The sequence below is a fragment of the Quisquiliibacterium transsilvanicum genome, assembly GCF_014202215.1.
Classification (GTDB): Bacteria; Pseudomonadota; Gammaproteobacteria; order Burkholderiales; family Burkholderiaceae_E; genus Quisquiliibacterium; species Quisquiliibacterium transsilvanicum.
In genome coordinates this window covers 390795-445810 of the sequence record NZ_JACHGB010000002.1, presented here as the reverse complement: position 1 = coordinate 445810, position 55016 = coordinate 390795, and the positions used below count along the sequence as shown (strand labels likewise).

The following is a 55016-nucleotide window of genomic DNA, read 5'->3' as shown; positions in this document are numbered from 1 at the left end:
TTCGCCGCCGCGGTGGAGCCGGCGACCGGCGCGGTGACCGAACGCCTGACCGAGGTCGAACGGATGCGCGCGCAGGGCCTGGCAACCGTCCCCAGCAGCCTGGCCACCGAGCTTGCCACCAACCCCTTCATGCGCTCGCGCCTGCCGTCGGTGCGGGCCGCCGCAGCGGCCCGGCTGGGCCATGAACCGGCGTCCGAGGCCGAGTGCTTCGGCGCCATCCGGGACTGGAAGAACGTGTTCCGATGAGCGCTGCCCGCCGGCCATCCTGCGCCGTCCGGCAGCCCGTCGTCGACGGCGCTTGACCTGGTCCGGAAGCTCTTTTAGCATCGCAGGACGGCACCTGATGACATCCGTCGTTTCCGTATACGAATCAAAGACTTAGGAGAAGCCGTTGCAGCGACTTCGCAATTCCGGCCCCGGCGCAGCGCGCCTTGGGGCCGCAGCGGCATTGTTAACCACCCTTTTCACCGGCTGCGCCTCGATCGGCGAAGTCTCCGAACCCGGGGCCGCGCCCAGCGTCGCCGTCCCGGTTCCGGCGCGAACGGCCGCAGTTGCGCCCGCACCGACGACGCCCGAAGCCCCCAAGGTCTTCGCCGCCGAGAAGCGCCGCTCCACGGAAGCGCCCCGCGACACCGCCTCCGCCCAGGCGCACGCCGACCTCTGGGTGCGGATCCGCGCGGGCTTCGCGATGCCCGAGCTCGACACCGCGCTGGTCGCCGAGAAAGAGCGCTTCTACACATCGCGCCCGGAGTACCTGCAGCGGATGTTCCAGCGCGGCGAGCGCTACCTCTTCTACATCGTCGAGGAGCTCGAGCGCCGCGGCCTGCCCACCGAGCTCGCGCTGCTGCCCTTCGTCGAGAGCGCGATGAACCCGTCCGCGGTGTCCTCCGCGCAGGCCGCAGGGCTGTGGCAGTTCATTCCGTCCACCGGCAAGCAGTACAACCTGCACCAGAACTGGTGGGTGGACAACCGGCGCGACCCGGTCAAGTCGACCCACGCGGCGCTCGACTACCTGCAGCGCATCTACGCGATGCACGGCAACGACTGGTTCCTCGCGCTGGCCTCGTACAACTGGGGCGAAGGCTCGGTGGCGCGCGCGGTGCGCAAGAACCAGCTGCGCGGCCGCCCCACCGACTACCTCAGCCTGGACATGCCCGCCGAGACGCGGCACTACGTGCCCAAGCTGATCGCTCTAAAGCACATCCTGCAGCGCGCCGACGAGTTCGGCATCGCGCTGCCGGCGCTGCCCAACCGGCCCTATTTCGTCACCCTCGAGAAGACCCGCCCGATCGACCTGAAGCTGGCCGCCAAATTCGCCGGCATGACCGTCGCCGAGTTCGTCGCGCTGAACCCGGCGCACAACCGTCCGGTGATCTCGGCTTCCCGCAACAACCAGATCAAGCTGCCGGCGGAGCGGGTCGATTCCTTCATGGCGGCACTCGAGCGCCACGAGAAGGCCGACAAGCCGCTGGCGACCTGGCAGCCGTACACGCTCAAGCCCGGCGAGAACATCGAGGCCGTGGCCGAGCGCGCCGGCGTTCAGCCGGAGGAGATCCTCAAGGCGAACAGCCTGCGCGAATCGCAGCGGATCGTCGCAGGCACGCGGATCATCGCCCCGCAGAAGTCGGTCGAGGACGAGAGCCGGGTCGAGAGCTTCGTCGCGCCCCGCGTCTATGAAGAGATCAGCAAGCCGGCCCAGTACCACACCGTCCGGACCAAGGAATCGCTGGCGGGCATCGCCCGCAGCTATGGCCTGACGGCGGCCACGCTGACCGCCTGGAACGACGTCAAGCGCGGCGTGCGCCGCGGCATGCGCCTGCTGGTGCAGCCGGCGGCCACCCAGACGCTGCTGACCAACGAGGAGGGCAACCGCTCCATCGTCGCCACCGCGACCAGGCCCGGTTTCGTTCGCGTCGCCGACGTACCGGAGACGCCGCAGCCGGCGCCCACGGCAGCGGCGGAGGCACCGGCCAAGGCCGCTCCGGCACGCGTGGTCCGTACTGCCGGGATCGCGCCGCGCGCGCCGGCGCCCAAGGCGACGCAGCACACCAGGTCGTCGGCCAAGGCAGCGCCGGCCAGCCGCGTGCGCGTCGTGGCCCGCCCTGCAGCGGCCCCGAAGCCCAAGGCCGAAGCGCGCGCCACCAAGGCCTCGGCCCCTGCCCGCGCCCAGGTCAAATCACCTTCCAAGCAGCCGGCGCGCGCCGCCACGCGGGACGGCAAGCAGCCGCCGCGCGCCGAGGGCTCCGGCCGCGGCCGCGGCGCGTGAGCGACGCGGCGGGCGCGGTCCGTTGACGCCCGCCGCTCGTCGTCCTCACCACGGCCGCGCACACCGACGAGGCCCGACCGCTGGTCGGTCGTGCGGGCAACGCCGAGCACGGCTTGCGCAGCCTGCCACCCCATGAGCGGCACCAGTTTGAGCCTGCCACCCGCAGCGGCGCTGTTCCGCCTGCGCGGGCGAACCGGGCCAGCCTGGCATGAAGCGATCGAGCAGAGACCCTCGCTCCGCGGCCAAGCGCGAAGCCCCCGAAACCGCTACATCGAGCGCTGCGCGGCAGCAATGCGCAGCCTGCAGCAGCAATAGAAAGGAACCCCGACCCCGATGGCCCATCCCCTGCTCTTCACCCCGCTCTCCATGCGCGGCGTCACCCTGCCCAACCGGATCGTGGTCGCGCCGATGCACCAGTACTCCGCGGTGCGCGGCTTCGCCAACGACTGGCACCTGATGAATGCCGGCCGCTATGCGGCCGGCGGCGCCGGCTTCGTGATGATGGAGTCCACCAAGGTGGAGCGGCGCGGCTGCGGCACGCTCGGCGACCTGGGCCTGTGGGACGACGCCTTCATCCCTGGCCTGGCCCGCATCGTCGACTTCATCAAGGGCTGCGGCTCGGTGGCCGGCATCCAGCTGGGGCATTCCGGACGCAAGGCCCGCACCGGCCGTCCCTGGGAAGGCGGCCGCCCGCTGGAGCGCAGCGCCGACGTCGATGACTGGGACGCCTGGGAGCTGGTGGCCCCGAGCGCGATTGCCGCGGACGAGCGCTCGCCCGTGCCGCGCGCGCTGGAGCGCGCCGAGATCGCCGCGGTGGCGCAAGCCTTCGGCAAGGCGGCTGCACGCGCGCACACCGCAGGCTTCGACGTCGTCGAGATCCACGGCGCGCACGGTTTCCTGATCCACGAATTCCTCTCGCCGGCGGCCAACCAGCGCACCGACGACTACGGCGGCTCGGAACGCAACCGGATGCGCTTCGCGATCGAGGTAGTCGAGGCGGTGCGCGCCCACTGGCCGCAGGACAAACCGCTGTTCCTGCGACTGTCGGCCGAGGACGACGCCGGCTGGGGCCCGGAGCAGAGCATTGCGCTTGCCAAAGAGGTCAAGCCGCTGGGCGTCGATGTGATCGACTGCAGCTCGGGCGGCATCCTCGGCAAGGCGCCGTCGGTGGCGCCCGCCTACGACTACCAGGTGCCCTACGCCGAGCGAATTCGCCGCGAGGCCGGCGTGCTGACCATGGCCGTCGGCCTGATCGTGCACGCGCAGCAGGCGGAGCGCATCCTGCAGGACGGCCGCGCCGACCTGATCGCACTGGCGCGTGAGATGCTCTACAACCCGAACTGGGCGATGGACGCCGCGCAGAAGCTGGGCGTCGACCCGAAATTCGAGATGTTGCCCCCGCCCTACCAGTACTGGCTGTCGCGGCGCGCGGCTACCGTGCCGGGCGTGGTGCCGTCCACCTACGGTCCGGGCGACCTGCCGGACTGACCCTCGCCCGGGATCGGCACGGTCGCGGTTCGTCCGGTTCACCGGGCGGACCGCCGGGGTCGCGGCGAGCCTGTTCGAGAGGTCGGTCGATGCTGAAGCTGCTTGCCTCCAAGCTGAACGAAGTGCTCAGGGCGATCGCGCCGCTGATCGCCACGGTCTGCGTCATGCAGCTCACGTTCGTCCATGCCCCCCTTGCGCAGTTCCTCCAGTTTCTCGCGGGCGCGGCGCTCGCGGCGATCGGCATGCTGCTGCTGTTCGCGGGAATCGAGCACGGAATCCTGCCAATGGGCCGCTTCATTGGCGCGGAACTGCCGCGCAAGGGCTCGATCCTGCTGATCGCAGGGGTGGCTGCGGCCCTCGGGTTCGTCACCACGGTCGCCGAGCCGGATGTCCTGATCCTCGCCGGTCAGGTCGCCGCCGCCTCGGACGACGGCATTCCCGAGCGCCGTCTGGTCTACCTGATCGCCGCCGGCGTCGGCCTCTTCGCAGCGGCGGCGCTGCTGCGCATCGTCTTCGGCTTCCCCCTGAACCGGCTGCTCGCGGTCGCGCTCGTCGCCGTCCTCGCGCTCTCGCTGCTCGCACCGCCGTCGGTCGCGCCGCTGGCCTACGACGCCGGCAGCGTCACGACCGGAGTCCTCACCACGCCGGTCCTGCTGGCGCTGGCGCTGGGCGTCGGTTCGGTGCTCGCCCGGCCCTCTGGCGCCCTCGACGGCTTCGGCCTGCTGGGACTCGCCTCGCTGGGCCCGATCATCGTCGTGCTGCTCGTCGGCTGGCTGGCGTGAGCGGCGTCGCCATGCTCGAGCTCGCCGCCGCGACCGCCTGGAGCGTGGCGGTGGCGGTGGCGCCGCTGCTGCTGCTCTTCCTGGTGTTCCAGGTGCTGTTCCTCGGGCTTCCCGTCAAGGAGGTGTCGCGCATCCTGGTCGGGACGCTGGTGGCGGGGGCCGGCCTGTTCCTCTTCCTGCTCGGCGTCAGCATCGCCTTCCTGCCGTTCGGCAAGCTGATCGGCGAGGCGGTGGCGACGCTGCCGAGCAGCTGGATGGCGGCATCCTTCGGAGCCGTCCTCGGTTTCGTCACTGCCTGGGGGGAGCCGGCGGTTCGCGTGCTGGCCAACGAGGTCGAGGAAGCCTCCGGCGGAGCGATCCGCGGCTCGATGGTTCTGCTTGCGATCTGCGTGGGGGTCGCCGCCTCGGTGGCCGCCGGCATGCTGAGGATCATCCACGGCATCCCGCTGCTGTGGTTCGTGCTGCCAGGCTATGGGCTCGCGCTGGCGGCGCTGTGGCTCAGCGACCGGGACTTCGTCGCAATCGCCTTCGATTCCGGCGGCGTGGCCACCGGACCGCTCGCCAACAGCTTCCTGCTGGCCCTGGCCCTCGGTGCGTCGTCGGCCAGCGCGGGCCAGGATCCTCTCGTGCAGGGACTGGGCCTGGTGGCACTGATCGCGCTTGCGCCGGTGCTTTCCGTGATGACGCTTGGCGTGCTGATCCGCTGGCAGGCGCGCCCCAGGAGACCGTGAAAATGTCTGATGAGACCTACTCCCTGATCGTCACCATCGTCCGCAAGGGCTGGGGCAGCACGGTGCTCGAAGCCTCGGTGAGCGCCGGCGCCCGCGGCGGCACCGTCCTGCTCGGCCGCGGCGCGGGCGTCAACGAGCGGGAGAAAATCTTCGGAGTGTCCATCGAGCCGGAGAAGGAGATACTGCTCACGGTGGTGCGCGCGGACCGGGCCGACGCGATCCTCGCCGAGATCGAGCGCGCGGCAGGCCTCGAGGAGGTGGGCCACGGTATCGCCTTCGTCGTGCCGGTGGACAAGCTGGTCGGCGTCGCCCATTTCATGCGTCTTCTGCAGAACGGGAATGACGCGGGGGAGTGACGCAGCGACAGCGACAGCGACAGCGACAGCGACAGCGCCGATTTTCAGCCGCCGCGGCGCCCGCGCAGGCCTCCCCGCTCCGGCGCGAGCGGCCCGGAAGGCGGCCGCGTGAGCTGCGCGTCGCGCCACTGCCCCGGTGCAAGCCCCTCGACCCGCCAGGGCCCGACGGCGAGCCGCACCAGCCGCAGCGTGGGCAGGCCCACCGCCGCGGTCATGCGCCGCACCTGCCGGTTGCGCCCCTCGCGCAGCACGATCTCCAGCCACGCATCCGGCACCGTCTTGCGCATGCGCACCGGCGGGTCGCGCGGCCACAGCCAGGCCGGCGGCTCGCATTGCCTGGCTTCGCACGGCAGCGTTCGGCCGTCGCGCAAGTCCACGCCGCCGCGCAGCGCCTGCAGCGCCGTCTCGTCGGGCACCCCCTCGACCTGCACCAGGTAGAGCTTGGGCAGCTTGTGCCGCGGATCCGCGATGCGATGCTGGAGCGCGCCGTCATCGGTCAGCAGCAGCAGGCCCTCGCTGTCGGCGTCCAGCCGGCCCGCCGGATAGACGCCCGGCACCGCGACGAAGTCCGCAAGCGTCGGCCGCCCTTCCCCGCCGGAGAACTGGCACAGCGCCCCGAAGGGCTTGTTGAGGAGGATCAGGCGGGCCAAGGATGGACAGGCGGCAGGAAAAGCCCGGGATGTCGGGCGAACGGGGACTTGACTGGGACTTGAATCTTGCCAGGATCGGGCCGATCGGAGGGACGGCGTGCCAGCCAGCCACCAGACCCGCTCCTCCGGTCAGGGGGAGCGGGTGCCGGCTTACTTGCGCTTGCTGACTTCGTGACCGATCACCCCGCCGACGGCTGCGCCGCCGACCGTGCCAAGGGTGCTGCCCCCCGTGAGCACCGCGCCCCCGATGGCGCCGGCCCCGGCGCCGATCGCCGTGTTCTTGTCCTGGGTGGACATCCCTGCGCAGGCCCCGAGGCCGAGCAGCATCGCCGCAGCAAACGTACCGGCTGCAAATCTTTGAATCGTCTTCATTGCATCACCTCTGGATCGTAAACCGGGTGCAGCGTTCGTCGCGCATCTGCGCGACGACGACCGCTCGCCCTGAACCTCCAGTGTGGACGGAGGTGTGCGCACCGTCTGTCTGCCAGCGCACGCCCGCCGCAGCGCCCTAGTCATCCGAAGACGCCGGCGCGACCTCCCGCAGCATCCGGTCGTATTCGGCCTGGATCACGGCGCGGCATTCGCAGCTGCGCTGCGCCAGGCCCTCGCGGTCCAGCACCGTGATATGCCCGCGCCGATAGGCAATCAGCCCGGCGTGCTGCAGCGCCAGTGCTGCCTCGGTCACGCCTTCCCGGCGCACGCCGAGCATCTGGGCGATCAGTTCCTGCGTGATCGCCATCTCGTCGCCGGTCATGCGGTCCAGGTTGAGCAGCAGCCAGCGGCACAACTGCTGGTCCACCGTGTGATGCCGGTTGCACACCGCAATCTGCGCCATCTGCGCGATCAGCGCCTGCGTGTAGCGCAGCAGGATGCGCAGCACCTCAGTGGAACGCGAGAACTCCTCCTGCAGCTGCGCGCCGGAGATGCGGTAGCCCGCACCCCCGCAGTGCACCACGGCGCGACCGGGCGTCGACCCCGCGCCCATGATCAGCGGCACGCCGACCATGCCTTCGTCGCCGACCAGCGCCACCGAGGCCGAAGCGCCGCTCTCGGTCACGTACATCAGCGACACGATGGCCGAGGTCGGGAAGTAGGCGTGGGTGAGCGGCACGCCCGACTCGTACAGCACCTGCCCGGGCGGCATCGCATAGGGCTCGATCTTGGCCCGCCAGCGCAGCCAGTCGACGTCGGGCAGTGCGGCCAGCAGCCGGTTATGGCGGGGGTCGTTGACCCCGAGCCGGGCTCCGGGGGCGGCGTCCGGCGCGGTCGGCATGCTGGCGCCCTGGGCGGCATCCATCTCGGTCACCGATGACGCGGCAGCGTGACCGCGAAGCGGCTGCCCCGGTGCAGGCCGTCGCTGTGGGCCGTGACCTCGCCGCCATGGGCCCGCACCATGGCCCGCACTGCCGTCAGCCCCAGACCCAGGCTTGGCAGGTCGAGATCGAGCGCCTGCAGGTCCCGCGAGAAGGGCTCGAACACCCTCGGCAGCGCCTGCGGCGAGATGCCCATGCCGTCGTCGGCCACGGTCAGCGTCACGGTGTCGTCGCTCGCGCCCACCGACAGGTCGATGCGTCCGCCGCCCGGCGTATGCGCGCAGGCGTTGTCGATCAGATTGGAGAGGATCTGGTCGACCAGCGCCGGGTCGGCGTCGACCTCGATCGGCTGCGCCGGCCGCTGCCAGTGCAGGCGCAGGCGGTGCTGCTCGAAGGTCGGTCTCTGCGCGGCGACGGCCGCATCGACTGCCGCGATCAGGTCGACAGGGTGGCGATGCAGCACCAGTTCGCCCGGCTTGCCGCCTGCGGCCTCGACCAGGTCGTCGACCAGGCGGCTCATGTGCGCCATGCGCCGCTCCACAGTGTGCTGAACGCGCACCAGCCGTGGCTCCAGGCCGGGCGCATGCCCCAGCATCTCGGAGGCAATGTGCACCGGCGCCTGCGGGTGGCGCAACTCTGCCGCCACCGCGCGCATGAACGCCGCCTGCCGCTCCCGGGCCTGCTCGGCCGCCTCGCGAAGCTCCTGCGCGCTCAGCACGGCCAGCACCAGCTCCTCGTTGGCCTGACGAAGGTCGGTCAGCCGACGCTCGGCGACCAGCGGCGCGACGGCAGGCGCTGCTGCGGCGGCCAATGTTCGCGGATCCCGATGAAACCCGGCGCTGCCCGGGCCGCGTCGCTTGCTGGCGTACATCGCGGCGTCGGCATGCTCGATCAGGGTATCGATGTCCTCGCCATCGTCGGGATAGACCGCAATCCCCACGCTCGCCGTCACTGCCGCGGCGCCGCCGTCCACGTCCATCGGCGCCGCGATCGCATGCAGCACCTTCTCGGCCACGGCCTGCGCGTCCGCCGCCCGCGCCAGGTCGGCCAGCAGGATGAGGAACTCGTCGCCGCCGTGGCGGCTTACGGTATCGACCTCACGCACGACAGCCTCCATCCGGTCGGCCAGCTGGCGCAGCACGAGGTCGCCGAAGGCGTGGCCGCGGATGTCGTTGATCTGCTTGAAACCGTCCAGGTCGACGAACAGCAGCGCGCAGCGCCGGCCATTGCGGCGCGCCTGGGCCACCACCTGCGCGAAGCGCTCGAACAGCGTGTGGCGGGTGTGAAGCCCCGTCAGCGGGTCCAGCGTCTTCGCGTACGCGGCATCGGCCAGGGCCTGCCGGGCCGTCTCTGCCTCGGCCTGGCTGCTCAGCGCGGCGAGCACGAGCTGCTCGTTGGCCTCGACCAGCTGGGTCACCGGGCCGAGCTCCGAGCGCCGCTCGGCTTCCACCACGTCCTGCAGCAGGCGCACCAGCAGCGCCTTGATTGCCTCGACTTCGACGCCCAGGCGCGCGAGCGTCGCTTCGGCCTCGGCCACCGCAGGATCGGTGGGCGCAGGACTCGGGGGCCTCGTCTTCATCGGCGGCGGCGGCGCTCAGCCGCCCTCGGCCAGGTCCACCGGCGGCGGCCGGTCGGCCAGGGGCTTGCGAGTCGGCCTGCCGCCGAGCAGACCCTCCTGGTCGGCCAGCATCTCGCCCATGTGGATGCCGTCTGCAGAGATTTCGTACAGGCGCAACTCGTTCGAATGCGCGCTGGCGCGCACCTTGACCACCGCCATCACGCGCCGCAGCCGGCTGTCGACCTCGATGTAGCGCTGCACGATGATGGCGTCGGTCAGGAAGGCGGCGCCATAGGGGCTGAAGCGAAGGTCGGTATAGCGGTCCTCCAGCTCCGAGGTCATCAGCACGGTCAGCCCGGCGCGCGTGAGCGCCGTCACCAGCCCCAGCAGGGACTCGCGGAAGTCGGTGCGGAAGGTCGGCGCCAGCGCCAGTTCGAAGCCGCTGAGCGAATCCAGCACGACGCGCGTGGCGCCCAGCCGCCGCACCTCGGAGAGGACCAGCAGCACGATCTCGTCGATCGACAGGTCCGGCTCCCGGCTGTCGATCAGGCCCACCTGGCCACGGGCGATCAACCCGGCCAGCTGCGGGTTGCGCGAACGGTTGGGGTGCTGTTCGAAGGCGGCCACCACACCGGTCTCGCCGCGGCGCACGCCCTCGGCCAGGAAAGAAGCCGCGAGCACGCTCTTGCCGGACCCCGACGGCCCGGCCACCAGCAGCGAATAACCGCGCGGCAGGCCGCCGCCGAGCATTTCGTCGAGCTCCGGCACGCCTGTCAGCGCCCGGCTGCCCAGCGAGGCCGGGGCCGGCCCGGCGGCGCCGGCGGCGAGATGCTGCGCCGGCGCGAACACGCGCACGCCGCTGCCGTCGATCCGGAAGGTATGCAGGCCCGGCAGGCTGGGCTGGCCGCGCATCTTCATGATCTCGATCTTGCGGACCATGGAGTTGCGCTGCACGCTCTGGCGCAGCCAGATCAGGCCGTCGGCCACCGTGAACACCGGGTTGGCGTCGTTCTCGTTGAAGTATTCGCCGATCAGGAAGGTGGTCGCCTGCCAGCTGGTCATCAGCATGCCAAGCTGCTGCACGAAGAGCTGCAGGCTGATCTTCGGGCTGCCCGCGTGCTCGCTGGCGAACACCACCGAGCGGAACGAATCGACGAAGATCAGCCCCGGATCGTGGGCGCTGACCTCCTCGACGATGCGCGCCAGCACCCGCTCCAGGTCGCCGCTCATGGCGTCGTCGGAAAGGCTGACGAAGCGCACGCTGCTGCCGATGGCCTCGCTGTCGAAGAAATCGAACTGCTGCTGGTAGCGCAGCATCTTCAGCGGCGGCTCGCCCAGCACGGTGAAGTAGATCGCCGGGCGCTCGGGCGTGGCCAGCGCGAACATGATCTGGTGCGCCAGTGTCGTCTTGCCGCTCCCGGGCTGGCCGGCGATGAGGTTGAACGAGAATTCCGGCAGCCCGCCGCCGAGCACCTCGTCCAGGCCCGGCACGCGGGTAGCCAGTCGGTTGATGGTCGCTTTGGTGGTCATGGCAAGAGATCCTGCGCAGGCGTGTCGCCCGTGGATGGAGTCCAGACGGAATGGAGGAGCCGGGTCGTCAGCGCAGTGCCGACCAGGCTGACGAGCAGATCGCGAAAAGCCTGGAACAAGGCTGCCCCACCGTCGGCAGCTTCGGCCGACGGACGCAGGAGCAGCGCTGCCTCGAGCGCCGCCGGATCGACCGCGTCCAGCGCACCGCCACGTCCAGCAGCCAGCCAGGGATGACTGGCCGAGACGAGCTTCAGGCTGCGATTGAGCAGCGCGGCCACGCCACGTTCACCAATGATCGGGTCGAGGGCGGCCGCGCTCTCGAGCCAGATGGCCATGATCGCGGCGACCACCTCATCGATGCCGGCGTCGGAGCGCAGTCGGCTGGCCAGCAGCTCGGGCCACCGGTTACCTTGTTGGCTATCCAGTGGCATGGAGCGCTGAACGTGGGATTCGGAGGTCACCATGGTATACCCTGCGCCCGCCGCGCCCGCCGCGCCCGCCGCGCCCGCCGCGCCTGCGTCGGTCGCGCGGCCCGCCCCACGCGGGTCAAGCCTTGCGGCCGCCGAAGACAAGCAGCAGCACACCGACCACCAGCGCGCTGCCGCCAGCCCAGACCGGTATGTTCACCGTCCGGGTGTCCTTCACGGACAACTCGATCGGCCCCAGCTTTGCGCGGCTGGTCTCGCGCGTATAGCTGAAGCCGCCGTAGACCAGGGCCAGCACGCCGGCGGCGATCAGGGCCAGTGCGGCCGTCTTGATGGCATTCATCACGCCCCTTCCATATTCATGGTCACCGGTTCCGGGTGATACGGCTCGGCATCGCCACGCCGGCGCCTGCCAAAAACACAGGGTCGGCGACATCGGGGCGATGGTCTGTGCGCTGGCGAACATAGCCAACGGATGCCGTGGCGATTGCCGCGGGTTTCCGTGCGCGATTGCCGCGGGTTGCCGCGCGCAGGACCCCTGGCTTAGAGTGTCCGCTCCCCATCCTGCGCCCGGAGATGCCCATGACACGCTGGCCGACGCCGGCCCTGATCGCCGCCTGGGCGACGCTGACCGTGCTGATGCTGGCGGGGTGCAGCAGCCCGCCCGTGATCGCCACCGACGCCAGGCAGGGACGCGCGGCCGCGGTGCCGCTGCGGAGCGCCGCCGGACCGCTGTCGGCAGCGCAGAGCAAGGCAGTCCTCGACCGCCTGGCGCGGGGCGGCCAGCCGAGCGATTTCTTCGACCGCCACCTCGCGCGCGAGGAGGCCTTCGCCGGCAGCCCGCTCACCACCGGCAACCGCGTGCAGCTGCTGCGGGACGGCCCGGCCACCTATCAGGCGATGATCGACGCCATCGGCGCAGCGCGCGACCACGTCAACCTCGAGACCTACATCCTCGAGGATGACGAGGTCGGCCGGAGATTCGCACAAGCCCTTCTGGCCAAGCGGCGCGAGGGGGTCCAGGTCAACCTGATCCACGACAGCGCCGGCACCGTCGGCACGCCGGCCGCGTTCTTCGACCGCCTGAAGGCCGACGGCGTCGCCGTGCTGGAGTTCAACCCGCTGAACCCGGCGCTGACGCGCAAGGAATGGGAGCTCAACCGGCGCGACCATCGCAAGCTGCTGATCGTCGACGGGAGCACCGCATTCCTGGGCGGCATCAACATCAGCAGCGTCTACTCCGGCGGATCTTTCCGGCCGGGATCCCGCGCCCGCGGCGACCTGGGGCCGCGATGGCGCGACACCCACCTGCAGCTCGAGGGCCCGGTGGTGGCCGAGCTGCAGAGGCTCTTCTTCGCCGCCTGGGACAGCCAGAAGGGAGCGCCCCTGCCCCAGGCCAACTATTTCCCGCCGCCCCGGACGGCCGGCCGCGAAGTGGTGCGCGCAATCGGCAGCTCTCCGGACGAAGCCTACAGCCAGTTCTACGCCACGCTGATCTCGGCAATCGGCAGCGCGGAGACCAGCATCCGGCTGACCAACGCCTATTTCGTGCCCGACCCCCAGCTGGTCGAGGCGCTCGAGGCGGCCGTTCGCCGAGGCGTCGAGGTGACGCTGATCCTGCCCAGCCAGACCGATTCGGGGCTGGTCTTCCACGCCGGCCGCAGCCACTACGCGCGGCTGCTGCGCGCCGGCGTGAAAATCCACGAACGCCAGGGCGCGATCCTGCATGCCAAGACCGCGCTGATCGACGGCGTATGGTCCACAGTCGGGTCGACCAACCTGGACTGGCGCAGCTTCCTCCACAACTACGAGCTGGACGCGGTGGTGCTGGGTGCGGACTTCGGCCGGCAGATGCAGGCGATGTTCGACGCCGACCTGGCCGCGTCCCGGGCGATCACCCGCGAGGACTGGCGTCGCCGCCCGATCGACCTGTGGATCAAGGAGCGGTTCTCGCGGCTGTGGGCCTACTGGCTGTGAGGGCTGGTGACGGTACGCTGGCGGAAGCGGGGAGATTCGAACTCCCGAACGGTTGCCCGTTGCCGGTTTTCAAGACCGGTGCAATCGACCACTCTGCCACGCTTCCGAGGGCCGCACTATAGCGCAGCGGCTCAGGCCACGTTGCGCTCGCGCCCCTTCCAGTACGGCTCGCGAAGCACGCGCTTGAGGATCTTGCCGCTGGGGTTGCGCGGGATCTCCTGGACGATGTCCACGCTCTTGGGGCACTTGTAGTGAGCGATGCGCTCGCGCATGAAGGCGATGATCGCGGCGCCGGTGGTCTCGGCGCCCGGCTTCAGCACCACCACCGCCTTCACCGCTTCGCCCCAGGTGCTGTCCGGCACGCCGATCACCGCGCCGTCGGCCACGTCCGGGTGCTTCATCAGCACGTTCTCCACCTCGGCCGGGTAGATGTTCTCGCCGCCGGAGATGATCATGTCCTTGATGCGGTCGTGCATGAAGACGTAACCGTTGCGCATGTAGCCCGCATCGCCGGAGCGGAACCAGCCGACGCCGCGCTCGTCCAGGTCGACGAAGGCGTCCGCGGTGGCCTTGTCGTTGCGCCAGTAGCCCTTCATGTTCTGCGGCGAGCGGATCCAGATCTCCCCCACCTGGTCGTCCGGCAGTCGTTGGCCGCTCGCGGGGTCGAACACGCCGATGTCCACCGCGCGGATCGCCTTGCCCGCGGAGCGCAGCAGGAAGGCCTTCGGGCCTTCGGGGACGTGGTCCTCGGGCGGCAGCGCCGCGATGGCGCCGGTGGTCTCGGTGAGGCCGTAGACCTGGATGAAGTTGCACTTGAGGGTGCGCAGCGCGTCGACCAGCACCCGCTCGCTGATCGGCGAGGCGCCGTAGGCGATCGCGCGCAGCGACGAGTAGTCGCGCCGCTCGGCGCCGGGCACCTGCAGCATGAACTGGATCATCGCCGGCACCAGGAAGGCGTGCGTGATCCGGTGCTGCTCGATCGCGTCGAGCACTCTGGCCGGGTCGAACTCCGGCATCATGATCGTCGTGCCGCCGTCGATGTACGCGATCAGCGCCATGCCGATGCCGGCGATGTGGAAAGTGGGCAGCGCATTGAGCATCACGCTGTCATTGCCCGAGTACTCCATGCACTCGGGCACCGTGCGCTCGAAGGCTGCGGCCAGCGAGCGATGCGACAGCTCCACCCCCTTGGGCAGCCCGGTGGTGCCGGACGAGTACAGCTGCAGCGCGGTGTCGTCGCGCTGGCCGTCGTAGCCAGGGTCGATGGCTTCGTGCGCAGAGGCCCAGGTCTCGAGCAGCACGGGCCCGCCGTCCACGGCGCGGTCGGTCAGCAGCCGCAGCTTCACCTTGGGCAGCGCCAGCGGCGCCACGAACTGCAGGAACTCGGCGTCGACCACCATCAGCTTCGCTTCGCCATGGTCGACCACGTACTCGACCTCCGGCGCGGCCAGCCGCCAGTTGACCGGCATGCAGACGGCGCCGATCTTCTGCGCGCCGAGCATCAGCGCGAAGCATTCGGTGGTGTGCTTGGTCAGGATCGCGACGCGATCGCCGTGGCCGATGCCGATGGCGAGCAGGCCCTGGGCAATGCGGTTGCTGAACGCATCGAGCTCGGCGAAGCTCCAGCTGCGGGTCGGCGTGATGAAGGCCGGCTTGTCGGCCCGGTCGCGCGCGCGCAGGCGGGAATGCTCGAGGACGGTCTTTTCGTATTCCATGGGTGATTCAGCTCCTGAGCTTCAGGCCGGCTGGAACTCCGGCCAGGGCCACTGCCCCGACACGAACTTCTCCAGCCAGAACACAGCGATTTGCGTCTTGACGTCGGACACCCTGCCAGCCCTCAGCTCGTCCACCAGCCAGCCCAGGGTGACCACCTCAAGGTCGAGGAACTCGTCCTGGTCCAGCGCGCGCCCCACATGGGTGAGCCCGCGGCACAGGAAGATGTCGAGCGCTTCATCGGCAAAGCCGATCGCAGGGTGGATGCGGGTGACCAGCGCCCACTGGGCGGCGCGATAACCGGTTTCCTCGACCAGCTCGCGCTGCGCGGTCTGCAGCGGAGTTTCGCCCGGATCCAGCTTGCCCGCCGGGAACTCGAGGAAGACCTCGCGCAGCGGGTAGCGGAACTGGCGCTCCACCAGCACGCGTCCGTCGTCGAACAGCGGCACCATGGCCGCCGCGCCCGGATGCATGATGTACTCGCGGGTGCGCTGCGCGCCGTCGGGCATGCGCGCCTGGTCGCGGCGCAGCTTCAGGAACACGCCTTCGTAGACCAGCTCCGACGAGAGCTCGATCTCCCGCAATCTCTTGCTCATGAAGCCGCTCCGGCGGGGCTCGGGAAGCTACGCACGAAGCGACCGGACCCGCGCCAGGGCGCTCAGCTCGACAGCGCCTGGCGGACCGCGTTCAGGCAGGCGGTCATCAGCGGCGAGGGCAGGATGCCCAGCAGCAGCACCGCCGCGCCGTTGATTGCCAGCACCGCGCGCGCACCGCCGCCGGCCGCGATCGGCGCATGGTCGGTGGGCTCGTCGAAGTACATCGTCTTCACCACCCGCAGGTAGTAGAAGGCGCCGACCAGCGACGCAAGCACCGCCACCACGGCCAGCCAGACGTGGCCGGCGTTCACGACCGCCTGCAGCACCGCCAGCTTGGCGTAGAAGCCAACCGTCGGCGGGATGCCCGCCAGCGAGAACATCAGGATCAGCGCGACGAAGGCCATCCACGGGCTGCGGCGGTTGAGCCCGCGCAGATCCTCGATTTCCTCCGCCTCGAAGCCCTTGCGCGCCAGCACCTGGATCAGACCGAAGGTGCCGAGCGTGGTCAGCACATAGGTCACCGCGTAGAACATCGCCGCGCTGTACGCATCGGCGCCCGCATCGCCCTGCCCGGGAACCACTCCGGTGGCGAGCCCCAGCAGAATGAAGCCGACCTGCGCGATCGTCGAATAGGCCAGCATGCGCTTGAAGTTGCGCTGCGCGATCGCCACCAGGTTGCCCACCACCAGCGAGGCCACCGAGAGCACGATCAGCATCTGCTGCCAGTCGAAGGCAACGCCCGGCAGGCCCTCGGCGAGCAGGCGGAAGGCCATTGCGAAGGCCGCCAGCTTGGGCGCGCCGGCGATCAGCAGCGTGGTGGCGGTCGGGGTGCCCTGGTAGACGTCGGGCAACCACATGTGGAAGGGCACGGCGCCGAACTTGAACGCGATGCCGGCCACCAGGAAGACCACGCCGAACACCAGCACCAGCCGGTTGGTGTCGAACGCGCTCAGCGCACGCGCGATCTCGGGCAAGGCCAGGCTGCCGGTGCCGCCGTAGATCATCGACATGCCGTAGAGCATGAAGCCCGAGGCCAGCGCGCCGAGCACGAAGTACTTCATCGCCGCCTCGGTGGACGCCGCATGATCGCGGCGCATCGCGGCCAGCGCGTACAGCGACAGCGACATCAGCTCCAGCCCGACGTAGACCACCAGCAGGTTGTTCGCCGAGATCATCACCATCTGGCCGAGCAGCGCGAACAGCGCCAGCGCGTAGAACTCGCCCCGGTACATCTCGCGATCGCGCAGGTAGCGGCGGGCATAGACCAGGCTGGCCGCCACCGCGACGCAGGCGAACAGCTTCAGCAGCAGCGCGAGGCCGTCGGCGACGTACATGCCGTTGAAGGCGTACTGCGTGGGCGACCCCAGCTGCATGAAGACGAAGACGAAGGTGACCAGCACCGCCAGCAGCGCCAGCCGGTCGATGCCGATCGCCTGCTTCAGTCGTTCGGAGAGCACGTCGGCCAGCAGCACGACGCAGGCCGCGACCAGCAGGACGATCTCGGGAAGGGCCGCGAGGAGGTTGAGCTTTTCCATTTCGTCTTACTTGATCTTGGAGACGGCCACGTGCTCGAGCAGCTTCGCCACCGAGAGGTCGGTCATGTCGGTGACGGGCCGGGGGTACAGACCCATCCAGAGCACCGCGATTGCGAGCGCGGCCAGCATCCAGAATTCTCGGCGGTTCACGTCCTTCAGGTCACGGACGTGGTCGTTGGCGATCACACCGAAGATCACCCGCTTGTACATCCACAGCGAGTAGGCCGCGCCGAAGATCAGCGTGCTGCCCGCCGCGAAGGCGATCCAGAAGTTGTACTGGACCGCGCCCAGGATGACCATGAACTCGCCGACGAAGCCGGAGGTGGCCGGCAGGCCGGCGTTGGCCATCGTGAACAGCATGAAGAGCGCGGCGAACTTCGGCATGGTGTTGACCACGCCGCCGTAGTCGGCGATCTGGCGCGAGTGCACGCGGTCGTACATCACGCCGATGCACAGGAACATCGCGGCCGAGACGAAACCGTGCGAGATCATCTGCACGATCGCGCCCTGCACTGCCAGCTGGTTGAACATGAAGAAGCCCAGCGTCACGAATCCCATGTGGGCGATCGACGAGTAGGCCACCAGCTTCTTCATGTCCGCCTGCACCAGGGCGACGAGGCCGATGTAGACCACCGCCACCAGCGACAGCGCGATCATCAGCCAGGACAGCTCATGGCTGGCGTCCGGTGCGATCGGCAGCGAGAACCGCAGGAAGCCGTAGGCGCCCAGCTTCAGCATGATGGCGGCCAGCACCACCGAGCCGCCGGTGGGCGCCTCGACGTGAGCGTCGGGCAGCCAGGTGTGCACCGGCCACATCGGCACCTTCACCGCGAACGCCAGCAGGAAGGCAAGGAAGATCAGGATCTGCTCGTCCATCGACAGCGGCAGCGCGTGCCAGTCGGCGATCGCGAAAGAGCCCGACTGCAGGTACAGGTAGATCAGCGCGACCAGCGTGAGCAGCGAGCCCAGCAGCGTGTACAGGAAGAACTTGAAGGCCGCGTAGACCCGGTTGGGGCCGCCCCAGACGCCGATGATGATGTACATCGGGATCAGCGTGGCCTCGAAGAACACGTAGAACAGCAGCCCGTCGAGGGCCGCGAACACCCCGATCATCAGCCCCGAGAGGATCAGGAAGCAGGCCATGTACTGCGCCACCTTCTCCTGGATCACCTCCCAGGCGGCGATCACGACGAAGATCGTGATGAACGCCGTCAGCAGCACGAACCAGACGGAGAGTCCGTCGACGCCGAGATGGTAGTTCGCCGACAGGCGCTCGATCCAGGGGGTGCTCTCGACGAACTGGAAGTCGGCGGTGCCGCGGTCGAAGCGGGTGAACAGCGGGATCGTCGCGGCGAAGCCCGCCAGCGCGCCGACCAGCGAGAGCAGGCGGACGGTGCCGGCGTTGCGGTCATTGCCGACGAGCAGCACCAGGAAACCGAACAGGATCGGAATCCAGATGGCGGCGCTGAGGTACGGGAACATGGAGGTAGCGGAACTCATGACTTGACGGGTTTCCTGCTCAGCGCTTGATCAGCGGCACGAACCACCAGAGCAGCGCGGCCACCCCGACGATCATCGCGATCGCGTAGTGATAGATGTAGCCGGTCTGCACCAGGCGGCCCACCGATGCGAGCCAGCCCACCAGGCGGGCGCTGCCGTTGACCGCCAGGCCGTCGATGAGCGCCTGGTCGCCGCCCTTCCAGAGACCCTTGCCCAGCAGCCGCGCGCCGCCGGCGAAGAAGACCTCGTTGAAGCGGTCGAGGTAGTACTTGTTGTCGAGGAGCGCGTGCACGCCGGACATCGAGCGCTTGATCGACGCCGGCAGCGCCGGATTGATCAGGTAGCAGTAGTAGGCGAAGGCCACGCCGGCCAGCGCCAGCCAGAAGGCCGGCGTCACGAAGGCATGCATGCCCATCGCCGCCCAGCCGTGGAAGTGCTGGGCGAACTCGGCCATCGCCGGATGGCGCGCGGCGTCGATGTGGATGACGCCCTTGAAGAAGTCGCCGAACACCATCGGGCCGATCGTCAGCGCGCCGATGATCGCCGACGGAATGGCGAGCAGCACCAGCGGCAGCGTCACCACCAGCGGCGACTCGTGCGGCTTCTGGCCGGGGGCCAGGCCGTGATGCTCGTCGTGGCCATGGTCGTCGGCATGGTCGTCATGTCCGTGGGCATCGTGCGCCTGCGCCTGGTGGCCGTGCGCATGCGAGCCCCAGCGCTCCTTGCCGTGGAAGACCAGGAAGTACATGCGGAACGAGTAGAACGCGGTGACGAACACGCCGGCCAGCACCGCGAAGTAGGCAAAGCCCGCGCCCGGCACGTTGGCGTACTTCACGGCTTCGATGATCGAGTCCTTGGAGTAGAAGCCGGAGAAGAACGGCGTGCCGATCAGCGCCAGCGAGCCCACCAGCGACACCAGCCAGGTGATGGGCATGTACTTGCGCAGCCCGCCCATGTTGCGGATGTCCTGGTCGTGGTGCATGCCGATGATGACCGAGCCGGCGGCCAGGAACAGCAGCGCCTTGAAGAAGGCGTGCGTCATCAGGTGGAAGATGGCCACGCTGTAGGCCGAGGCGCCGAGCGCCACCGTCATGTAGCCCAGCTGCGACAGCGTCGAGTAGGCGACCACGCGCTTGATGTCGTTCTGGACGATGCCCAGGAAGCCCATGAACAGCGCGGTGATCGCGCCGATGACGATCACGAAGCTGAGCGCGGTGTCGGACAGCTCGAACAGCGGCGACATCCGCGCCACCATGAAGATGCCCGCGGTGACCATCGTGGCCGCGTGGATCAGCGCGGAGATCGGCGTGGGGCCTTCCATGGAGTCGGGCAGCCAGACGTGCAGCGGGAACTGAGCGCTCTTGCCCATCGCGCCGATGAACAGGCAGATGCAGGCCACCGTCAGCAGCGACCAGTCCGGACCCCAGAGCCCGAAACCGACGGTCTTGTCGGCCAGCCCGGGGGCCGCCTCGAAGACCCGCGCGTAGTCCAGGCTGCCGAAGTGGGCCAGCACCAGGCCGATGCCGAGCACGAAGCCGAAGTCGCCCACCCGGTTGACCAGGAAGGCCTTCATGTTGGCGACGATGGCCGTCGGCCGCGTGTACCAGAAGCCGATCAGCAGGTAGGACACCAGGCCCACCGCTTCCCAGCCGAAGAACAGCTGCAGGAAGTTGTTCGCCATCACCAGCATCATCATCGAGAAGGTGAACAGCGAGATGTAGGCGAAGAAGCGCTGGTAGCCGGGATCGTCCTTCATGTAGCCGATGGTGTAGACGTGCACCATCAGCGACACCGAGGTGACCACGCACATCATCGTGGCGGTCAGCGAATCGACCAGGAAGCCGACCTGGAAGCCGATGTCGCCCACCACCGACCAGGTGTAGAGCGTGCCGTTGAAGGTGTTGCCGGCGAGCACGTCGAGCAGGGTCCACACCGACGCCGCGAACGACACCGCGACCCCGAGGATGGTGACCGTGTGCGCGCCCGCGCGTCCGACCTGCCGGCCGAAAAGGCCGGCAATGACGGCGCCCACCAGGGGCGCGAAGGCTGCGAGCAGATAGGCCGTCTTCATGCGCCTTAACCCTTGAGCTCGTCGAGATCCTCGACGTTGATGGTGCCGAGGTTGCGGAACAGCAGGACGAGGATCGCCAGGCCGATCGCCGATTCGGCGGCCGCCACCGTGAGAATGAAGAAGACGAAGATCTGACCGGCCGCGTCGCCCAGGAAGTGCGAGAACGCGACGAAGTTCAGGTTGACCGCCAGCAGCATCAGCTCGATCGCCATCAGCACGATGATGACGTTGCGGCGGTTCAGGAAGATGCCGAGGACGCTGATCGCGAACAGGATCGCGCCCAGCACGAGGTAGTGAGCCAGCGTGAGGGTCATTGCGCGGAATCCTTGGGCTGCGCAGGCATCTTCACGATACGGATGCGATCGGCGGCCTTGGTGCGGACCGCCTTCGAGGGATCGGTGTAGCGGGCGTCCTTGCGGCGGCGCAGGGTCAGCGCGATCGCCGCGACGATGGCCACCAGCAGCAGAACCGCGGCCAGTTCGAACGGGTAGACGTACTCGGTGTAGATCAGCTGGCCGAGCGCCTCGGTGTTGCTGTAGCCCTCGGGCTGCACCGGCGCGTCGGAGGCCTTCACGCCCGAGAACGCGTGGATCAGCACCGCCGAAAGCTCCAGCACCACCACCACGCCGACGAAGGCCGCCACCGGGAGGTTGCGCCAGAAGCCCTCGCGCACCTTGTCGAGGTTGATGTCGAGCATCATCACAACGAACAGGAAGAGCACCATCACCGCGCCGACGTAGACGAGCACCAGCGTGATCGCCAGGAACTCGGCCTCGAGCAGCATCCAGATGCAGGCCGCGTTGATGAAGGTCAGCACCAGGAACAGGGCCGAGTGCACCGGGTTGCGCGCAGTGACGACGCGCAGCGCCGACACCACCGCGATCGCGGCGAAGATGTAGAAAAGTAGGGTCTTGGCGTCCATGTTCCGTGCTCTGGCGTGTCCGTTCCCGGGTCTCAGCGGTAGGCCGCGTCGGCCTCGCGGGCAGCCGCGATTTCCTTCTCGTAGCGGTCGCCCACTGCGAGCAGCATGTCCTTGGTGAAGTAGAGGTCGCCGCGCTTCTCGCCGTGGTACTCGAGGATGTGGGTCTCGACGATCGAATCCACCGGGCAGGACTCCTCGCAGAAGCCGCAGAAGATGCACTTGGTGAGATCGATGTCGTAGCGGGTGGTGCGGCGGGTGCCGTCCTCGCGGACTTCGGACTCGATGGTGATCGCCAGCGCCGGGCAGACCGCCTCGCACAGCTTGCACGCGATGCAGCGCTCCTCGCCATTGGGGTAGCGGCGCAGCGCATGCAGCCCGCGGAAGCGCGGCGACATCGGCGTCTTCTCCTCCGGATAGAGGATCGTGATCTTGCGCTTGAACAGGTAGCGCCCGGTCAGGCGCATGCCCCTCAGCATCTCGAGGAGCATGAAGGACTGGAAGAACTCCTTGACTGCTTGCATGGCTATAGAGCTCCTGCCCTCGTCAGTTCCAGATGTTCCAGGGCGTCTGCATCCAGATCGCCACCACCACAAGCCACACCAGCGTCACCGGAATGAAGATCTTCCAGCCCAGCCGCATGATCTGGTCGTAGCGGTAACGCGGGAAGGACGCGCGGAACCAGATGAAGAATGACACCACGAAGAAGGTCTTCAGGCCGAGCCAGATCCAGCCCGGGATCCAGTTCAGCGGCGCCACGTCGATCGGCGGGTACCAGCCGCCCAGGAACATGATCACGGCCAGCACCGAGATCAGGATCATGTTGGCGTACTCGGCCAGGAAGAACACCGCGAAGCCCATGCCCGAGTACTCGACCATGTGACCAGCGACGATCTCGGACTCGCCCTCGACCACGTCGAAGGGATGGCGGTTGGTCTCGGCCACGCCCGCCACGAAGTAGACGACGAACACCGGCAGCAGCGGCAGCCAGTTCCAGGACAGGAAGGACAGACTCATCTCGGCGAAGGTGCCGCGGCCCTGCTGCAGCACGATTTCGGTCATGTTCAGGCTGCCCGACACCATCAGCACCACCACCAGCGCGAAGCCGATCGCAAGCTCGTAGGACACCATCTGCGCCGCGGCGCGCATCGCGCCGAGGAACGGGTACTTCGAGTTGGACGCCCAGCCCGCGATGATGACGCCGTAGACCTCGAGCGAGGTGATCGCCAGCAGCAGCAGCAGGCCGGCGTTGACGTTGGCCAGCACCGCCTCCGGCCCGAAGGGGATCACCGCCCAGGCCGCGAGCGCCGGGGTGATGGTCATGACCGGCGCGAGCACGTACAGAACCTTGTTCGCCTGCGCCGGAACAATGATCTCCTTGAGCATCAGCTTCAGCGCATCGGCGATCGGCTGCAGCAGGCCGCCGGGCCCCACGCGGTTCGGCCCGAGGCGGATGTGCATGAAGCCGATCAGCTTGCGTTCCCACAGCGTGAGGTAGGCGACGCAGCCCATCAGCGGCAGCACCACCAGGATGATCTTGACGAGGTTCCAGACGACCGGCCAGGCGCCGCCGAGCAGCGACTCGCCGGTGCTGTTGATCGAGAGCAGCAGCTGATCCATGATTCCCTGTTCTCCCTGCCGCGCCTCAGGCCCGCGCGACCGTGACCGCGCCGAACATCGACGCCAGCCCCGCGGTGCTCGCATGCGCCGCGGCCAGGCGAACCACGCCCGCCGCAACCGCGTCGTCTTGCGCCGCCTCGACCAGGGCCTCGCCGCCGCCCTGGGCAACGCGCACGCGCTCGCCTGCGGACAGCCCGAGCGACGCCAGCGTCGCGGCGCTCATCCGCGCCTGCGGGGCGCGCGCGTCGCGCGTGCGCTGCAGGCTCTCGGCGCGCCGCACCAGCGGATCCGCGAAGTAGACCGGCACGTCGGCCAGCCGCTCCAGCGTGCCGGCCGCAAGCGCCTCGGCCGGCTGCAGCGTCAGCGCCGCCAGATCAACCGCAACGCGGTTGTCCAGGCGCGCGGCCACGTCGCCCTGCAGCGCGCTGGCGCGCACCGACTCCGAGGTGTCGAAGTCGAAGCCCGGCAGCTCGAGCACGTTGGCCAGCACGCGCAGCACCTTCCAGCCGGGACGGGTCTCGCCCAGCGGACGCACCACGCCGTTGAAGGATTGCGCCCGGCCCTCGCAGTTGACGAAGGTTCCGGAGGTCTCGGTGAACGGAGCGATCGGCAGCAGGCAGTCGGCCAGTTCCATCAGCTCGGGCGAACGGAAGGCGGTCAGCGCCACCACCGTCTCGGCCTTCGCGAGCGCCTCGCGCGCGGGGCGCGGCATGGCGTGGTCGAGCCAGGGCTCGGCGCCCAGCAGCAGGTAGGCCGACAGCGGCTCGGCGACCATCGCCCGCGCGTCGCGCCCGTCGGCCGCCGGCAGCGCGCCGGCAAGCCAGCCGCCCACCGAGTTGGCGGCCTCGCCGAGGAAGCCCAGCCGCGCGCCGGTGGCGTCGGCGATCGCCTGCGCCAGCTGCGCGACGATGCCGGCACGGTCGCACTGCACCGCGGCGTTGCCGAGGAAAACCGCCTTGCGCTCGCCGTCGGCGAGGCTGGCCGCGATGGCCCGCTCGTCGTCGGTCGGCGACACGCCGGCCAGGCCCGCGGACGCCGGCTTGTCCTGCGCCTGCAGCACCGCGACCAGCACGCCGGCCAGCGACTGCGCCCAGCGGCTGGGCGCCACGATGGAGCGGGCCGCCAGCGGCATCAGCAGGTCGTCATCGGCGGCATGCAGCACCGATACGCGGGCGCCGCGCTTGACCGCCTGGCGCACCCGCGCGGCCAGCAGCGGATGATCCTTGCGCAGGAAGGAGCCGACCAGCAGCATGCGGTCGAGCGTGCCCACTTCCTCGATCTTCATTCCCAGCCAGGGCACGCCAGCGGTGCGGCCCTGCGCGGAGAAATCGCGCTGGCGCAGCCGGAAATCGACGTTGCCGCTGCCCAGGCCGCGCATCAGCGCGCCCAGCAGGTGCAGTTCCTCGAGCGTGGCGGTGGGCGAGGCCAGCGCGCCGATCGCCGCCGCGCCGCGGGCGCTGCGCACCTGCGCGAGCGAATGCGCGGCGTAGTTCAGCGCGGTCTGCCAGTCCACTTCCTGCCACTGGCCGTCCTGCTTGATCATCGGCGCGGTCAGCCGCTCCTCGCAGTTCAGGGCTTCATAGGAGAAGCGGTCGCGGTCGGAGATCCAGCATTCGTTGACCGACTCGTTCTCCAGCGGCACCACGCGTTTGACGCGATCGCCCTTGATCTGGACGATGATGTTCGAGCCGAGCGCATCGTGCGGCGCCACCGACTTGCGGCGCGCCAGCTCCCAGGTGCGGGCGCTGTAGCGGAAGGGCTTGGAGGTGAGCGCGCCCACCGGGCAGATGTCGATCATGTTGCCGGAGAGCTCGGAGTCGATCGACGTCCCGAGGAAGGTCATGATCTCCGAGTGCTCGCCCCGGTTGCCCATGCCCAGTTCCATGACGCCGCCGATCTCCTGGCCGAAGCGCACGCAGCGGGTGCAGTGGATGCAGCGGCTCATCTCCTCGGCGGAGATCAGCGGGCCCATCGGCTTGTGGAAGACCACGCGCTTGGCCTCGGTGTAGCGCGAGGACGAGGCGCCGTAGCCCACGGCAAGGTCCTGCAACTGGCACTCGCCGCCCTGGTCGCAGATCGGGCAGTCCAGCGGGTGGTTGATGAGCAGGAACTCCATCACCCCCTTCTGCGCCTTGATCGCCTTCTCGGAGGCGGTCCAGACCTTCATTCCGGGCGCGACCGGCGTCGCGCAGGCCGGCAGCGGCTTGGGCGCCTTCTCCACTTCGACCAGGCACATCCGGCAGTTGGCCGCGATGGACAGCTTCTTGTGATAGCAGAAGTGCGGAACGAAGATGCCCAGCTCCGTGGCCGCATGCATCACCATGCTGCCCTCGGGCACTTCCACCTTCTTGCCGTCGATTTCGAGTTCAACCATCTGCAGGCTCGGTCTGTCCGCTATGTCTTGTCTGACTGGAATTCCGGGCGCCCTGGCGCTCAGACGTAGGCCGGCACGATGCAGCGCCGGTGTTCGACGTGGTGTTCGAACTCGTTCCAGTAGTGCTTCAGGAAGGCCTTCACCGGCATTGCGGCGGCGTCGCCGAGCGCGCAGATGGTGCGACCCTGGATGTTGTCGGCCACTTCACCGAGCTTGACGAGGTCTTCGGGGGTGCCCTTGCCGTGCTCGATGCGCTCGACGATGCGCCACATCCAGCCGGTGCCCTCGCGGCAGGGCGTGCACTGCCCGCAGCTTTCCTCGAAGTAGAAGAACGAGAGCCGCAGCAGCGACTTCACCGCGCAGCGCGTCTCGTCGAGCACGATCACCGCGCCCGAGCCGAGCATCGACCCCGCCTTGGCGATCGAGTCGTAGTCCATGTCGACCGTCATCATCTGCTCGCCGGGAATCACCGGGCTGGACGAGCCGCCGGGGATCACCATCTTGAGCTTGCGGCCGTGACGCATTCCGCCGGCCAGCTCGAGCAGCTTCGCAAACGGCGTGCCCATCGGAATCTCGTAGTTGCCCGGCCGCTCCACGTCGCCCGACACCGAGAAGATCTTGGTGCCGCCGTTGTTCGGCTTGCCGACCTCGAGATACTTCTGGCCGCCGTTGCGGATGATCCACGGCACCGCGGCGAAGGTCTCGGTGTTGTTGATCGTGGTGGGCTTGCCGTACAGGCCGAAGCTGGCCGGGAACGGCGGCTTGAAGCGCGGCTGGCCCTTCTTGCCTTCGAGCGACTCCAGCAGCGCGGTCTCTTCGCCACAGATGTACGCGCCGTAGCCGTGGAAGGCGTGCAGCTGGAAGGAGAAGCCCGAACCCAGGATGCGGTCGCCCAGGTAGCCCGCCGCCCTCGCCTCCTCGAGCGCTTCCTCGAAGCGCTCGTAGGCGCCGAAGATCTCGCCGTGGATGTAGTTGTAGCCGGTGCCGATGCCCATCGCGTAGGCCGCGATGATCATTCCCTCGATGACGATGTGCGGGTTGTACCGCAGGATGTCGCGGTCCTTGAAGGTGCCCGGTTCGCCCTCGTCGGAGTTGCACACCAGGTACTTCGGACCCGGATGCCCCTTGGGCATGAAGCTCCACTTCAGGCCGGTGGGGAAGCCCGCGCCGCCGCGGCCGCGCAGCACGCCCGCCTTCATCTCGGCGATCACCTGTTCGGGGGTGATGCCCTCCGCGAGGATCTTGCGCAGCGCCTGGTAGCCCTCGCGCGCCTCGTAGTCCTTCAGCCGCCAGCCGTCCGGCGAGCTGAGCCCCGCGTAGATCTGCGGCTCGATGTGCCGGCCGTGAAAACAGGTTTCCTGCGCGCGCACGTCGGCGAGCGCGGCCCGGAAGTCAGTGGCGCCCATTGCTTCGCTCATGCCTTGGACCGGAGTTCGTCGATCAGGGCGTCGATCTCGCCGGCGCCCATGAAGCTGCACATCCGCTGGTTGTTCACGAGCATCACCGGCGAGTCGGCGCAGGCGCCCAGGCACTCGCTCTCCTTGAGCGTGAACATGCCGTCGGCGGTGGTCTCGTTGTAGTCGATGCCCAGCTTTTCCTTCAGGTACTCGCCCGCGGCCACGCCCTCGCGCAGCGCGCAGGGCAGGCAGGTGCAGACCGCGAGCTTGAAGCGGCCCGGCTGCGTGGTGTCGTACATGTTGTAGAAGCTGGCGACCTCGTGCACCGCGATCGGCGGCATGCCGATGTAGCGGGCCAGGTCCTCGATGATCTCGGGCGAAACCCAGCCCTTCTCCACCTGGGCGATGGCCAGCGCGGCCATCACGGCGGACTGGCGCTGGTCGGCCGGGTACTTGGCCAGCTCGCGGTCGATCTTCGCGTACGACGCGTCGGATAGCAGGCGCTGCGTATTGGGGACTGCGCTCACCGGTCGATCTCTCCGAAAACGATGTCCAGGGTGCCGATGACGGTGACCACGTCGGCCAGCATGTGGCCCTTGGTCATTTCCTCGAGCGCCTGCAGGTGCACGAAGCCCGGCGGGCGGATCTTGAGGCGGAACGGCTTGTTCGCGCCGTCGGACACCAGGTAGATGCCGAACTCGCCCTTGGGGTGCTCCACTGCCGCGTAGCACTCGCCCTCGGGCACGTGCATGCCCTCGGTGAAGAGCTTGAAGTGGTGGATCAGCTCTTCCATGTTGGACTTCATGTCCACGCGCGAAGGCGGCGCCACCTTGTGGTTGTCGGTCATCACCGGGCCGGGGTTGTTGCGCAACCACTCGACGCACTGCCTGATGATCCGGTTGCTCTGGCGCATCTCCTCGACCCGCACCAGGTAGCGGTCGTAGGAGTCGCCGTTGCGGCCCACGGGAATGTCGAAGTCCAGCAGGTCGTAGACCTCGTAGGGCTGGTGCTTGCGCAGGTCCCAGGCCACGCCCGAGCCGCGCAGCATCGGCCCGGTGAAGCCCAGCGCCTTGGCCCGCTCGGGGTCGACCACGCCCACGCCGACCAGCCGCTGCTTCCAGATGCGATTGTCCGTCAGGAGCGTCTCGTACTCGTCGACATAACCGGGGAAGCGGTTGGTGAAGGCCTCGATGAAATCGAGCACCGAGCCCTGGCGGTCGCGGTTGAGCTCGCGGATCGCCGCCTCGCTGCGCACCGTGGAGGGACGATGCTGGGCCATGCGGTCGGGAAGGTCGCGGTAGACGCCGCCGGGTCGGTAGTAGGCGGCGTGCATGCGCGCGCCGGACACCGCCTCGTAGACGTCGAAGAGATCTTCGCGCTCGCGGAAGGCGTAGAGCAGCAGCGCCATCGCACCGCAGTCGAGGCCGTGCGCGCCGATCCACATCAGGTGATTGAGGATGCGGGTGATCTCGTCGAACATCACCCGGATGTACTGCGCGCGCAGCGGAACCTCGAGGCCGAGCAGCTTCTCGATCGCCATCACGTAGGCATGCTCGTTGGACATCATCGACACGTAGTCGAGGCGATCCATGTACGGCACGCTCTGCAGGTAGGTGCGCGTTTCGGCGAGCTTTTCGGTGGCCCGGTGCAGCAGCCCGATGTGCGGATCGGCGCGCTGCACGACCTCGCCGTCGAGCTCGAGCACCAGCCGCAGCACGCCGTGCGCAGCCGGGTGCTGCGGACCGAAGTTCAGCGTGTAGTTCTTGATTTCAGCCATGTCGTTCGCTCAGCGCCCTGTCCCGTAGCCATCCTCGCGGATCACGCGCGGCACGTTCTCGCGCGGCTCGATCGAAACCGGCTGGTAGACGACGCGCCGCTGCTCGGGGTCGTAGCGCATCTCGACGTGGCCCGAGATCGGGAAATCCTTGCGGAAGGGATGACCGACAAAGCCGTAGTCGGTAAGGATGCGGCGGAGATCCGGATGACCCTCGAACACGATGCCGTACAGATCGAAGGCCTCGCGCTCGAACCAGCCCACCGCGGGCCACACGTCGATGAGCGAGGCGACCAGCGGGAAGTCGTCGTCGGGACAGAACAGCCGCACGCGCAGCCGCCAGTTCTTCTCCACCGACAGCAGGTGCGAGACGACCGCGAAGCGCTGCGACTCGCGCGGCTCGTCGCGATAGCCCAGGTAGTCGACGCCGCAGAGGTCGATCAGGGTGTCGAAGCGCAGCGCGGCGTCGTCGCGCAGCCGCGTGCATACCTCGACATAGTCGGGCGCGCCGACCACCAGCGTGAGCTCGCCAAGTCGCTCGGCGACCTGGACGCGTTCACCGAAGGCCTGCTCGAGGGCCGTCTTCAGGGTTTCGAGTCTTGTCATCGGACGGGTTCGGGACTTAGCGGGCGATGGTGCTGGTGCGCCGGATCTTGTTCTGCAGCTGCATGATTCCGTACAGCAGCGCTTCGGCGGTGGGCGGGCAACCGGGGACGTACACGTCCACCGGAACGATGCGGTCGCAGCCGCGAACCACCGAATACGAATAGTGGTAGTAGCCCCCGCCATTGGCGCAGGAACCCATCGAGATCACCCAGCGCGGCTCGGCCATCTGGTCATAGACCTTGCGCAGTGCAGGCGCCATCTTGTTGCACAGCGTGCCGGCGACGATCATCACGTCGGACTGCCGCGGGCTCGGACGGAACATCACGCCGAAGCGGTCCATGTCGTAGCGCGAGGCGCCGGCATGCATCATCTCGACCGCGCAGCAGGCCAGCCCGAAGGTCACCGGCCACATGGACCCGGTGCGACCCCAGTTGACGAGCTTGTCGACCTGGGTCGTGACGAAACCCTCACCCAGAACACCTTCGATGCTCATGCGTACCGCTCCGAAGCAGCTGCTGGAAAAACGCGTCCGGGATCACTCCCAGTCGAGCGCGCCCTTCCTCCACTCGTACACGAAACCGACCACCAGGATGGCCAGGAAGATCATCATGGACAGGAAGCCGAAGAAGCCGATGGCGTCCAGCGACACTGCCCACGGAAACAGGAAGGCGATCTCGAGGTCGAACAGGATGAAGAGGATCGCCACCAGGTAGTAGCGCACATCGAACTTCATCCGGGCGTCCTCGAAGGCCTCGAAGCCACACTCGAACGGGGAGAGCTTCTCGGGATCGGGCCGCGACGGGCCTAGGATCTTTCCGATGATCAGGGGCCCGAAACCAACGGCCGCTCCGACCAGGATGAACAACAGAACCGGCAGGTATTGATCGAGGTTCACGGCGACCCCTGGTCAGGAAAGCCCCGTACCGGACGGCGACTTCCTCGGCGGACATTCCAGCCGCGCATTTGTTTTGATTGGTGCCGACGGCGAGACTCGAACTCGCACAGCTTTCGCCACTACCCCCTCAAGATAGCGTGTCTACCAATTTCACCACGTCGGCACTGCACTTGCTGACTTGCTGCAGGCGCCTTGGCGAAGAACATCCCGCCTTGGCTTACCGGGTTGAGGACGCCCGGTACAGCACACTATTTTAACGCGAAATCACTTTGGATTTTCGCTGGAGGAGCTGTTTTTTTGCGTTGCATCACTTCCGCTGGACGCGTCGCCGGCGGCGGGCGCCGGGCTTGCGGGCGTAACCGGAGCCGCCGGAACCGACGGCGCCGACACCGACGGAATCGATGCATCGCCGGGCGCCGCCGCAGGCTGCTCCATCACGCTCGACGGCGCCGTCTGCGACTTGTTCGTGACGAAGGCCAGGCCCAGCGTGCACAGGAAGAACACGGTGGCCAGTCCGCCAGTGAGCCGGCTCATGAAGTTCGCGGAGCCGGTGGCGCCGAACAGGCTCCCCGAGGCGCCGCCGCCGAAGGCCGCGCCCATGTCGGCGCCCTTGCCGTGTTGCAGCAGCACCAGGATGATGACGCCGAGCGCGCTGAGCACCTGCAGCACGACGACCAGGGTAAGCAGGATGTCCATTCTCGGTTCTTTCCTCAGGCGCCTGCCGCACTGCGGCAGATCGCACCAAATTCGTCGGCCACCAGCGCAGCACCGCCGATGAGACCGCCGTCGATATCAGCCATGCCGAACAGGCTGGCCGCATTGGCGGGCTTCACGCTGCCGCCGTACAGCAGGCGCACCCGCGCCGAATCCGCAAAACCGGCCGCAGCCAGGCGCCCGCGGATGAACTCGTGCATCGATTGCGCCTGCTCCGGCGTGGCCGTGCGTCCCGTACCAATCGCCCAGACAGGTTCGTACGCAAGCACGAAGCGCTCGACGGCCACCCCCGCCAGGGAAGCGAGCGCGCCCACCTGGCGCGCCAGCACTTCCTCGGCGCGATCCTGCTCGCGCTCCTCGAGGGTCTCGCCGACGCAGACGATGACGCCGACGTCGTGCTCGAGCGCCCGCTGCGCCTTGACAACCACCGTCTCGTCGGCTTCTCCGAACAGCGTGCGCCGCTCGGAATGACCCACGATGGCCCAGCGGCAGCCGAGATCGGACACCATCGCCGCGGAGACCTCGCCGGTGAAGGCGCCGTTCTCGTGCGCTGCGACGTCCTGCGCACCCCAGGCGATGCCCGCATCACCCATCCAGGCAGCCGCCTGCCCCAGGTACGGAAACGGCGGACACACCGCGACATCCACCCGCGCCAGCAGCTCGCGATCGATGAAAGAACGCAGCGCAGTGAACAGACGCTCGTTGGCGATCAGGTCGCCGTTCATCTTCCAGTTGCCGACAACAAGCGGCTTGCGCGCTTTCATTCGCGTTTCAGGCTCTTGCGGGAAACCGTAGATTGTACTTTGCGAGACCGCAGCGGGTCAACGCGGCTCCTGCGGCTCCCGCTCCTGAGCGGGCGGAACGGGCGCGGTGCGCGCGCGCCAGCGTCGCCAGGCCCACATCGCATAGCCCGACAGGCCGTAGAGCACGAACAGCGAGAACAGCACCAGCGGCGGGTCGCTGGAGACCAGCACGAAGAACATCACCACACCGAGCAGCGCGAAGAAGGGAACGCTCTTCTTCAGGTTGATGTCCTTGAAGCTGTAGAAGGGGACGTTCGACACCATGGTGAGCCCGGCATACACGGTGAACACCCACGCAACCCAGGCGAGGTCCGCCCGCGTGGCGGTGATCCAGCGCGTCTCGCGCAGGTCGGTGGCGATCCACACCAGCCCCACCACCAGCGCCGCGGCCGCAGGGCTGGGCAGCCCCTGGAAGTAGCGCTTGTCCACCACTCCGATGTTGGTGTTGAAGCGCGCCAGCCGCAGCGCGGCGCCCGCGCAATAGACGAAGGCGGCCAGCCAGCCCCACTTGCCCAGGCCGCGCAGCGTCCACTCGTACATGATCAGCGCCGGCGCGGCGCCGAAGGACACCATGTCGGAGAGGCTGTCGTACTGCTCGCCGAAGGCGCTCTGGGTGTTGGTCATCCGCGCCACGCGGCCGTCGAGGCTGTCGAGCACCATCGCGAAGAAGACCGCGATCGCCGCGTAGACGAAGTTGTCGTTCATCGCCTGCACGATCGCGTAGAAGCCGCAGAACAGCGACGCCGTCGTGAACGCGTTCGGCAGGATGTAGATGCCGCGGGCCCGCCGGCGGGGCGTGGCCTCGACCTGCTCCGAAGCCGCGACCCGAACTGGCCGGCTCGGCTTCAACCTGCGCCGCCTGATGGGTTTCATCGGAAATAGGGTCCCTGGCGCAGCCATTTGGTGACAACCCACTTCTCGCCGCGCGCAACCGGAGCACCGGCATGCAGGCAGCGCGAATCGAGTTCGCCGGCAGAATTGAAATACTCGAAGTAGACCGCGCAACCCGGCTGCGGGCGCACCGAGAGCTCGAGCTCCGGAAAGCCGGTGCCCCCGCCCTCCTCCACCTGGTTCAGGTAGATGACCATCGTGGCCACCCGCTGGCCACCCTGGCGGACGTGCTCCTGGCTGCCCGGAGAGGCGGGGTCGAAGTAGTCATGGTGCGGACGGTACTCGTCCCCGACCCGGTAGTGCAGCACCTGCAGCGGTTCGCCGTGGTCGACCGGCACCCCGGTGAGCGCCGCGATGCGCAGCTCCAGCCGCTGCACCAGCGCGTTCTCGCCGCGCTGGAAGTGCGTGCCTTCGCTGGTGCGCACCGCGCTCACCTCGAGCTGGCCGCTGCCGCGATCCACCACCTGCGAGCGGCGCATCTTGCCCGAGGCAAGCCGGATCAGCTCCTCGCACTCCTTGCCGGAGAGCAGGCCGGTGAGCAGCGCCACGTTGGGATCCTGCAGCACGAAGCCGATGCCGACGTCGCGATCCGCGGCCCGGACGCGATTGGCGACCGGCAGGCGAATGGGGTCGGCGCGGTACTGGACCAGCAGGGCCGGCGACTCGCGCTGCACGCGCTCGGTCATCGAGCGCACGACGGAGATGGCGGTGCGGGCGTAGTTCTCGTCGAAGCCGGCGTTGCGCATGGCGTCGAGCATTTCGGCGTCACCGACACCGCGAACGACGTTGCCGGCGAGCCAGTCCTGCCAGTCGGGCGCGAGGCGTGGCGCGGGAGGCGGGATGGGGACGGCGCTCATGGGGGCAGAGTATAGCGGCGGCGGACCTTGCGGGGGACCGAGTACTGAGGCCAGACCGCTGAAGTCACGAGCACTCCGCGCCGCACGGCCACACCGGAGACCAGGTCGAACTTCTCAGCTGTGGATTGGCTCAGGACTCACCGCGTGCTCAGGCCGTTGCTGGCCACACGCGCAGCGGGCAGTGCAAGGCAGCATGAGTAAAGTCCTTGTCCGTCGTCAGCAGGGTCAAGTCGTGACGGATGCACAGATGGGCAAGCAGCGCGTCAATCGTGCCGATCTGTACGCCGGCACGTCGGCAGGCATTGCGCAAGGACGCCGCAGAAATATGATCCTCGCGGTCTGGCTGAATCAGCGGGAGGGCGGCAAACCGCTCGATGATCTGAGCCTGCGCCTTGGGGCCCGAGAATCCCTGCAGCAATTCCTGAAGCACCAGACCTGTTGTGACAAGGACCTCGGAGCCGAACAGAGCGCGCTAGATGAAACGGCGTAACCAAGGGGGTGACGCTCGAGAGGTTCTGTCGCGCCCTCACGCACGCCTCGACGCCCCGGAGCAGCCGGCCGAAGCGGTCCGGGCCGAGGCCCGGGCCCTTCGGTCGGATGCGCCCGCGCCGGCGCCCGCGGGGGAACCGGCGCGACGCAAACGAACGATCAGTTGCGGGTCTTGTCGACCAGCTTGTTGGCCTTGATCCAGGGCATCATCCCGCGCAGCTTCTCGCCGACCTGCTCGATCTGATGCTCCTCGGTCAGGCGACGGCGCGACAGCAGCGTCGGGGCGCCCGCCTTGTTCTCGAGGATGAACGACTTCGCGTACTCGCCGGTCTGGATGTCGCGCAGGGCCTGGCGCATCGCGTCCTTGGTGGCAGCGGTGACGATCTTCGGGCCGGTGACGTACTCGCCGTACTCCGCGTTGTTGGAGATCGAGTAGTTCATGTTCGCGATGCCGCCTTCGTAGATCAGGTCCACGATGAGCTTGAGCTCGTGCAGGCACTCGAAGTAGGCCATCTCGGGGGCGTAGCCCGCCTCGACCAGCGTCTCGAAGCCGGCCTTGATCAGCTCCACGGCGCCGCCGCACAGCACGGCCTGCTCGCCGAACAGGTCGGTCTCGGTCTCTTCTCGGAAGTTGGTTTCGATGATGCCGGCGCGGCCGCCGCCGTTGGCGCAGGCGTAGGACAGCGCGAGGTCGCGCGCGACGCCGCTCTTGTCCTGGTGGACCGCGACCAGCGTGGGCACGCCGCCGCCCTGGACGTAGGTGCCGCGCACCGTGTGGCCCGGGGCCTTGGGCGCAACCATCACCACGTCGAGGTCCTCGCGGGGCACGACCTGGCCGTAGTGGACGTTGAAGCCGTGCGCGAAGGCCAGCGTGGCGCCCTGCTTGATGTTCGGCTCTACGTCATCGCGGTAGACCGCGGCGATGTTCTCGTCGGGCAGCAGCATCATCACGAAGTCGGCGCCCTTGACGGCGTCCTTCACCTCGTCGACCTTCAGGCCGGCCTTCTTGACCTTGTCCCACGACGGGCCGCCCTTGCGCACGCCCACCGTGACCTTGACGCCGGAATCGTGCAGGTTCTGCGCGTGCGCGTGGCCCTGCGAGCCGTAGCCGATGATCGCAACCTTCTTGCCCTGGATCAGCTTGAGATCGCAATCCTTGTCGTAGAACACCTTCATGTCTTCACTCCCTGTGGATTCGTAGACCCCGGCCGACCTGGCCGGGGGGATGTCGTGTGTTGGCGTCGCCGCCTAGGCGTCGCCGCCTAGACCTTGAGCACGCGCTCGCCGCGGGCGATGCCCGAGCTGCCGGTGCGAACGGTTTCGATGATCGCCGCCCGGTCGAGCGCCTGGATGAACGCGTCGAGCTTGTCGGCGTCGCCGGTGAGCTCCACCGTGTAGGTGCGGTCGGTGACGTCGATGATCCGGCCGCGGAAGATCTCCGCCATCCGCTTCATCTCGTCGCGCTCCTTGCCCACCGCGCGCAGCTTGATCAGCATCAGCTCACGCTCGATGTAGGGGCTCTCGGTGAGGTCGACCACCTTGACCACTTCGATCAGCCGGTTCAGGTGCTTGGTGATCTGCTCGATCACGTCGTCCGAACCGGTGGTGCAGATGGTCATGCGCGACAGCGAGGTGTCCTCGGTGGGCGCGACGGTGAGCGTCTCGATGTTGTAGCCGCGTGCCGAAAAGAGGCCCACCACGCGCGACAGCGCGCCGGCCTCGTTCTCGATGAGGATGGAAATGATGTGCTTCATCACAGGTCCTCCGAGCCGAGCAGCATTTCGGTCAGGCCCTTGCCCCCCTGCACCATCGGCCACACGTTCTCGGTCTGGTCGGTGATGAAATCGAGGAACACGGTGCGGTCCTTGTACTTGCCGTGGAAGGCCTCGTGCAGCGCGGGCTCCACGTCCTCGGGCTTCTCGATGCGCAGGCCGACGTGGCCATAGGCCTCGGCGAGCTTGACGAAGTCGGGCAGCGCGTCCATGTACGACTCCGAATACCGGCTGCCGTACTCGAGCTGCTGCCACTGGCGCACCATGCCCAGGTAGCGGTTGTTCAGGTTGACGATCTTCACCGGCAGGTTGTACTGCTTGCAGGTGGAGAGCTCCTGGATGCACATCTGGATCGAGCCTTCGCCGGTGACGCAGGCCACCGGGGCGCCGGGGTTGGCCATCTGCACGCCCATCGCGTACGGCAGGCCCACGCCCATCGTGCCCAGGCCGCCGGAGTTGATCCAGCGGCGCGGCTTGTCGAAGCGGTAGAACTGCGCGGCGAACATCTGGTGCTGGCCGACGTCGGAGGTGACGAAGGCATCGCCCTTGGTGACCGCCCACAGGCGCTCGACCACGAACTGCGGCTTGATGGTCCCCGATTCGCGGTCGTACTTCAGGCAGTCCTTCTTGCGCCACTCGTTGATCTGCGCCATCCAGGCGTCGACCGCCTTCGCGTTGGTTTTCTGGCCGGCCGCGGAGCCTTCCTCGAGCAGCGCGATCAGGTCACGCAAGGTCTCGCGCACGTCGCCCACGATCGGCACGTCGACCTTCACGCGCTTGGAGATCGACGAGGGGTCGACGTCGACATGGATGATCTTGCGCGGGTTCTGCGCGAAGTGCTTCGGGTTGCCGATCACCCGGTCGTCGAAGCGCGCGCCCACGGCAAGCAGCACGTCGCAGTGCTGCATCGCCATGTTGGCCTCGTAGGTGCCGTGCATGCCCAGCATCCCCACGAACTTGGGGTCGCTGGCGCGATAGCCGCCCAGCCCCATCAGCGTGTTGGTACAGGGGAAGCCCAGCATGTCGACGAGCTTGTTCAGCTCCGGCGCCGCGTTGGCCAGGATGACGCCGCCTCCGGTGTAGATCATCGGCCGCTCTGCGTGCAGCAGCAGGCTCAGCGCCTTCCTGATCTGGCCGTGATGGCCCTTGACCACCGGGTTGTACGAGCGCATGGACACCGTCTTCGGATACTCGAAGCGGCACTTGTCGCGCGTGACGTCCTTGGGAATGTCCACCAGCACCGGGCCCGGGCGACCGGTGCTTGCGATGTGGAAGGCCTTCTTCATCGTCTCGGCGAGGTCCTTGACGTCCTTGACCAGGAAGTTGTGCTTCACGCAGGGGCGGGTGATGCCCACGGTGTCGCATTCCTGGAAGGCGTCCTGGCCGATCGCGTGCGTCGGCACCTGGCCCGAGATGATCACCATCGGGATGGAGTCCATGTACGCGGTGGCGATGCCGGTGACCGCGTTGGTGACCCCTGGGCCGCTGGTGACCAGGCACACCCCCACCTTCTCGGTGGAGCGCGAGTACGCGTCCGCGGCGTGCACCGCGGCCTGCTCGTGCCGCACGAGGATGTGCTGGAACTTGTCCTGCTTGAATATTTCGTCGTAGATGTAGAGAACTGCGCCACCGGGGTAGCCGAAGATGTGCTCGACACCTTCTTCGGCGAGGCAACGCACGACGATTTCCGCGCCTGTGATTTCCATGATCTTCCTTTCAAGACCGAGGGAGCCCGCCCGCCGGCGCCAACGCGCGAAGCCACCATGGCTCGCGCCTCGACGCAGACCTTGCGACGGGGCCTGCGAGATATTGATCGGACGCCGCCCGAACGCCCTTGTGAGGCGCCGTGGCGGCATGCGCGTCTTTGGCGTCTGCTTGCGGGTGTGCCCGCAGACTGAAAGACAACGGCTCCCTGGTGCAGCCATCTAGGCCGCTCGGGAGCCGTCCTGGGTAAGCGCGGGAGGATACTGCACCGCAACACCAGGGTCAAGGCGCCAGACCGGTGCATCGGCCTGCGACCTGATAGGATGCGCGCTCGCCGACCGCAGACCGCCTCGCAATGGCCAGCCGCCAGGAGCTCTCCGACTTTCTCGCCTCGATCGAACGCCGCGCCTTCAAGCACGCGATGTTCGCCGTGCGCGACGAGGATGCCTCGCTGGACCTGGTGCAGGACGCGATGCTGAAGCTGGCCGAGAAGTACGCCGACAAGCCGGCGGCGGAGCTGCCGATGCTGTTCCATCGGATCCTCCAGAACGGGATCACCGACCACTTCAGGCGCCAGAAGGTCCGCAATACCTGGACGACGCTGTTTTCTTCGCTGATACCGAAGGATAGCGACGGATCCGACTACGATCCGCTCGACATGCTCGAGGCCCAGGAAGGCTCGCCGCGCGCCGAGAGCGCCGCCGACCAGGTGGAACGGGCCCAGGTGCTCGGCGCGATCGAAGCCGAAATCGGCAAGCTGCCAGCGCGTCAACGCGAGGCCTTCCTGATGCGTTACTGGGAGGAAATGGACGTGGCGGAGACGGCGTCTGCCATGGGGTGCTCCGAAGGCAGCGTCAAGACACACTGCTCCAGAGCCACTCACGCACTGGCCCGCGCCCTCAAGGCCAGGGGAATCACACTATGAACGAACAGCAATTCGCCGAGCAGATCCGGCTCGCACTCGAGGAATCGGCCGAGCGGCTGCCCTATCGCGTGTCCTATCGCCTGCAGGCCGCCCGACAGACTGCGCTGGCGCGGCTGATCGAGCCCCGCGAGGTCCCGCAGGCCGCCACCGCCCTGCCCTTCAGCCACGGCGCCGGGGCGCTCACGCTCGGCGGCATGCCGACGCGCGACCGCGGGCCTGCGCGCTGGGGCTGGCTGGCCATGAGCACGCTCTCGGCGCTGGTGCTGGCCGGCGGCCTGTTCGTCATCTCCGAGTGGTCCGAAATGGACCGGGCCGACGAAGCCGCCGACATCGACCTGGCGGTGCTCACCGACGACGTTCCGATCTCCGCCTACGTCGACCGCGGCTTCGGCGTCTACATCAAGAACACCCAGGAATGAGCCGGTCCCGGCGCCCTGCATCGCTGAGCGCGCTGCCGGCGCGCGCCCAGCGCCCGGTCGGCATGGGCTGCACGCTGATGCTGGGGCTTGCGCTTGCCACGGTGAGCGCATCGGACCCCGTGTCGGCCGAGCAGCCGGCCGCGGGGGCTCCACCGGCGCATTCCGCGCCGGCGCAGCCCGCATCCGCGCCTGCGGCCTCCAGCGCGCCCGCTTCGCCCGCAGCGCCGGCCTCCCCGGTGACGGGCCCCGCGCTGGCACCCGCTGGACTCGCCAGCGGCGCCGAGCCGTCGAAGGTGCCCTACGAACCCGTGGCGGGCGCGGTCAGCGCCGCCCCGGCTGGCGCCTCTGCGCCTGGCGCCGGGTCCGACACCGTGGGGGATGTCGGCGCGCAGGCCACCCAGGCAGGCGGCAGTACCGCGCCGCCTGCGGCGCCTGCCCCGTCTGCGTCGCCTGCAGCGCCCGCACCGGCTGCCGCGGCTGTTTCCGCTGGAGCGCCCTCGTCCGCCGCCGCACCCGCGCGCGCCGCCCCGCAGGCTTCTGCCGCCCCCGGGGGCCGCTCGCTGCTGCCGCTGGTGCAGCCGCTGTGGTCCGAGCTGAGCGATTCGCAGCGCAAGATCCTTGCCCCTCTCGAATCGCAGTGGAACACCCTGACGCAGGCCGAGAAGCGCCCCTGGCTCACGCTGGCGACCCGCCTGCCGAAAATGGATGGCCCAACCCGCGCCCGGGCCGAGAAGCGCATCCGCGAGTGGGCGGCGCTGACGCCCGAGCAGCGGCGGCTGGCCCGCAACAACTACCGGCTGGCCAAGCAGCTGCCCAAGGAGCAGCGCGTGGCCACCTGGGAGCAGTACCAGCAGATGACGCCCGAGCAGCAGGCCGTGCTGCGGCAGGCCGGCTGGACCAGCAACACCGCCGCCCGCCACGCCGGCGCGCCCACTGGCTTGGCCAAGGAGGCCGCGCAGCCGCTTTGGCGACGCCTGTTCAAGTGGATCTGGGACCCGGAGAAGCCGCAGCCGGCCGCCAACGGCAAGCCCGCTGGCGGAGCCGCGAAGTGATGCCGCCGGCCAGCCCCTGGCGGCGCATGATGTGCATCGCCTACGAGTGCATCCTGCTGTTCGGGGTGCTCTTCTTCTTCGGCTACGGCTTCTCGGCGCTGGTGCAGTTCAAGGGCGCGCCGGGGCCGCTGCGCTGGGCCTTCCAGGGCTTCGTGTTCCTGGTGCTGGCCGCCTACTTCACCTGGTCGTGGAGCGAGGGCCGCCGCACGCTGCCGATGAAAACGATGATGGTGACCGTGGTGACCGAAGAGGGCTCGCCGCTGCGCCGGGGCCAGGCCTTCCTGCGCTTCGTCGCCGCGTTCGCGATGCTGGTGATCGCCGCAGCGGCCGGCAGCTTCGTGCACGGCGCGCTGTGGCTGCTGATGCTGGTGCCCTTCCTCTGGGCGCTGGCGGACCGCGACCACCGCACGCTTTACGACCTGGCGACGGGGACGCGGCTGGTGCACATCAGCCGCTGAGCGCGGCTTCCCCTCGTCTGCTTCCCCTCGTCTATTACCCGGCCTGCACGCAGTCGACGAAGTACTCGTCGCCCTGCGGCCCCTTCTCCACCACCAGCCCGTGCACGTCGGTGTGGAAGCCCGGGAAGCGCTTGTTGAAGTCGCGCGCGAACTGCAGGTATTCCACGATGGACCTGTTGAAGCGCTCGCCCGGGATCAGCAGCGGGATGCCCGGCGGATAGGGCGTGACCAGCATAGTGGTGACGCGGCCAACCAGGTCGTCGATGGGCACGCGGTCCACCTTGCGGTGGGCCAGGCACTCGTAGGCGTCCGAAGGCTTCATCACCGGCACCATGTCCGACAGGTACATCTCGGTGGTGACCCGCGCGACGTCGTGGCGGCGGTACTCCTCGTGGATCTGCTGGGCCAGGTCGCGCAGGCCCACGCGCTCGTAGCTCGGATGGGCGGCGATGAACTCGGGCATCACGCGCCACAAGGGCTGGTTGCTGTCGTAGTCCATCTTGAACTGCTGCAGCTCGGTCACCAGCGTGTTCCAGCGGCCCTTGGTGATGCCGATGGTGAACATCACGAAGAAGGAATAGAGGCCGGTCTTCTCGACCACTACACCATGCTCGGCCAGGTACTTGGTGACGATGGCCGCCGGGATGCCCGACTGCGAGAACTCGCCCTTGATGTCCAGGCCCGGGGTGACGATGGTGGCCTTGATCGGGTCGAGCATGTTGAAGCCGTCGGCCAGCTGCTCGAAGCCATGCCAGTCGTCGCCGGAGCGCAGGAACCAGCCCTCGCGCCCACCCAGGCCGTTGGCGGCGAGCTCGTCCGGCCCCCACACCTGGAACCACCAGTCGGCGCCGAACTCGGCGTCCACCTTGCGCATCGCGCGGCGGAACTCCAGCGACTCGAAGATCGACTCCTCCACCAGCGCGGTGCCGCCGGGCGGCTCCATCATCGCCGCAGCCACGTCGCAGGACGCGATGATGGCGTACTGCGGGCTGGTGGACATGTGCATCAGGAATGCCTCGTTGAACCGGTAGCGGTCCAGTTGTCGCGTCTCCGACTCCTGTACCAGGATCTGCGAGGCCTGCGACAGGCCGGCAAGCAGCTTGTGCGTGCTCTGCGTGGCAAAGACCATCGCCTCCTTGCTGCGCGGCCGGTCCGGGCCGATGGCGTGGAACTCGTGATAGAAGGGATGGAAGACCGCGTGCGGCAGCCAGGCCTCGTCGAAGTGCAGCGTGTCGACGAAATCGCCCAGCGTCTCCTTGATGCGCTCCACGTTGTAGATCACGCCGTCGTAGGTGGACTGCGTGATGGTCAGCACCCGCGGCTTGGCCGTCTTGTCCTTGACCAGCGGGTTGGCGTCGATCTTGCGCTGGATGCTGACGGGGTCGAACTCCGCGAGCGGGATGGGCCCGATGATGCCCAGGTGGTTGCGCGTGGGCTGCAGGAAGATCGGCACCGTGCCGGTCATCATGATCGCGTGCAGGATGGACTTGTGGCAGTTGCGGTCCACCAGCACGATGTCGTCCGAACCCACGTTGCTGTGCCAGACGATCTTGTTCGACGTCGACGTGCCGTTGGTCACGAAGTACAGATGGTCGCAACCGAAGATGCGCGCCGCGTTGCGCTCGGAGGCCGCCACCGGACCGGTGTGGTCCAGCAGCTGGCCCAGTTCGTCCACCGCGTTGCAGACGTCCGCGCGCAGCATGTTCTCGCCGAAGAACTGGTGGAACATCTGCCCCACCGGGCTCTTCAGGAAGGCCACCCCGCCCGAGTGCCCCGGGCAGTGCCAGGAATAGGAGCCGTCGTTGGCGTAGTGCACCAGCGCCTTGAAGAAGGGCGGCGACAGCGAGTTCAGGTAGTTGTTGGCCTCGCGCAGGATGTTGCGCGCCACGAACTCCGGCGTGTCCTCGAACATGTGAATGAAGCCGTGCAACTCCTTCAGGATGTCGTTGGGGATGTGCTGCGAGGTGCGCGTCTCGCCAAACAGGAAGATGGGGATGTGCGCGTTGCGCCGGCGCGTCTCGACGATGAACTTCTTCAGCTCCTTGATCGCCGTGCTCTCCTCGCCCTCCTCGCCGATCTCCTCATCGTCGATGGAGACGATGAAGGCCGAAGCCCGCGCCGCCTGGTTGGCCACCATCGTGACGTCGACGTAGGTGAAGCCGCCCACCACCTCGATGCCCTGATCCTCGATGGCCTTGGCCAGCGCGCGGATGCCGAGACCACTGGAGGACTCGGCCTTCCAGTCTTCGTCGATGATGATCACGGGGAAACGGAATTTCATGGCGGGGGGCTCGCTGCTGGGGGGTGCCGCGGGGGCGACCGGGGGGTCTGCAAGGGCGAAAGTAGACCATAAAACGGCGGCGCGGCGGCACAGGTCACGAGATCGCCACGCCACGGCGTCGCCCGGTACCACGCGGGCCTCCCGAATCGTTCCGACGAAGGCGTGCGGAGGCACATCACAGGCATCGCGTCCAGACAGGCGCGTCCGAGCTCCGCCTGTCGGCGTCGTTGATCCGCCGACGCCAGTCGCCCTCTTTACACGCTTGCATGCGGGGCAAAATCATTCATCGACCGGGCGGCGACCCACCCATTTGGATGGGCCACCCGAGTAGAAATTGCTCGACGGCGCGCGAAGCGGGCTAGATCGTCGAAGTTGCGACCCGTCCCAATGGGTTTACCGTGAACTTTGCACATAAGAATCGGATTTCGGTGGCTACCATGCAGCCATGTCCGGTCGACCGAAGGAAGTCGCTGGACGGCAGGAAGTGCGGGCCGGCAAAGGACCACGGCACTTCGGCCAGGGCTGAAAGGCCCGTGTTCCGCACCCTTGTTTCTGTCAATCAAACGTACAGGAGTTTCAAATGCAATCGATCAAGACCCTGGTTTCCAGCCTGGCCCGCGAAGAAGACGGCGCCGCCGCGGCCGAGTACGCGATCCTAGTGGCGTTCATCGCTGCGGCCGTCGCCGCCGCGGTCGCGCTCTTCGATCTGAACGGGATCTTCACGACCGTCGGCAACAAGGTGAAGGGGCTGATCAACGGCGCCTAAGCCAAGTCTGGCAACTGAGGCTGCTGGGTGCGGCGAGGCAGGCTCTTCGCCGCGCCCAGCGAAACAGGTTGCCCTGGATCGTCCCGGCTTCCAAGCCTGCGGAGAACAACGAGAATGGACATCATCATCCACAGGATCCGCTCTTTCGCTTGGGACGAACAGGGTGCAGCGGCTTCCGAGTACGCGATCGTCGTCGCCTTCGTGGCTGCCGCCATCGCGCTGGCCGTCTCCGAGTTCGACCTCAATCCGATCTTCGCGACCATTTCGTCGAAGATCCTGGCCATCGTAAGCGGTGCCTGAGAAGGGTCTCGCTCCGGGCAGATCTCGCTCTCACTTGGGCTCTCGATCGACCGATTGCACAGCATGAGCCCCCATCTTCTTCCGCTGGCCGCCTTCGTGATCGTTGCGGCTGCCATCGATCTCCACTCCCGGCGGATTCCCAACTGGTTGAACCTCGCTGCTGCGATCACCGGTCTGTCGGCTTCGGTTTTCGTCGCAGGCCTGCCGGGCCTCGTGGACTCCGGCCTGGGCATCGCCGCGGGCCTTCTGATGCTGCTGCCCTTCTTCGCCTTCAGAGTGCTCGGTGCTGGCGACGTCAAGATGCTTGCAGCCGTCGGCAGCTTCGCAGGACCGACCGGGGCGCTCATGTGCGGCCTGTATGGAATGATCGCCGGCGGCCTGCTCGCACTGGCAGTGATGCTGGCTGGCCGGCGCAGGAAGGCTGCCGTCGAGAACCTGCGGCTCATGTTCACCGGACTGCTGCTGCGCATGCAGGGCGCGACGGGCCCCGACGCCGACCTCCGCGGCAACTCCGCCGCGCGGCTCCCCTACGGCGTGGCGCTCGCCGCCGGCACGCTGACTTGGATCTACCTGCAATCGAGCGCACGATGACCGCCTCCGCCGACACCGATCACAGTAACGCCCGCCGCGGCAGCGTCCCCGTCGCCCTGCGCCCACGCGCCCCGCGCGACCTCTCCCGTCTCGGCCTCCCGCACAACTTCCTGGTCGAACTGACCGGCAAGCTGCTGTTCCTGCGGGGACGGCTGCGGCTCATGGAAATGGCCGAGGCGGTACGCCTGCCGCCCAGCCTGTGCGCCGAAGTGCTCAGGTTCATGCGCAGCGAACGCTACGTGGAAGCCAGCCTGCAGGGCGCCACCGAGGCCGACGCGGAGTACAAGCTCACCGACGCCGGGCGCGAACGCGCGGTAGAGGCGCTCGAGCGCTGCCAGTACGCCGGCCCGGCACCGGTCACGCTGAGCGAGTACCAGGCGATGGTGCGGGCTCAGTCGATGAGCCACCTGCTGCTGGACGCCGCCTCGGTGCGCAAAGCCTTCGAGGGTCTGGTGATCGCCCGCGACACCGTGGATCAGATGGGTGCCGCGATGAATTCCGGCCGCGCCATACTCCTGTATGGACCAGCAGGCAGCGGCAAGACCTTCCTGGCCGAGCATCTGGTTTCGCTGCTGCCGGGCATCATCGCAGTGCCGCACGCGATCCTCGTCGGCGGCGAAGTCATCCAGGTATTCGACCCGCTGGTGCACACGCCGGTCGCGGAAGCCGGCGGAGAAGCCGGCGGCGAAACGCCGATGGTGCGCTCCGACATCGACGAACGCTGGGTTCCCTGCCACCGGCCAGTGGTGATCACAGGCGGCGAGCTGACGCTGTCCATGCTGGACCTCCAGTTCGACGCCGGCACCCGTTATTACCAGGCGCCGCCGCACCTCAAGGCCAACGGCGGGCTGTTCATCGTCGACGATCTCGGCCGCCAGCTCGTGTCGCCGCGGGAACTGATGAACCGCTGGATCGTCCCGCTCGACCGTCGGCGCGACTATCTGTCGCTTCACAACGGATTCAAGTTCATCGTCCCATTCGACATGACCGTTGTGTTCTCCACCAATCTCCGCCCCGACCAGCTTGCCGATGAAGCCTTCCTGCGCCGCTTCGGTTACAAAATGTTTCTGGGACCGACGGACCGCGAGAGCTACCGGCGGATCTTCAAGGACACGTGCGAGGAACTTCAGGTGCATTTTGACGAGGCCGCGTTCGAGTGGCTGCTGACGGAGCGCCACCAGAAGGAGGGCCGGGCGCTGCTGGCCTGTTTCCCGCGCGACCTCGTCGGCAGGGTCCGGGACTTTTCCTTGTATGAGAGCACGCCCGCCGAGTTGAGCCCGCAGACGCTGGCCCGCGCTTGGTCGACCTACTTCGTCGCCCCCGGCGACGCGCGGTGGACCTCGGTGGCCGAGAGCCTGTCGGAACCGAGCCGTTGACGGCCTGGAGGAGCTAGAGATATGCGCAACATGAGAGCCCTGCTAATGATCGTGGTCTCGCTGCTGGCGGGCCTGGCGGCGGTCGTCCTGGCCAGTCGCTGGCTGTCCGAGCAGACCGGCATCGCCACCAACAAAGTCGCGGTCGCGGCAGTGGACCTGGAGATCGGGCAACGGCTCACGCCCCAGCAGGTCCGGATCATGGACTGGCCGGCAGGCAGCGTGCCAAGCGGCGCGTTCGCAACGCCGGAGCTGCTCGACGGCCGAGTCGTCAAGGTCGGAGTGCTTCGCGACGAGCCGATCCTCGAAACCAAGCTCGCCCCGGAGGGCACCAAGGGCGGACTGTCCGCCGTGATCGGCGAAGGCAGGCGGGCGATCACCGTGCGCGTCAACGACGTCGTGGGCGTGGCGGGCTTCGCACTGCCCGGCAACTACGTGGACGTGATCGTCAACACCAAGGACGACCGCGCCGCCGACCGTGACAACGAGGAGAGCGTGTCGAAGATCGTTCTCGAGAAGATCCTTGTGCTGGCGGTTGCTCAGGAGGCGAGCCGGGACGACACCAAGCCGCGTGTGGTCAACGCGGTGACACTCGAAGTCACACCCGAGCAGGCCGAGAAGCTCGACCTCGCCCGAAGTGTCGGAACCCTGTCGCTGGTGCTGCGCAACCAGATCGACGCCAGCCCCGCACAGACGGGCGGCGCAACCAAGAACACGATCCTAGGCCGCCCCGTGGCGGCCCCTGCGGCGCCGGCGCCAGCGCCGACGATCCGAGTGGTCTCCGGCCCCCGACCGACACCGGCCCCGCGGCAGACCTGCGTGGAAGCCTACGTGGGTACGGAACGGCAGTTCGAGTGCTTCTGATACGGAGATCCAGATGACAGGATCCAGGAACAGCGCAGTGCGTGCCGGTAACCGCCGGACCCTCGTCAACCTCGCGACGCTCGCCGCGCTCGTCGGCGTATCGGCGTGGGCCTCGGCCCAGTCGGCGGTGGAGAGCGCGACAGTGCGGGGTAGCACTGCGAGAAGCGCGGCTGCGGCGGGTTCGGCAGTGCCGTCGATCAAGGCGCCCGCGCTACGTGGCCAGGGCAAGCCGGCTGGCCTGGCGGGCGAGCCGCGCATGGTGCATATGGCGGATTCCGCCCCGGCCTGCGTCGGCGGGCTGCCGCAGCCGGTGCAGGTGCGGATCAACGCCGGCAAGTCGACGCTGCTGAACCTCCCCGAACCGATCGTTCGACGCACACTGGGCGACCCCGCGATCGCGGACGCCCGCATGGTTTCTCCGCAGGTGATGTACCTGGTCTCCGGCAGCATCGGCACTACCAATGCAATCCTCCAGGGCCGAAGCGGGCGCTGCATGGTGCTGGACATCGTGGTTGCAATCGACACGGACGCGGTGCAGGCAAAGATCGTCGAACTGATGCCCAGCGAGAAGGCCGTGAAGGTCATCGCCGCCGGTGACAGCCTGGTGCTGACCGGCATGGTGACCGACGCGATGGCAGCCGACCGTGCGGTGTCGATCGCCAACGCCTATGTGCGTACCGCGTACCAACAGGGCATGGGGGGTGGCAGTTCGGGGGGCAACCAGCAGGGACGCCTCGGCATCCAGCCTGCACAGAACGGCGCGGCCCCCCAACTGGCGCGGATCATCAACCTGCTGTCCGTGGGCGCACCCCAGCAGGTGATGCTGGAAGTGAAGGTGGCCGAGGTTGCCAAGACGCTGCTCGACAAGCTCGGCGCCAGCGTCAACGCGGCGCGCACCCAGGGCAGCTGGACCTACCAGCTCCTCTCGAACTTCCTCACCGGTGAGGTCGGGGGAATGGCCGGTGCCGTCAAGAGCAGCGTCAACAACCTGGTGATCGATGCCGAGAAGCGCGACGGCATGCTGCGCATCCTCGCTGAGCCCACGGTAATGGCAATCAGCGGTCAGGAGGGCAGCTTCCTGGCCGGCGGCAAGATCCTGATCCCGGTTTCGCAGACCACCGAGGCCGGCGTGCTCCGGGTGACGCTCGAGGAGAAGGAGTTCGGCGTGGGGCTGAAGTTCACCCCGACCGTCCTGGCGGATGGACGCATCAACCTGCGCGTTGCTCCGGAAGTCTCCGAATTGTCGCGCGAAGGCGTCGGCATCTCGACGACGGGCACCAGCGGCCGCGCGGTCTTCCCGCTGATCACCACCCGCCGGGCATCCACCACCGTGCAGTTGTTCGACGGCCAGAGCTTCGCGATCGGCGGCCTGATCAAGAACAACGTTGCGGCCAATCTGAAGGCGCTGCCCATCCTTGGCGAAATCCCCATCCTGGGCGCGCTGTTCCGCAGCACCGACTTCCAGAGCGAGAAGACCGAGCTGGTGTTCATCGTGACGCCCAGGCTGGTCAAGCCGCTCCCGCCGGACTACCAGTTGCCCACCGACCGGGTCGGCGAACCTTCACGGCAGGGCGTATTCCTCGGCGGGCAACTGGACTCCGAGCCGCCGACCCAGCCCGGCGCTGCGAGAGGTGCAGCCCCCGCGGCGGGCGGACTCGAACTGAAGTGACGGGAGAGCCTCGATGAGCATGAGAACCACACTGATCGGCGCGGGCGCTGTCGGACTGATGGCCCTCGCCGGCTGCGCGCCTACCACTCCGGTGTTCGACCGCGGCTTCGGAGAGAGCGCCCGCATTCTCCATGCGCAGCAGGTTCGCGACCCGGCCGCAGCCGAAGCAAACCGCGATCGACCTGTAGACGGGCTGGATGGCCGCGCCGCCAAGCAGGCGCTCGATCGCTACCAGAAGAGCTTCGGCGATCCGCCCAAAGCCGCGAGCCCCTTCCTGATCGGCGTTGGCGCCGGCACGGAATCCGGAGGAGACCGCTGAACGACCGTCCAGGCCCGACAGAGGAGCACATCATGAGCCGACACTTCCGTCATCGCCCCGCAGGTACGCGTCAGCACGGCGCCGTTGCGGTCGCGTTCATCCTGATGATCGTGCTGCTGCTGGGGTTCGTGGGGCTGGTGGTTGATAGCGCACGGCTGTTCGTCAGCAAGACCGAACTGCAGAACGCAGCCGATTCCTGCGCGCTTGCAGCAGCCGCTTCGCTGACCGGTGCCAACACCGAGCAGCTGACCCAGGCCGAGAACTGGGGGATCACCGCGGGTACGCGCAACCTCGTGGGGATGCAGGCCAGCGCAGTCGCCATCCCCGTGAACAGCGCAGTCGCCTTCAGCCGTACGCTGAACGGCTCATACGCAACCAAGGACGCGATCAGTGGCGCGGAAGCACTGGAGATGAAGTTCGCGCGCTGCCGGGTCATCGAGGCCGGCATTCCGTCTGCGCTGATCCAGGTGCTGAACGCGCTGCCTGGCGTGTCCATCGGGCCCGGCACCGCGCGCGCCGAGGCGGTGGCGACGCTTGCACCCTCGGTTTCGAACTGCGCACTACCGCTCGCGGTGTGCAAGAAAAAGGACTCGTCGCCCCCCCATTTCGGTTACGAGAGGGGGGAATGGATGCAGGGGCGCTGGTCCCCGGGCTCAGAGACCACGGGCACCTACAAGTGGGTGAAGTTCCCCGGATACGCGAACACGCCCGACCTCGACGCCCTCATCAAGGGTTCGGGGCAATGCGACCTGAATAACACCAGCACCGTGCGGACACACGAGGGCCAGATCAACAGCCTGGTCGATGCCTGGAACTGGCGCTTCGGTGTGCACAAGAACTCCGGCCAGACCTCGCCGCCCGACCTTACTGGGTACGCCTACACGAAGTCCAACTGGCTCAGCGAACGCGATGCATTCGACGACTTCAAGGCCCGCCGCGGAACCAACGACCCCTGGAACAACCAGCCCAGCCTGAGCGGCGGCTGGAACGCCAGTACGCGCGCCCAGCATCAGGCCGGCGGAGACCGCCGCCTGGTAGTGGGGCCCATCGTCGACTGCGAAGTTCTCAGCAAAGTGTCGCCGCAAACCGATGTGCCGATTCTCGCGTGGGCCTGTTACCTGATGTTGAATCCGGTGGCAAATCCGACCAATGACTGGATGGGGCTCGAGTATCGCGGCTCGTCGCTGGACCCTATCCCGGAGAGATTCAACTGCGTAACCTCCGGCCTTCCCGGCGGCCCGACGGCCGGCGGCCCGAAAGTGCCCACCCTGGTGCAGTGAAATGAGCATGTTCTCTCGCACCCTGTCAGGAGGGCGCCAGCGCGGCGCCATAGCCGTCGAACTCGCGCTGATCGCGATTCCGCTCGTGCTCATTTCGCTGATGGCCCTCGAGTTTGGCCGCGCGATGTACACCTACAACACTCTGGCCAAGCTCACGCGGGACGGAGCGCGATTCCTTTCCGGTTTCGACCCGAGCGTACCAGCCGAGTATCCGACCGGAATCGCAATCAATCGCATGCTGTGCGGACGGGACACCGCCTGCTCTGACGCAGACATCCTCGTGCCCGGCCTGAATGCCGGCATGATCCGCATCTGCGACCGCGTGAACTCTTCGGGATGCCCCGGGCTGAGCTTTGGCGTCGTGCCCACCGGAACGGGATCGATCAACCTGGTGCGCGTGGCGATCGAGGGTTACGTGTTCACCCCCGCCTTCCCCGGCGCGAGCGGATGGGCGAGCATCACTTTCGACACCATCGGCACCACGATGCGGCAGGTGCTCTAGATGAGGACACTCCGCTGCAATCCCGCACGCCAGCGTGGCGCCGCCGCGGTGGAATTCGCGCTAACGGCCATCGCATTCCTGACCCTTGTGATCGGGGCCATGGAGTTCTCGCGTCTGATGCTGACCTGGAACATGGCGGTGGAAACCACGCGTCTCGGCGCGCGGGTCGCCGTGGTCTGCGACAAGAACGACCCCGCGATCAGGCGTCGGATGCGCGACATGCTACCCGCGCTCTCCGACAGCAACATCGTGATCAGCTACCCGGCCGCGGGCTGCACCTCTCTTAGTTGCGAGCCCGTCACCGTGAGGATCGTGAACTTCGACGTGCCGCTGATCGTCCCCTTCATTCCGCTGAACTTCACCCTGCCGTCGCTGGCGACGTCTCTGCCTTCCGAAAGCCTGAGCAGTACCGACAACCCTCTCTGCGACTGATCCCAACCAAGACCCGCGGCCGCCAGCTTGAACGCACTCATCATCTCCGACAATCCGCAAGTCCTCGACGAAGTCCAGAAGAGCGTCGCGGGCATCGACAGCATCAGCGTGCTGAGCGCCTTCCGGGGCTCGCTGGCGAGCCAGCAGAACCTGCCTGTGAAGGGCGAGGTGGATCTTCTGATCCTGGACTGCACCGCCGACGGGGCCGCCGAGCTCGGCCAACTCGAGCGACTTGCGCCGCTCCATCCGCGACTGCAGACGATCCTGGTCGCACCCGCCAATTCCTCCGAACTGCTGATGCACGCCTTGAGGATTGGCGTGCGTGAGGTGCTTACGCCGCCGTTGCGCAAGGAGGATATGGTCGCAGCCCTGCGCCGCATCTCGCAGCGCGGCGCCGGCGGTCCCCGGGCCCAAGGCAAGGTTGCCTCGTTCATCTCCTGCAAGGGCGGCAGCGGTGCAACCTTCCTCGCCACCAACCTCGGCTACGTGCTCGCCGCGCACCAGCATAAGAAGGTGCTGCTGATCGACATGAACCTGCAGTTCGGTGACGCCGCACTGTACGTGTCGGACCGGCGGCCCCCGCAGACGCTGGCCGATCTGAGCCGCGAGATTCAGCGAGTGGACGCTGCGTTCCTGCAGTCCAGCGCGGTCGAAGTGCTGCCGAACTACTTCGTCATCGCCGCTCCAGACGACCCCACCCGCGCGATGGACGTGCGCCCCGCAGCGGTGGATACGCTCGTGCGCCTCGCGCGCGCCAACTTCGACTTCGTGATCATCGATCTCGGCCGCTCGCTCGATGCGGTGAGCGTCCAAGCGCTTGATCTTTCCGACCACATCTACCCGGTTCTGCAGCTGACCCTGCCCTTCATCCGCGACGCCAAGCGGCTGCTCGACGTGTTCCGCTCGCTGGACTATCCGGCACAGAAGGTCCGGGTGATCGTGAACCGGATGGAGCGCGTGCGCGACTTGAATCTGCACGACCTCGAGCAGACATTGGGCACCAAGGTGTTTGCCACCATCCCGAACCATTACGAATCCGTGACGGCGTCGGTCAACCAGGGGGTGCCAATCCAGAAGCTCTCCCGCAACAGCCCCGTGACGAAGGCGCTGCAGCAACTGAGTTCTGAACTGGTGGAGCAGGAGGCTGGCAGCGCCTCCAGCTGGCTGGGCCGAATCCTCGGCCGCAGCTGAACATGCCCTGATGGGTAACGCGATACGGAGCACGGGATGTCACTACGCGAACGTCTGGGAACGAACGAGCAGCAGGAGGAGCGCAAGTTCCAGGTCATCGAAGGCCCGGCGCATGGCACGTCGCGTCGCGCCTACCTCGAGCTGAAACAGCGCATCCACCAGACCCTTCTCGACCGCGTCGACCTGGGGCGCCTCCAGCGCCTGGACCCCGAGCGGGTCGGGGAAGAGCTGAAGCTGCTGATCGAGCAGATCCTCGCCGAGGAATCCGTTGCGCTGAACGACGCCGAGCGCCGCAACCTCGTCCGGGACATCCGGCACGAGATGCTGGGCCTCGGCCCGCTCGAGCCGTTGCTTGCCGATCCGACGATCTCCGACATCCTGGTGAACACGCACAGGCAGGTTTACGTGGAGCGGCGCGGCCGCCTCGAGCTGACAGACGTCACATTCAATGACGAGCAGCACCTGCTCAAGATCATCGACAAGATCGTGTCGCGCGTGGGAAGGCGGATCGACGAATCCAGCCCGATGGTCGATGCGCGGCTGCCCGATGGCTCACGGGTCAATGCGATCATCCCGCCGCTGGCGATCGATGGACCGATCATGTCGATCCGTCGGTTTGCGGTGGTGCCGCTCAAGATGTCGGACCTGTTGGCCTTCAAGACCCTAACCGAGCCGATGGCAAAGACGCTCGAATCGCTGGCGGCCGCGAAGCTGAACGTGCTGGTGTCGGGCGGCACCGGCAGCGGGAAGACCACGCTGCTGAACATCCTCTCGGCGAGTATCCCCCACAACGAGCGCGTCGTCACGATCGAAGACGCCGCGGAGCTGCAGATGCAGCAACCACACGTGGTTCGTCTTGAAACGCGCCCGCCGAACATCGAAGGCAAGGGCGAAGTCACGCAACGCGCGCTGGTGCGCAACGCGCTGCGGATGCGCCCGGACCGGATCATCCTTGGCGAGGTCCGCGGCGCAGAGGCCTTTGACATGCTGCAGGCGATGAATACCGGCCACGAAGGCTCGCTCGCGACCATCCACTCCAACTCGCCGCGTGACGCAATCGCGAGGATGGAGAACATGATCAGCATGGCCGGAATGAACATGACCGTAAAGTCCACCCGCCAGCAGATCGCCTCGGCGATCTCGGTGATCGTGCAGGTGGCGCGCCTGACCGACGGAACCCGGAGGATCACCAGCGTGCAGGAGATCTCCGGCATGGAAGGCGAAACCATCACCCTCCAGGAGATCTTCACCTTCAAGCAGTTGGGGATCGGTACGAACGGAGCCGTCGATGGATACTTTGCCGCAACCGGGGTGCGGCCGCGCTTCATAGAGCGTCTGCGGGCCTTCGGAATCACGCTGCCGGAGGAGTACTTCGATCCGGCGCGGCGATTCTCCTGAGGAGGCCACGAGATGAGCAACCTAGCCGTCGCCGCAGCGGTGCTGCTGTTTCTCGCGGTGTTCCTGGCCATCGAGGCCCTCTACATCTGGTGGAATTCGAGCAAGGGCCCCGAGGCCAGACGTATCGACAAGCGGCTGCGCATGATGTCGGCCGGGGGACACGTGGACTCCGCTCAGTCCACGCTACTCAAGCAGCGCATGTTGTCCAACAGCCCGGGGCTGGAGCGCCTGCTGCTCCATCTTCCCAGGATCGGTTCGATTGACCGGCTGATCACCCAGAGCGGTGTCGACTGGACGGTAGCGAGCTTCCTGGGGACCTCCGGTGGCCTGTTCCTGACCGGCCTCCTCGGTGGACTCGTGCTGCGGTTCCCGCTGCCGGTATCGGTATTCGGCGCAATCCTGCTGGGGCTGATCCCGCTGGAATACCTGATCTTCCGCCGCGCCCAGCGGCTGCGACGCTTCGAGCAGGTGCTGCCGGATGCGCTCGACCTGATCGGGCGTGCGCTGCGTGCCGGGCATGCCTTTCCAAGCGCGCTGCAGATGGCCGGCAGCGAGTTGCCCGAGCCCCTGGGCGAGGAGTTCCGGCAGACCTTCGACGAGGTCAATTACGGAATCTCCGTGCAGGACGCCCTGCAGAACCTGGCTACCCGCGTCCCGAGCACCGATCTCGGCTTCTTCGTCATCGCTGTCCTGATACAGCGGGAAACCGGCGGCAACCTCGCGGAGGTGCTGGACAACATCAGCCACATCATCCGTGACCGGCTGAAACTGCTCGGCAAGGTGCGGACGCTCTCCGCTGAGGGAAGGTTCTCGGCCCTGGTGCTGACCCTTCTGCCGTTCTTCACGGCAGGCCTGCTGTTCGCGATCGACTCGAAGTTCATGTCGACCCTCTGGACTGAACCCGCCGGCGTGAAGATGATCTACGGCGGCCTGTTCTTCATGGTCTTGGGCGTTCTCTGGATGCGCAAGATCATCCGGATCCACGTCTAGGCGCCGCCAGCCTGCGACCTGGCAAACGCCGATACAAGCGAGCCCACAATGCCACCCGACATGCCACTGCCACAGATTGCGATCCTGGCCATGGTCTTCCTGGCCGCAAGCGGACTCGCAGTGGGTCTTTTCCTCCTTCTACGTCGAAGCGAAACCAGCAGGCGCCTCGAACGAGTCGTGACCGGAGCCACGCCGACGCTGGTCAAGGAGCCGTCCCAGTCCGGCTGGGTGGAGTCTGTCGTCAAGCTCGCTTCACCTCTGGCCAGGCTCTCGATCCCCGACGAAGGCTGGGAGCAGTCGGAGATACGCCGCAGGCTGATGCATGCCGGCCTTCGGAGTGCCTCGGCGCCCGTGGTGTTCTTCGGTGTGAAGACCTTCCTCGGCCTAGCGCTGCCCTTGGTGGGCTGGTTCGCCATCACGATGGCCGGCAAGGACATGGGCGCGAGCCGACTCGTCATCCTCCTCACGCTACTCATGGGAATGGGCTACTACCTGCCCAACCTGGTCCTGAACCGGATCGTAAAGCTGCGCCAGCGCGAACTCTTCGAAGCGTTCCCGGATGCGCTGGACCTGCTCACGATCTGCGTCGAGGCAGGCCTCGGACTGGACGCTGCGCTCGCGCGCGTGGCAAGCGAGATGCAGCTCAAGAGCGAGGTGCTGGCCGACGAGCTCCAGCTCGTCGTGCTCGAGATGCGTGCCGGTGGCGGCAAGGAACGGGCACTGCGAAACCTTGCCCTGCGTACTGGAGTGGAAGACATCGACACGCTGGTGGCAATGTTGATCCAGTCCGAGAAATTCGGTACCAGCATCGGCGACGCGCTCCGCATCCACTCCGACATGCTGCGGTCCAAGCGGCAGCAGCGTGCCGAGGAGGCCGCCGCAAAGGTCGCGGTGAAGCTG

General features: G+C 67.6%; 57 protein-coding genes, 2 tRNA genes and 1 pseudogene (2 of these 60 cut by a window edge). 26 read left to right on the top strand and 34 right to left on the bottom strand.

From position 1 onward, the window contains the following. From gloB to HNQ70_RS05525, 6 genes are all read left to right on the top strand, one after another. On the top strand, positions 1 to 246 hold the 3' portion of the coding sequence (gloB, locus tag HNQ70_RS05550) for a hydroxyacylglutathione hydrolase (protein ID WP_183965091.1). Its footprint begins 576 nt before the window's first position; 246 of the gene's 822 nt are visible here — the last part of the coding sequence; its start codon lies off the left edge, out of view; it ends in the stop codon at positions 244 to 246. A 202-nt stretch (positions 247 to 448) separates the two neighbouring features. Further along, positions 449 to 2266, top strand: a complete 1818-nt coding sequence (locus tag HNQ70_RS05545; RefSeq protein ID WP_183965089.1) for a transglycosylase SLT domain-containing protein — start codon at positions 449 to 451, stop codon at positions 2264 to 2266. 333 nt (positions 2267 to 2599) lie between these two features. Next, positions 2600 to 3754, top strand: a complete 1155-nt coding sequence (locus HNQ70_RS05540) for an NADH:flavin oxidoreductase/NADH oxidase (protein WP_183965081.1) — start codon at positions 2600 to 2602, stop codon at positions 3752 to 3754. Between the two features lie 89 nt (positions 3755 to 3843). After that, entirely contained in the window at positions 3844 to 4536 is a 693-nt protein-coding gene (locus HNQ70_RS05535; protein ID WP_183965079.1) for a DUF1538 domain-containing protein, read from the top strand. Beyond that, positions 4533 to 5267, top strand: a complete 735-nt coding sequence (locus HNQ70_RS05530; protein WP_221302647.1) for a DUF1538 family protein — start codon at positions 4533 to 4535, stop codon at positions 5265 to 5267. The genes HNQ70_RS05535 and HNQ70_RS05530 overlap by 4 nt, the downstream gene beginning before the upstream one ends. Before the next feature lie 2 nt (positions 5268 to 5269). After that, positions 5270 to 5623 carry a P-II family nitrogen regulator gene (locus HNQ70_RS05525; RefSeq protein WP_183965077.1) on the top strand — a complete coding sequence of 118 codons (354 nt, stop codon included), beginning with the start codon at positions 5270 to 5272 and terminating at the stop codon, positions 5621 to 5623. Between the two features lie 44 nt (positions 5624 to 5667). Here the strand turns inward: HNQ70_RS05525 and HNQ70_RS05520 are convergent, their stop codons facing one another. From HNQ70_RS05520 to HNQ70_RS05490, 7 genes are all read right to left on the bottom strand, one after another. Further along, on the bottom strand, positions 5668 to 6273 hold the full coding sequence (locus HNQ70_RS05520; protein WP_183965075.1) for a pseudouridine synthase: 606 nt from the start codon (positions 6271 to 6273) through the stop codon (positions 5668 to 5670). Positions 6274 to 6423: 150 nt separating this feature from the next. Next, positions 6424 to 6645, bottom strand: a complete 222-nt coding sequence (locus tag HNQ70_RS05515; protein ID WP_183965073.1) for a glycine zipper 2TM domain-containing protein — start codon at positions 6643 to 6645, stop codon at positions 6424 to 6426. 136 nt (positions 6646 to 6781) lie between these two features. Continuing rightward, entirely contained in the window at positions 6782 to 7546 is a 765-nt protein-coding gene (locus HNQ70_RS05510) for a Crp/Fnr family transcriptional regulator (protein WP_183965505.1), read from the bottom strand. Between the two features lie 29 nt (positions 7547 to 7575). Next, the gene (locus HNQ70_RS05505; protein WP_183965071.1) at positions 7576 to 9165 is read right to left on the bottom strand and encodes a diguanylate cyclase domain-containing protein; all 1590 of its coding nucleotides are present in this window, start codon (positions 9163 to 9165) and stop codon (positions 7576 to 7578) included. A 15-nt stretch (positions 9166 to 9180) separates the two neighbouring features. Further along, entirely contained in the window at positions 9181 to 10674 is a 1494-nt protein-coding gene (locus HNQ70_RS05500) for an ATPase domain-containing protein (RefSeq protein ID WP_183965062.1), read from the bottom strand. Next, entirely contained in the window at positions 10671 to 11138 is a 468-nt protein-coding gene (locus tag HNQ70_RS05495) for a hypothetical protein (protein WP_183965060.1), read from the bottom strand. Before HNQ70_RS05495 ends, HNQ70_RS05500 begins: the two co-directional genes overlap by 4 nt. Before the next feature lie 82 nt (positions 11139 to 11220). Beyond that, positions 11221 to 11442, bottom strand: a complete 222-nt coding sequence (locus tag HNQ70_RS05490; RefSeq protein ID WP_183965058.1) for a hypothetical protein — start codon at positions 11440 to 11442, stop codon at positions 11221 to 11223. A gap of 5 nt (positions 11443 to 11447) precedes the next feature. On the opposite strand from HNQ70_RS05490, the pseudogene HNQ70_RS20600 reads away from it, so the two are divergent. Continuing rightward, positions 11448 to 11567, top strand: a pseudogene (locus HNQ70_RS20600) (multicopper oxidase domain-containing protein); the annotation flags it as partial. 114 nt (positions 11568 to 11681) lie between these two features. Further along, the gene (gene cls / locus HNQ70_RS05480) at positions 11682 to 13076 is read left to right on the top strand and encodes a cardiolipin synthase (protein ID WP_183965054.1); all 1395 of its coding nucleotides are present in this window, start codon (positions 11682 to 11684) and stop codon (positions 13074 to 13076) included. Between the two features lie 18 nt (positions 13077 to 13094). Here cls and HNQ70_RS05475 read toward each other — a convergent pair. The 26 genes from HNQ70_RS05475 to HNQ70_RS05350 all read right to left on the bottom strand — a co-directional run bounded on the left by HNQ70_RS05475 (position 13095) and on the right by HNQ70_RS05350 (position 37308). Then, a tRNA-Ser gene (locus HNQ70_RS05475) sits at positions 13095 to 13182 on the bottom strand. A 25-nt stretch (positions 13183 to 13207) separates the two neighbouring features. Further along, the gene (locus tag HNQ70_RS05470; protein WP_183965052.1) at positions 13208 to 14791 is read right to left on the bottom strand and encodes a long-chain-fatty-acid--CoA ligase; all 1584 of its coding nucleotides are present in this window, start codon (positions 14789 to 14791) and stop codon (positions 13208 to 13210) included. 21 nt (positions 14792 to 14812) lie between these two features. Then, complete coding sequence (locus HNQ70_RS05465; protein ID WP_183965050.1) at positions 14813 to 15385, bottom strand: NUDIX domain-containing protein; 573 nt, start codon at positions 15383 to 15385, stop codon at positions 14813 to 14815. Positions 15386 to 15447: 62 nt separating this feature from the next. After that, complete coding sequence (nuoN, locus tag HNQ70_RS05460) at positions 15448 to 16920, bottom strand: NADH-quinone oxidoreductase subunit NuoN (protein ID WP_183965047.1); 1473 nt, start codon at positions 16918 to 16920, stop codon at positions 15448 to 15450. 6 nt (positions 16921 to 16926) lie between these two features. After that, positions 16927 to 18420 (bottom strand): NADH-quinone oxidoreductase subunit M, encoded by a 1494-nt coding sequence (locus HNQ70_RS05455; RefSeq protein ID WP_246434728.1) that lies wholly within the window; start codon positions 18418 to 18420, stop codon positions 16927 to 16929. Between the two features lie 19 nt (positions 18421 to 18439). Continuing rightward, entirely contained in the window at positions 18440 to 20491 is a 2052-nt protein-coding gene (nuoL, locus tag HNQ70_RS05450; RefSeq protein WP_183965045.1) for an NADH-quinone oxidoreductase subunit L, read from the bottom strand. Positions 20492 to 20496: 5 nt separating this feature from the next. Continuing rightward, positions 20497 to 20805 carry an NADH-quinone oxidoreductase subunit NuoK gene (nuoK, locus tag HNQ70_RS05445; protein WP_183965043.1) on the bottom strand — a complete coding sequence of 103 codons (309 nt, stop codon included), beginning with the start codon at positions 20803 to 20805 and terminating at the stop codon, positions 20497 to 20499. Next, the gene (locus tag HNQ70_RS05440; RefSeq protein WP_183965041.1) at positions 20802 to 21413 is read right to left on the bottom strand and encodes an NADH-quinone oxidoreductase subunit J; all 612 of its coding nucleotides are present in this window, start codon (positions 21411 to 21413) and stop codon (positions 20802 to 20804) included. The genes nuoK and HNQ70_RS05440 overlap by 4 nt, the downstream gene beginning before the upstream one ends. A gap of 32 nt (positions 21414 to 21445) precedes the next feature. Then, a complete protein-coding gene (gene nuoI, locus HNQ70_RS05435; RefSeq protein WP_183965039.1) occupies positions 21446 to 21934 on the bottom strand; it encodes an NADH-quinone oxidoreductase subunit NuoI in 489 nt (162 codons plus the stop codon). Between the two features lie 22 nt (positions 21935 to 21956). Next, positions 21957 to 23030 (bottom strand): NADH-quinone oxidoreductase subunit NuoH, encoded by a 1074-nt coding sequence (gene nuoH, locus HNQ70_RS05430; RefSeq protein WP_183965037.1) that lies wholly within the window; start codon positions 23028 to 23030, stop codon positions 21957 to 21959. 25 nt (positions 23031 to 23055) lie between these two features. Beyond that, positions 23056 to 25404, bottom strand: coding sequence for an NADH-quinone oxidoreductase subunit NuoG (gene nuoG / locus HNQ70_RS05425; protein ID WP_183965035.1), 2349 nt, complete (start codon positions 25402 to 25404; stop codon positions 23056 to 23058). A gap of 59 nt (positions 25405 to 25463) precedes the next feature. Continuing rightward, positions 25464 to 26810, bottom strand: a complete 1347-nt coding sequence (gene nuoF, locus HNQ70_RS05420) for an NADH-quinone oxidoreductase subunit NuoF (RefSeq protein ID WP_246434726.1) — start codon at positions 26808 to 26810, stop codon at positions 25464 to 25466. Positions 26811 to 26818: 8 nt separating this feature from the next. Continuing rightward, the gene (nuoE, locus tag HNQ70_RS05415) at positions 26819 to 27301 is read right to left on the bottom strand and encodes an NADH-quinone oxidoreductase subunit NuoE (protein WP_183965501.1); all 483 of its coding nucleotides are present in this window, start codon (positions 27299 to 27301) and stop codon (positions 26819 to 26821) included. Positions 27302 to 27324: 23 nt separating this feature from the next. Then, positions 27325 to 28578 carry an NADH-quinone oxidoreductase subunit D gene (locus tag HNQ70_RS05410; RefSeq protein WP_183965031.1) on the bottom strand — a complete coding sequence of 418 codons (1254 nt, stop codon included), beginning with the start codon at positions 28576 to 28578 and terminating at the stop codon, positions 27325 to 27327. Between the two features lie 9 nt (positions 28579 to 28587). After that, positions 28588 to 29181 (bottom strand): NADH-quinone oxidoreductase subunit C, encoded by a 594-nt coding sequence (locus HNQ70_RS05405; protein WP_183965029.1) that lies wholly within the window; start codon positions 29179 to 29181, stop codon positions 28588 to 28590. Positions 29182 to 29197: 16 nt separating this feature from the next. Further along, a complete protein-coding gene (locus HNQ70_RS05400; protein ID WP_183965027.1) occupies positions 29198 to 29674 on the bottom strand; it encodes a NuoB/complex I 20 kDa subunit family protein in 477 nt (158 codons plus the stop codon). A gap of 42 nt (positions 29675 to 29716) precedes the next feature. Then, the gene (locus HNQ70_RS05395) at positions 29717 to 30076 is read right to left on the bottom strand and encodes an NADH-quinone oxidoreductase subunit A (RefSeq protein WP_183965025.1); all 360 of its coding nucleotides are present in this window, start codon (positions 30074 to 30076) and stop codon (positions 29717 to 29719) included. 78 nt (positions 30077 to 30154) lie between these two features. Beyond that, positions 30155 to 30239 (bottom strand) — tRNA-Leu (locus HNQ70_RS05390). Positions 30240 to 30340: 101 nt separating this feature from the next. Then, complete coding sequence (secG, locus tag HNQ70_RS05385; RefSeq protein WP_183965024.1) at positions 30341 to 30772, bottom strand: preprotein translocase subunit SecG; 432 nt, start codon at positions 30770 to 30772, stop codon at positions 30341 to 30343. A 14-nt stretch (positions 30773 to 30786) separates the two neighbouring features. Further along, positions 30787 to 31554: a triose-phosphate isomerase gene (gene tpiA, locus HNQ70_RS05380; RefSeq protein WP_183965023.1), complete on the bottom strand. Its 768-nt coding sequence runs from the start codon at positions 31552 to 31554 to the stop codon at positions 30787 to 30789. Between the two features lie 57 nt (positions 31555 to 31611). Continuing rightward, positions 31612 to 32466 carry a CDP-diacylglycerol--serine O-phosphatidyltransferase gene (gene pssA, locus HNQ70_RS05375; RefSeq protein ID WP_183965022.1) on the bottom strand — a complete coding sequence of 285 codons (855 nt, stop codon included), beginning with the start codon at positions 32464 to 32466 and terminating at the stop codon, positions 31612 to 31614. Beyond that, the gene (locus HNQ70_RS05370) at positions 32463 to 33341 is read right to left on the bottom strand and encodes a 2OG-Fe(II) oxygenase (RefSeq protein WP_183965021.1); all 879 of its coding nucleotides are present in this window, start codon (positions 33339 to 33341) and stop codon (positions 32463 to 32465) included. The genes pssA and HNQ70_RS05370 overlap by 4 nt, the downstream gene beginning before the upstream one ends. 148 nt (positions 33342 to 33489) lie before the next feature. Continuing rightward, a complete protein-coding gene (locus HNQ70_RS20595; RefSeq protein ID WP_183965020.1) occupies positions 33490 to 33771 on the bottom strand; it encodes a PIN domain-containing protein in 282 nt (93 codons plus the stop codon). 218 nt (positions 33772 to 33989) lie between these two features. After that, complete coding sequence (gene ilvC, locus HNQ70_RS05360) at positions 33990 to 35006, bottom strand: ketol-acid reductoisomerase (RefSeq protein ID WP_183965017.1); 1017 nt, start codon at positions 35004 to 35006, stop codon at positions 33990 to 33992. Between the two features lie 86 nt (positions 35007 to 35092). Further along, positions 35093 to 35584, bottom strand: coding sequence for an acetolactate synthase small subunit (gene ilvN, locus HNQ70_RS05355; RefSeq protein WP_183965015.1), 492 nt, complete (start codon positions 35582 to 35584; stop codon positions 35093 to 35095). Then, complete coding sequence (locus HNQ70_RS05350) at positions 35584 to 37308, bottom strand: acetolactate synthase 3 catalytic subunit (RefSeq protein WP_183965007.1); 1725 nt, start codon at positions 37306 to 37308, stop codon at positions 35584 to 35586. Before HNQ70_RS05350 ends, ilvN begins: the two co-directional genes overlap by 1 nt. A gap of 353 nt (positions 37309 to 37661) precedes the next feature. Here HNQ70_RS05350 and HNQ70_RS05345 point away from each other — a divergent pair, with 353 nt between their 5' ends. Genes HNQ70_RS05345 through HNQ70_RS05330 form a run of 4 tightly spaced genes read left to right on the top strand, consistent with a single transcriptional unit; the run spans position 37662 to position 40160 of the window. Then, a complete protein-coding gene (locus HNQ70_RS05345; RefSeq protein ID WP_183965005.1) occupies positions 37662 to 38231 on the top strand; it encodes an RNA polymerase sigma factor in 570 nt (189 codons plus the stop codon). Further along, positions 38228 to 38650 (top strand): DUF3619 family protein, encoded by a 423-nt coding sequence (locus HNQ70_RS05340; protein WP_183965003.1) that lies wholly within the window; start codon positions 38228 to 38230, stop codon positions 38648 to 38650. Before HNQ70_RS05345 ends, HNQ70_RS05340 begins: the two co-directional genes overlap by 4 nt. Next, positions 38647 to 39702, top strand: a complete 1056-nt coding sequence (locus HNQ70_RS05335) for a DUF3106 domain-containing protein (RefSeq protein WP_183965001.1) — start codon at positions 38647 to 38649, stop codon at positions 39700 to 39702. The genes HNQ70_RS05340 and HNQ70_RS05335 overlap by 4 nt, the downstream gene beginning before the upstream one ends. Next, complete coding sequence (locus tag HNQ70_RS05330; protein WP_183964999.1) at positions 39702 to 40160, top strand: RDD family protein; 459 nt, start codon at positions 39702 to 39704, stop codon at positions 40158 to 40160. The genes HNQ70_RS05335 and HNQ70_RS05330 overlap by 1 nt, the downstream gene beginning before the upstream one ends. 34 nt (positions 40161 to 40194) lie before the next feature. On the opposite strand, the gene HNQ70_RS05325 is transcribed toward HNQ70_RS05330, so the two are convergent. Then, positions 40195 to 42441 carry an arginine/lysine/ornithine decarboxylase gene (locus tag HNQ70_RS05325; RefSeq protein WP_183964997.1) on the bottom strand — a complete coding sequence of 749 codons (2247 nt, stop codon included), beginning with the start codon at positions 42439 to 42441 and terminating at the stop codon, positions 40195 to 40197. A gap of 580 nt (positions 42442 to 43021) precedes the next feature. Here HNQ70_RS05325 and HNQ70_RS05320 point away from each other — a divergent pair. The 14 genes from HNQ70_RS05320 to HNQ70_RS05255 form a co-directional block, all read left to right on the top strand. Continuing rightward, the gene (locus HNQ70_RS05320; RefSeq protein ID WP_183964996.1) at positions 43022 to 43207 is read left to right on the top strand and encodes a Flp family type IVb pilin; all 186 of its coding nucleotides are present in this window, start codon (positions 43022 to 43024) and stop codon (positions 43205 to 43207) included. A gap of 114 nt (positions 43208 to 43321) precedes the next feature. Beyond that, a complete protein-coding gene (locus HNQ70_RS05315; protein WP_183964995.1) occupies positions 43322 to 43507 on the top strand; it encodes a hypothetical protein in 186 nt (61 codons plus the stop codon). Positions 43508 to 43570: 63 nt separating this feature from the next. Further along, on the top strand, positions 43571 to 44098 hold the full coding sequence (locus HNQ70_RS05310) for an A24 family peptidase (RefSeq protein WP_183964993.1): 528 nt from the start codon (positions 43571 to 43573) through the stop codon (positions 44096 to 44098). Continuing rightward, a complete protein-coding gene (locus tag HNQ70_RS05305) occupies positions 44095 to 45474 on the top strand; it encodes a P-loop NTPase family protein (protein WP_183964992.1) in 1380 nt (459 codons plus the stop codon). The genes HNQ70_RS05310 and HNQ70_RS05305 overlap by 4 nt, the downstream gene beginning before the upstream one ends. 21 nt (positions 45475 to 45495) lie before the next feature. Beyond that, positions 45496 to 46335 carry a Flp pilus assembly protein CpaB gene (gene cpaB, locus HNQ70_RS05300; protein ID WP_183964991.1) on the top strand — a complete coding sequence of 280 codons (840 nt, stop codon included), beginning with the start codon at positions 45496 to 45498 and terminating at the stop codon, positions 46333 to 46335. A gap of 13 nt (positions 46336 to 46348) precedes the next feature. Further along, complete coding sequence (locus HNQ70_RS05295; protein ID WP_183964990.1) at positions 46349 to 48004, top strand: type II and III secretion system protein family protein; 1656 nt, start codon at positions 46349 to 46351, stop codon at positions 48002 to 48004. Between the two features lie 13 nt (positions 48005 to 48017). Then, entirely contained in the window at positions 48018 to 48323 is a 306-nt protein-coding gene (locus tag HNQ70_RS05290; RefSeq protein ID WP_183964989.1) for a hypothetical protein, read from the top strand. 32 nt (positions 48324 to 48355) lie between these two features. After that, positions 48356 to 49603: a pilus assembly protein TadG-related protein gene (locus HNQ70_RS05285; RefSeq protein ID WP_183964988.1), complete on the top strand. Its 1248-nt coding sequence runs from the start codon at positions 48356 to 48358 to the stop codon at positions 49601 to 49603. Between the two features lies 1 nt (position 49604). Continuing rightward, complete coding sequence (locus tag HNQ70_RS05280; protein ID WP_183964985.1) at positions 49605 to 50105, top strand: TadE/TadG family type IV pilus assembly protein; 501 nt, start codon at positions 49605 to 49607, stop codon at positions 50103 to 50105. Then, entirely contained in the window at positions 50106 to 50537 is a 432-nt protein-coding gene (locus tag HNQ70_RS05275) for a TadE/TadG family type IV pilus assembly protein (RefSeq protein ID WP_183964983.1), read from the top strand. It abuts the gene before it with no gap. Between the two features lie 27 nt (positions 50538 to 50564). After that, positions 50565 to 51728, top strand: a complete 1164-nt coding sequence (locus HNQ70_RS05270) for a CpaE/TadZ family protein (RefSeq protein ID WP_183964981.1) — start codon at positions 50565 to 50567, stop codon at positions 51726 to 51728. A gap of 36 nt (positions 51729 to 51764) precedes the next feature. Next, complete coding sequence (locus HNQ70_RS05265) at positions 51765 to 53126, top strand: TadA family conjugal transfer-associated ATPase (protein WP_183964979.1); 1362 nt, start codon at positions 51765 to 51767, stop codon at positions 53124 to 53126. Positions 53127 to 53138: 12 nt separating this feature from the next. Further along, positions 53139 to 54116, top strand: coding sequence for a type II secretion system F family protein (locus tag HNQ70_RS05260; RefSeq protein ID WP_183964976.1), 978 nt, complete (start codon positions 53139 to 53141; stop codon positions 54114 to 54116). Between the two features lie 48 nt (positions 54117 to 54164). After that, a protein-coding gene (locus HNQ70_RS05255) for a type II secretion system F family protein (protein ID WP_246434722.1) crosses the window boundary here: on the top strand, positions 54165 to 55016 show its 5' portion. It continues 102 nt past the right edge of the window; only the first 852 of its 954 coding nucleotides appear in the window; its start codon is at positions 54165 to 54167; its stop codon lies beyond the right edge, outside the window.

What these genes read in the sequence shown, in the direction of transcription:
- HNQ70_RS05540 (WP_183965081.1), top strand. Translation starts at nt 2,600, where the DNA reads ATGGCCCATCCCCTGCTCTTCACCCCGCTCTCCATGCGCGGCGTCACC.
- HNQ70_RS05535 (WP_183965079.1), top strand. Translation starts at nt 3,844, where the DNA reads ATGCTGAAGCTGCTTGCCTCCAAGCTGAACGAAGTGCTCAGGGCGATC.
- HNQ70_RS05525 (WP_183965077.1), top strand. Translation starts at nt 5,270, where the DNA reads ATGTCTGATGAGACCTACTCCCTGATCGTCACCATCGTCCGCAAGGGC.
- HNQ70_RS05515 (WP_183965073.1), bottom strand. Translation starts at nt 6,645, where the DNA reads ATGAAGACGATTCAAAGATTTGCAGCCGGTACGTTTGCTGCGGCGATG.
- HNQ70_RS05510 (WP_183965505.1), bottom strand. Translation starts at nt 7,546, where the DNA reads ATGCCGACCGCGCCGGACGCCGCCCCCGGAGCCCGGCTCGGGGTCAAC.
- HNQ70_RS05505 (WP_183965071.1), bottom strand. Translation starts at nt 9,165, where the DNA reads ATGAAGACGAGGCCCCCGAGTCCTGCGCCCACCGATCCTGCGGTGGCC.
- HNQ70_RS05500 (WP_183965062.1), bottom strand. Translation starts at nt 10,674, where the DNA reads ATGACCACCAAAGCGACCATCAACCGACTGGCTACCCGCGTGCCGGGC.
- HNQ70_RS05495 (WP_183965060.1), bottom strand. Translation starts at nt 11,138, where the DNA reads ATGGTGACCTCCGAATCCCACGTTCAGCGCTCCATGCCACTGGATAGC.
- HNQ70_RS05490 (WP_183965058.1), bottom strand. Translation starts at nt 11,442, where the DNA reads ATGAATGCCATCAAGACGGCCGCACTGGCCCTGATCGCCGCCGGCGTG.
- cls (WP_183965054.1), top strand. Translation starts at nt 11,682, where the DNA reads ATGACACGCTGGCCGACGCCGGCCCTGATCGCCGCCTGGGCGACGCTG.
- HNQ70_RS05470 (WP_183965052.1), bottom strand. Translation starts at nt 14,791, where the DNA reads ATGGAATACGAAAAGACCGTCCTCGAGCATTCCCGCCTGCGCGCGCGC.
- HNQ70_RS05465 (WP_183965050.1), bottom strand. Translation starts at nt 15,385, where the DNA reads ATGAGCAAGAGATTGCGGGAGATCGAGCTCTCGTCGGAGCTGGTCTAC.
- nuoN (WP_183965047.1), bottom strand. Translation starts at nt 16,920, where the DNA reads ATGGAAAAGCTCAACCTCCTCGCGGCCCTTCCCGAGATCGTCCTGCTG.
- HNQ70_RS05455 (WP_246434728.1), bottom strand. Translation starts at nt 18,420, where the DNA reads ATGAGTTCCGCTACCTCCATGTTCCCGTACCTCAGCGCCGCCATCTGG.
- nuoL (WP_183965045.1), bottom strand. Translation starts at nt 20,491, where the DNA reads ATGAAGACGGCCTATCTGCTCGCAGCCTTCGCGCCCCTGGTGGGCGCC.
- nuoK (WP_183965043.1), bottom strand. Translation starts at nt 20,805, where the DNA reads ATGACCCTCACGCTGGCTCACTACCTCGTGCTGGGCGCGATCCTGTTC.
- HNQ70_RS05440 (WP_183965041.1), bottom strand. Translation starts at nt 21,413, where the DNA reads ATGGACGCCAAGACCCTACTTTTCTACATCTTCGCCGCGATCGCGGTG.
- nuoI (WP_183965039.1), bottom strand. Translation starts at nt 21,934, where the DNA reads ATGCAAGCAGTCAAGGAGTTCTTCCAGTCCTTCATGCTCCTCGAGATG.
- nuoH (WP_183965037.1), bottom strand. Translation starts at nt 23,030, where the DNA reads ATGGATCAGCTGCTGCTCTCGATCAACAGCACCGGCGAGTCGCTGCTC.
- nuoG (WP_183965035.1), bottom strand. Translation starts at nt 25,404, where the DNA reads ATGGTTGAACTCGAAATCGACGGCAAGAAGGTGGAAGTGCCCGAGGGC.
- nuoF (WP_246434726.1), bottom strand. Translation starts at nt 26,810, where the DNA reads ATGGGCGCCACTGACTTCCGGGCCGCGCTCGCCGACGTGCGCGCGCAG.
- HNQ70_RS05410 (WP_183965031.1), bottom strand. Translation starts at nt 28,578, where the DNA reads ATGGCTGAAATCAAGAACTACACGCTGAACTTCGGTCCGCAGCACCCG.
- HNQ70_RS05405 (WP_183965029.1), bottom strand. Translation starts at nt 29,181, where the DNA reads ATGACAAGACTCGAAACCCTGAAGACGGCCCTCGAGCAGGCCTTCGGT.
- HNQ70_RS05400 (WP_183965027.1), bottom strand. Translation starts at nt 29,674, where the DNA reads ATGAGCATCGAAGGTGTTCTGGGTGAGGGTTTCGTCACGACCCAGGTC.
- secG (WP_183965024.1), bottom strand. Translation starts at nt 30,772, where the DNA reads ATGGACATCCTGCTTACCCTGGTCGTCGTGCTGCAGGTGCTCAGCGCG.
- tpiA (WP_183965023.1), bottom strand. Translation starts at nt 31,554, where the DNA reads ATGAAAGCGCGCAAGCCGCTTGTTGTCGGCAACTGGAAGATGAACGGC.
- pssA (WP_183965022.1), bottom strand. Translation starts at nt 32,466, where the DNA reads ATGAAACCCATCAGGCGGCGCAGGTTGAAGCCGAGCCGGCCAGTTCGG.
- HNQ70_RS05370 (WP_183965021.1), bottom strand. Translation starts at nt 33,341, where the DNA reads ATGAGCGCCGTCCCCATCCCGCCTCCCGCGCCACGCCTCGCGCCCGAC.
- ilvC (WP_183965017.1), bottom strand. Translation starts at nt 35,006, where the DNA reads ATGAAGGTGTTCTACGACAAGGATTGCGATCTCAAGCTGATCCAGGGC.
- ilvN (WP_183965015.1), bottom strand. Translation starts at nt 35,584, where the DNA reads ATGAAGCACATCATTTCCATCCTCATCGAGAACGAGGCCGGCGCGCTG.
- HNQ70_RS05350 (WP_183965007.1), bottom strand. Translation starts at nt 37,308, where the DNA reads ATGGAAATCACAGGCGCGGAAATCGTCGTGCGTTGCCTCGCCGAAGAA.
- HNQ70_RS05345 (WP_183965005.1), top strand. Translation starts at nt 37,662, where the DNA reads ATGGCCAGCCGCCAGGAGCTCTCCGACTTTCTCGCCTCGATCGAACGC.
- HNQ70_RS05340 (WP_183965003.1), top strand. Translation starts at nt 38,228, where the DNA reads ATGAACGAACAGCAATTCGCCGAGCAGATCCGGCTCGCACTCGAGGAA.
- HNQ70_RS05335 (WP_183965001.1), top strand. Translation starts at nt 38,647, where the DNA reads ATGAGCCGGTCCCGGCGCCCTGCATCGCTGAGCGCGCTGCCGGCGCGC.
- HNQ70_RS05330 (WP_183964999.1), top strand. Translation starts at nt 39,702, where the DNA reads ATGCCGCCGGCCAGCCCCTGGCGGCGCATGATGTGCATCGCCTACGAG.
- HNQ70_RS05325 (WP_183964997.1), bottom strand. Translation starts at nt 42,441, where the DNA reads ATGAAATTCCGTTTCCCCGTGATCATCATCGACGAAGACTGGAAGGCC.
- HNQ70_RS05320 (WP_183964996.1), top strand. Translation starts at nt 43,022, where the DNA reads ATGCAATCGATCAAGACCCTGGTTTCCAGCCTGGCCCGCGAAGAAGAC.
- HNQ70_RS05315 (WP_183964995.1), top strand. Translation starts at nt 43,322, where the DNA reads ATGGACATCATCATCCACAGGATCCGCTCTTTCGCTTGGGACGAACAG.
- HNQ70_RS05310 (WP_183964993.1), top strand. Translation starts at nt 43,571, where the DNA reads ATGAGCCCCCATCTTCTTCCGCTGGCCGCCTTCGTGATCGTTGCGGCT.
- HNQ70_RS05305 (WP_183964992.1), top strand. Translation starts at nt 44,095, where the DNA reads ATGACCGCCTCCGCCGACACCGATCACAGTAACGCCCGCCGCGGCAGC.
- cpaB (WP_183964991.1), top strand. Translation starts at nt 45,496, where the DNA reads ATGCGCAACATGAGAGCCCTGCTAATGATCGTGGTCTCGCTGCTGGCG.
- HNQ70_RS05295 (WP_183964990.1), top strand. Translation starts at nt 46,349, where the DNA reads ATGACAGGATCCAGGAACAGCGCAGTGCGTGCCGGTAACCGCCGGACC.
- HNQ70_RS05290 (WP_183964989.1), top strand. Translation starts at nt 48,018, where the DNA reads ATGAGCATGAGAACCACACTGATCGGCGCGGGCGCTGTCGGACTGATG.
- HNQ70_RS05285 (WP_183964988.1), top strand. Translation starts at nt 48,356, where the DNA reads ATGAGCCGACACTTCCGTCATCGCCCCGCAGGTACGCGTCAGCACGGC.
- HNQ70_RS05280 (WP_183964985.1), top strand. Translation starts at nt 49,605, where the DNA reads ATGAGCATGTTCTCTCGCACCCTGTCAGGAGGGCGCCAGCGCGGCGCC.
- HNQ70_RS05275 (WP_183964983.1), top strand. Translation starts at nt 50,106, where the DNA reads ATGAGGACACTCCGCTGCAATCCCGCACGCCAGCGTGGCGCCGCCGCG.
- HNQ70_RS05265 (WP_183964979.1), top strand. Translation starts at nt 51,765, where the DNA reads ATGTCACTACGCGAACGTCTGGGAACGAACGAGCAGCAGGAGGAGCGC.
- HNQ70_RS05260 (WP_183964976.1), top strand. Translation starts at nt 53,139, where the DNA reads ATGAGCAACCTAGCCGTCGCCGCAGCGGTGCTGCTGTTTCTCGCGGTG.